Source organism: Serratia sp. 14-2641, from assembly GCF_001692375.1.
GTDB lineage: Bacteria > Pseudomonadota > Gammaproteobacteria > Enterobacterales > Enterobacteriaceae > Chania > Chania fonticola_C.
This window is the reverse complement of the sequence record NZ_LXKR01000044.1, coordinates 396,648-453,505: the sequence shown is the minus strand read 5'-3', so window position 1 is coordinate 453,505 and position 56,858 is coordinate 396,648. Positions and strand designations below refer to the sequence as shown.

Below are 56,858 nucleotides of genomic sequence, written 5' to 3'. Positions count from 1 at the left end.
GTCAGGAGTTCGTTGCCGCTCAACTGGGGGATGCCGCGATGCAGCGCTATAACAGCCGCTTGCCGATCGTGGTTTACGTGCCGAAGGACGTCGAGGTGCGCTATCGCATCTGGTCAGCCAGCGAAAATACTGGCCGTGCGGTAACTAAATAAACGACTGTAAACTACGCCATGTAGGGGCGCCGCATGCGGCGCCCATCTGAATATTCAATGGCAAAGACTAGCGGATAATGCCGCGTGCCGAGCGTGAGAAGAAAGAATTAAACCATTGCAGTAGCGGATAGGTTTCGCTCAAGCGCTGCGCCTCCTGTTTGACCTCATCGATCGCCAGCGCATTGTGATACAGCATGTTATACAGGGCTAGGATCACTTGCTGTTGCCGATCGTCCAACGATTGGAAGGCTGCCGCTGACTCGTTAACACCGATGGGGGCCGCATGGTTGCCACTGGCACTGACAAAAGGTGGAACATCCTGCACCACGCCAGACTGATGAGCGATATGCGCATGGGCACCCAGCAGACAAAACTGATGTATCGCGCATATATTGCCGATCTGCACAAAATCATCCAACTCAACATGCCCGGCTAGCCCCGAGTTATCACCGATAACCGTGGTATTGCCGACAATGCAATCATGGCCAATGTGAACATTGTTCAAGAACAGGTTGTCATTGCCGATAGCCGTTCGTCGATAGCCTTGAGCGGTGCCGCGATGAATGGTCGCGTTCTTGCCGATCCTGTTTCTGTCGCCGATGACCACGTCCGTCGCTTCACCAGCATATTTCAAATCCTGATTCACTTCGCCGATGGTTGAAAATTGCCCGATAACGTTATCGCAGCCAATACGGGTGAGGCCATTAATGCTGACATGAGAGGCTATCACCGTGTCATCACCAATCTCGACGCCAGCTGCGATGATGCAGAAGGGGCCAATGCTGACGCGCGCACCGATAATCGCCCCCGGTTCAATCAAGCTGTTGCTTGCGATCCGGGCAGAGGGAGAAATTGACATTGCGTTATCCTGATGATGGCACGTGGCGTTTCCGGCACTCGGGGCCAATCACGGGTAAATGATTAAGCCGAAGTTTGGATTAATCTGAGAGTAAGTGTCGAATGGGAGGGGAAAGGGTTGGGTGTTGGAGGCCAGGTGATTTTTCTTATCGACAGGGCCGAGTATAAGGAGTTAATGGGCATATCACACCATCATATATTTTCTTTATTTTCTGAACCTTTCTGTAATGGAAGATGGGGCAGGGGGTTAGATGCGCATCGGCTAACCTAGACTGCAGACATTCCCTCACTGGGGTGACAACATAGGGGGCGGTATCATGCTGCGCCCGTTTGAGTAAACAATGGGTTAGATCATGCTTGCTATGGCGCTTAAGACACTTGGGAATCCAATTTTACCTGGTTTTGCACCACTTCCTGCGCCTTGGTATAGCGTTAAATCAACATATGAAAGAGTTTATCTGCCTGCAGATTTTGCAGTAGTGCCTGATGCCGAGATGGATTATTTCAGCAGTAGAATGATAAGAGGATAAGCAGCTACTCTCAGGCTAGACTAGAATTAATAGGTAGGTTATCAGGCTGGGTATTAGGTAATGCGGAGGGCCGACAATATGACTTATCAACATATCGTTATTGCAACCGATCTGAGTGATGATGCCGAACTACTGGTGCGTAAAGGTTCTGAATTGGCTGGCGCACTGCAGGCCAAGCTGTCGTTGATTTATATCGATGAGCAAGCTAACCACTACAGCGAGTTTGGTAGTGGCGAATTCAACTATGCCGATAAGACCTTCTCTGAACGAGTGAAAAATATGCTTAACGCTATCCAGCAGCAGGCGGAGTATCCCATCAGTGAAGTGATCATTGGCCGTGGTGATCTAAGCGAAGCGCTGAACAATGCCATTCGTGAAAAAGGCATTGATTTGGTGATTTTTGGTCACCACCACGATATGTGGAGTCGTTTGGTATCCAGTACGCGCCGTACGATCAACCATATTGCGGTTGATATGTTGGTGGTGCCGATAGAAAAACATTGATGGGATGCTGGTTTTTACTCCGCCCGCTATTATGTTATTCTGCATAATAGCAGGAGGCATTGATCGGATTACTCTATTGAAGGGAAACTCCTTTCCACGAGGTAATTCAGTACGTTAATATCATCATTGAGCATCTCCGAGGGGAGGTTTTTTAGAATTTTATCTCTAATATCGGTCTTTATAAAGAAGAGTGACGTATTTGAATAGAAAAAAGGATCCATCAAGTAAATAGAAACGCCGTCATTGTATAGCTCCATATAGTCACTGCCGATAAGTGGGGTTTTCTTTACGACGGTGGTGTACTTACTGGCTAGAATTGCACTGATAAGACTAAACTGATCGTTTTTAAATTGTAACTGCAGTGCGGATAAATTTTTATTCTGATCAAACAAGACAAAGACATCTTTGGTACTTTCAAAAATAATATTGCTTCGCTTGTCCTTGTTGTTATCGGGTGTTTCTTTATAAATGTTCCCTCTGAGTTCGTTATTATAACCTACATTTACCGCTTCCGGATGAGTTGCCTTAAAAGTATCCTCCGTTGTCTGACCAAACTTCACCGTAAGCGTGCCTGTGCTGACTGCGCTTAAGTTCCCACAAAAAAAGGAACTGGTTAAAACCAGAAAAAGGTAACCTAAAAAACTCACTTTCATAATGCAATCCTATAAATCCTTTCTGGATTGTGAAATGACACATAAAAAATCATTAAACTGCCAAAATTCGGTGTTTTATTTCTGGTGCTGTTATTGTGTTGGTTTTACATGCTTACCTCCCTGGTATAAATGATATTTGGAATCAATGTCAGACTTCCTTCGTTGAGCGGCAATACCTCGGCGTTTCACTACGTTGTCATTAAAAGAATAGTGTTGTCAATAACCTCGATAGGTTAAATTCTGGCAGTTTAAAATATGATATTGCGGTTGGCGTTATTTGTGATAGATGTTTCCTCCAGCTTTTATACACTGCTGCATTCGGCATTTATGTGTCGTATCGACGGCCATCGTCGGCATGACCTGTACTGGGGGAAGATTGATATCGGGCCGTCACTTTGTCACCCGCGGGTTGAGCTGTAGCACGTGGTTATAAAGAAAACTTTTCTATCTATCAATGAAGTATGAGCAAGCTATGGATTGGGCAGGCTTCAGATGATCGGTTGCGCGATGAGAATTAATAGTTGCATACTGTGTATGCATACAGATTGTCGTAAGCGTCAGAGGAAGGTAGATGGAATTTATGAGGACTAACATGAAATTTATCGCAATAGGGCAACATCGAAGTGAATATCCAGATCCTATAACGTTCAAAAGTGGAACTCAGCTTATTATAGGGGATAGGTATGAGGGCGATGAAGGTTGGGATAATTGGTATTTCTGTACAATACCTAATCATGCCGGTGGATGGGTTCCAGAACAACTCATAGAACGAAGCAACAAACCCGGTCATGGTATAGCTAAAGATGACTATACGGCCAAAGAACTTGATGTTAATGAGGGCGATGAATTGCTGGCGATAAAATTCTTGAATGGCTGGGTATGGTGCCAGCGACTCTCAGATCAAGATATTGGTTGGGTACCGAAAAGCATTCTTCAGGACATCAAATCAGGCCGCTAGCTTGCATCAGAGTTTTAGTGGCGCCGTCGCAGCCCCAAAGCCGTAATCAATACGGATGAGTCTACGCCCAAACCCGGCAACACCGAGTAAGGGCTTTGGCGCGCGCTGGGCCTTTTGAACGATCTCCCCGCTAATGTGGTCCCAGCTAGCGTCCAAATGGCCTCCAGCGGCTCCCACGTTGATAATGAAGGCATTACTAACATCACGGTGTGTTAATCAATGGGGTGTAAGTCAAACTGACAAGAAGCCTGCGAAGCAGGTTTTTTTATGGCCGCAAAACGTGAGCCGCCACTTTGTCGCCACTCAGTAAAATGACGTTCCCTAAGTGACGGTTTTTAAGGGGCGTAAATTTCAGGCAACAAAAAACCCGCTAATCTTGAACCTAAAAAGGCGGGACTAACGGGCTCCACAAAATGGGGACATCAAAGAAAAGCAGTGGCACTAATTCAGACTATGTCCCGATCGAAAAGTTCTACCTGTTGCCAGAAAAATTAAAAAATATTTCGCCGAGGCACCCCTTCTCAGACCGCCTTGCTACCCCATTATACCTGGCCAGATCACCACGATGAGCGAGCCTGCCAAGGTTAACAACACGTTAGCGATGGCGTAGGTGCCTGCATATCCCAACGCAGGAATATTACTACGTGCAGTGTCACTAATGATTTCCATCGCCGGGGCGCAGGTACGTGCTCCCATAATGGCACCAAACAGCAGGGCACGGTTCATGCGCAGAATGTAGGCACCGAACAGGAAGCAGATCACTACCGGTACCAGGCTGACGATCAAGCCTGCGATCAGCATCTGGCCACCTACTGCGCCAAGGGTATTGCCGATACCGGCTCCTGCGCTCAGGCCCACACCGGCCATAAACACCATCAGGCCGAACTCTTTCACCATGTTCAACGCGCCCTGAGGGATATAACCAAAGGTCGGGTGGTTGGCACGCAGGAAGCCCAGCATGATGCCGGACATCAATAGCCCTGCGGCGTTGCCGATGCCAAAGGAGAAGCTGCTGGTGAACTGAATGGTGATTTGGCCAATCAGCAGGCCGATGATAAAGAAGGCGCAGAACGCCAGCAGATCGGTGACCTGGCTATGAATGGAAATAAAGCCGATCTTCTCTGCCACGCTTTTTACCCGGCGGGCATCGCCGCTAACCTGCAGCACATCGCCTTTGTTCAACACGATACTGTCATCGATCGGCATTTCAATCTGGCTGCGGATCACGCGGTTGAGGAAGCAGCCATGATCGGTCAGCTTCAACTGGCTCAGGCGTTTGCCTACCGCATTGCTGTTTTTGACCACGATCTCTTCTGTCACTATGCGCATATCCAGCAGATCCCGATCGAACACTTCCTTACCGTTACGGAAGCTTGGGTCCAGGCGTGCGTGGGCATCAGGGTAGCCGACCAGTGAGATTTCATCCCCGACCTGTAACACCGCATCTCCGTCTGGGTTGGCCAGAATGCCGTTGCGGCGAATTCGTTCGATGTAACAACCGGTTTGGCGGTAAATACCGAGCTCGCGCAGGTTCTTGCCGTCTGCCCAGGCAACCAGTTCCTGGCCAACGCGATAGGCGCGGATCACCGGCAAATAGACCTTGCGCTGGCTATCGGTATCCAGGCCGCGCTCCCGGGCGATTTGTTGGGCAGAGGTAGAGAGGTCCTGATGCTGCAGTTTCGGCAGATAACGAGCGCCGAAAATCAGGCTGACCAGGCCAATCAGGTAGGTCAGGGCGTAGCCCAGGCTCAGATGGTCTTGGGCAGCAAGCAGTGCCGGGCCGCTGGTGATGGTATTACGCAGCGTGTCGCCTGCACCCACTAACACCGGTGTGGAGGTCATCGAACCGGCGAGCATGCCAGCGGTAAGGCCGATATCCCAGCGGAACAGCTTACCCAGACCGATGGCGATCACCATGGCTGAACCGACCATCACCAGCGCCAGCATGAAGTAGTTTTTGCCGTCGCGGAAAAAAATCGAGAAGAAATTGGGGCCAGCTTCAACGCCGACGCAAAAAATAAACAGCATGAAGCCGAGGCTTAACGCTTCGGTGTTAATGGCAAAGTGTTGCTGGCCAAGCAACAGCGAGACCACTAAAACGCCAATGGAATTACCGAGTTGAACGGAGCCAAGACGAACCTTTCCGAGGCAGAGCCCCAGGGCGAGTACCACAAACAGTAACAGGATGTAGTTACCGTTTAACAAACTTGCGACGTTTATGTTCACGGGGGATAACTTATTGTTTACCAGTAAGTTCTTGATAAAGAACACTATAAGAGTTAGATTCAGCCATAGAGTATATGGATAAAGCTTAGATAACAACCAACCATCGGAAGGCGATCCGAACCATCGAATGGCGGCGCTTATTCTAGTCGCTATCACGTATGACAGCCAGCATAAAGCTGTGTCGGTATACGTATTTAACCCTTTTTGACCAAGGAAAAAGTTCAGCCAGCGCTGTCGATTTCGGCTGTGTGTCGCAAGGTCTGTGCGATAGGCTGTGTTTTACGATGTAGTCAGCGGTCACATCGCGATATCCGTCGTTTTTCGGGTATGGAGGGAAGAGGTGGATGGTAAGTTATCGATACTGGGTGGGCATTTTTAGCTGTTTTCTGCTGTTTAGCCTGGTTTTTCTGGGCCAGAAGAGCGGTGCCGTCGGCGTGACAGAATCCGAGCATCATGGTGAAACCGGCCTGCTGTTGTTTATTATTCCCGGTTTTATCGCCAGCTATTTGTCGAGCAAGCAGCGTATCCTGTGTCCCTTGCTTGGCGCACTGTGTGCAGTACCGCTGTGTTTGCTCATTCGCCATTTTTGGTTAACGCCCGGCCATTCGTTTTGGCAGGAATTGGCTTATGCGGTCAGCGCCGTATTCTGGTGTGTGTTGGGGGGGATGTTGTATTTATTAATGCGCATGGTGTTGCATGCGTTGCAACAGTTCTATCGGCGGCAAAAACACTAATCGTAAGAAAGGCCACCTGAGTTCGGTGGCCTTTTTTGTTCGAGCTTGAAGCTTACTGGAACAGGTTCAGGTTTTCTTTGGCGTAGGCTTCAAAATCAGTGCAGCCGCCAATGTGGGTCTGATCGATAAAGATCTGTGGCACGGTTTCTACCGGTTTGCCCACGGTTTTTTCCAAATCGGCCTTGCTGATGCCTTCTGCGTGGATATCAACATAACGGAAGTTGAAATCGTCACGCTCTTCAGTCAATTTCTCTGCCAGCTCTTTAGCACGGACACAGTAAGGACAGCCCGGACGCCCGAAGATTACAGCAAACATGTAACACTCCTAGTCTGTTATTAATAATTAACCGTTATTGTAACGACATTCCTTCCGTCATAAAAAGACTTCAGTTGCGCAATCACTCACGTCATGGCGCTTACTATGCCCGTTGGCTGGGCTAAAAAAAAGCAGGATCTGCCTCTTGGTCTGATTTATAGAACCGATTAATCAACTAGAGCTGTTGCAGCGATGGCGAATTTACTACACTGGACACAGCGAGTCTGGAGAAAAAAATATGCGTTCATTCGGTGACTTACCGCGTTCTGTGCTGGTGCTTGAAGGATTGGGCATGGTGCTGTTGATACTCTCTTATCTGAGTATTCATGACTACGTCCGTTTGCCGGGAATGCTGGCTTCGCAACCGGCGGCGGTTGGCATGATCTTTCTCGGCGTTTTCATGATGGTTCCTGCCGCCGCATTTTTGGTCTGGCGCGTAGTGCAAGGGCTCAGCCCGCTACTGCGCGGTGGCCAGCCGCCGCAGAACGATCGGCGTACCCCGCCGAAAGATAAACAAGACCAGGGACCGCAAGACTAAACGCGGCTATGGGGAATGCCTGCCAATGCAGGTGATCAACGCCTTTAGGGGTGACGAGTGAAAATTGCCATTCTTTCACGCGATGGTTCGCTGTACTCATGTAAAAGACTGCGTGAGGCTGCAGAGCAGCGTGGGCACCGTATCGATGTTATCGATCCGCAGTCTTGCTATATGAATATCAACCCAGCGGCACCGAGCATTCATTATCGTGGCCGCCGGTTGGAACATTACGATGCCGTGATCCCGCGTATTGGTTCCGCTATTACCTTTTATGGCACCGCCGTGCTGCGTCAGTTTGAACTGCTGGGCAGCTATCCACTCAATGAGTCAGTAGCCATTACCCGGGCGCGTGACAAGCTGCGTTCACTGCAACTGCTGGCGCGCCAGGGGATTGATCTGCCCATTACCGGCTTTGCGCATTCGCCGGATGATACCGGTGATTTGATTGAACTGGTGGGCGGCGCACCGCTGGTGGTGAAGCTGGTTGAAGGGACACAGGGGATCGGCGTGGTATTGGCCGAAACTCGCCAGGCGGCGGAGAGCGTGATCGACGCCTTCCGTGGTCTGAACGCCCATATCCTGGTGCAGGAGTATATCCGTGAAGCCAAGGGCTGTGACATTCGCTGCCTGGTCGTTGGCGGCAGGGTAGTTGCCGCGATTGAACGCCAGGCAAAGCCCGGGGAGTTTCGTTCGAACCTGCACCGGGGTGGCACGGCCCGTAAAGTGCATATCACCGGCAAGGAGCGCGCTACGGCGATCAAGGCCGTGGAGACGCTGGGGCTGGATGTTGCCGGGGTTGATATCCTACGTGCCGATCGTGGCCCACTGGTGATGGAAGTGAATGCATCGCCGGGGTTGGAAGGCGTTGAAACCACCACCGGGTTGGATATTGCAGGCATGATGATCGAGTACATTGAGCAACGAGCCCGGCCTGGCTTTCGTCTGAAATCTGGCGGGTGATAAATGGCGCTTTCCGCTGTTGCGCCAAGCGTATACGGGGGATCGCAGGTGCGGGTATGCCGTGCGATGTTGCCGTATTAGTGAATTAAGCGGCTTTGATCGTGGCATCTCGATTGAATATTCCGTAAGCTATGCGCCTTTTCATGTCATTGAACCCTGTGAGGCTGGTAATTTATGGATTCACTCATCGTCCCCGATTTAGCGTTATTACGACGTTGGTTGGATCAGTTGGGGATCTCGTTTTTTGAATGTGACTCTTGCCAGGCGTTACACCTGCCGCACATGCAAAACTTTGACGGCGTATTCGATGCCAAGCTCGATCTGGTGGACAATGTGATCCTGTTTTCCGCGCTGGCCGAAGTGAAGCCAACCGCACTGATCCCGCTGGTGGCCGATCTCAGTCAAATCAATGCCAGCTCGCTGACCATCAAGGCCTTTGTTGATATTCAAGACGATAACTTGCCAAAGCTGATCGTTTGCCAGTCTTTGGGCATCGCTGTTGGCGTGGCCTATGAGCAGTTTGCCCACTTTATGCAACAGGGCGAAGAACAGATCTCGATGGTGATCCTGGAAGCCAGGGCGAACGATCTGCTGTTTATGGGTGATGAAGAAGAGAACCCGGCTACCGTAGCCAGCCAACCTATGCTGCATTAATCTTCGCTGTACATTATGTGTGCCGCAGATCTGGCGGCACGCAGCCCGGACTTTCCCCCACAAACAAATATTCTGCGTTTCTCCCCTTATTGCCAGATATTTATCGTCTTTTAGGGCGTTATTGCCGCATCACATACAGACCCCGTGCATAATTAATCGATAAACGGCGTTTTTTACCCTGGAGGCTGGCACCGTCTGGCAACTCCGGTTATGCTGCTGATCTTGCTAAAAGCTCACGCTCCTGTTTGTGACCTCATGGGCTGGCAGGTGAGAAAATTGCATGCAATCAACTGCATAGCTATTCACTCGCGATCGCAACGATTGCGCTCGGCTAATCAAAGGCGTTGTATCCTTTCAGGATACAAATTTACCCCTTGTTTTGGAGGAAGTTACGGATGGTCACCCAACGTAAAAAGTGGTTATCGGGTGTGGTTGGCGGCTTGCTGATGACGGCTTGCCTTACCGCGTCGGCCGCAGACAATACGCTGCACATCTACAATTGGTCCGACTACATTGCGCCGGATACCCTGGCCAAATTCCAGAAAGAAACCGGCATCAAAGTGGTGTATGACGTCTTTGATTCCAACGAGGTTCTGGAAGGCAAACTGATGGCGGGCAGCACCGGTTATGACTTGGTGGTTCCTTCCTCCAACTTCCTTGAGCGCCAGTCCAAAGCCGGTATTTTTGAAGCTCTGGACAAGAGCAAGATACCTAATTACAAAAACCTTGATCCCGAGATGCTGCAACTGGTTGCGCATAACGACAAGGAGAATAAGTACGGTATCCCTTACATGATGGTGACCACCGGCATTGGCTATAACGTCGATAAGGTCAAAGCGGTGCTGGGTAAAGATGCCCCGGTCGATAGCTGGGATCTGATCCTCAAGCCGGAAAACCTGGAGAAGCTGAAAAGCTGTGGTGTCTCCTTCCTGGATGCACCAAGCGAAGTGTATGCCACCGTTTTGCACTATCTGGGCAAAGATCCTAACAGCACCAGTGCGGAAGATTACACCGGTGCGGCCAACGATCTGCTGATGAAGCTGCGGCCGAATATCCGCTACTTCCACTCTTCCCAGTACATTAACGATCTGGCTAACGGGGATATTTGCGTGGCCATTGGCTGGTCTGGCGACATCATGCAGGCCGCCAACCGTGCCAAAGAAGCCAAAAATGGCGTCAACGTGGCTTACTCCATTCCAAAAGAAGGGGCGCTGACCTACTTTGACATGTTTGCGATGCCAGCCGATGCCAAAAACAAAGATGCGGCCTACCAGTTCCTGAACTTCTTGCTCAAGCCAGAAGTGATCGCGGATATCAGCAACCACGTGTTTTATGCCAACGCGGTAAAAGATGCCACGCCGCTGGTGAATGCCGAGGTGCGTGATAACCCGAACGTTTATCCACCGGTAGATATTCGCGCCAAACTGTACACGCTGAACGTACAGTCGCCGAAACTTGACCGTGTCATTACCCGGGCTTGGACTAAAGTTAAAAGCGGGAAGTAAAGACCCGTCGTGTTTCAAGCTTGTCGCCTAGCTACAGCTCGAAATTCATAGGGTATTGATAAGTGTAGTGGCTCAGTATGCTGAGCCCGGTATTGATAAGCAGGTGGGTTTAACCCGCCTGCATTGCCATTTTGGGCCATGGCAATTGCTGTGGTTGGTCGTACTGCTTTAGCCGGAGAGCACCCCGATTGAACGATGTTATCCCTCGTCCGCTAGCCAAATCGCAGAAGGTTTTCACCCCTCTGCTGGAAATCCGTAACCTCACCAAAACCTTTGACGGCCAGAACGCGGTAGAAGACGTTAGCCTGACGATCTACAAGGGCGAAATCTTTGCGTTGTTGGGGCCTTCTGGCTGTGGAAAATCGACGTTGCTGCGCATGTTGGCCGGTTTTGAACAGCCGACGGAAGGGCAAATTGTCCTCGACGGTCAGGACATGTCCCACGTGCCACCATACCAGCGCCCGGTCAATATGATGTTCCAGTCCTATGCGCTTTTCCCCCATATGACGGTGGAGCAGAACATCGCGTTTGGCCTCAAGCAGGACAAAATGCCGCGCGCGGAAATTAACGAGCGCGTCACCGAAATGCTTACGTTGGTGCATATGCAGGAATACGCCAAGCGTAAGCCGCACCAGCTTTCCGGCGGGCAACGCCAGCGTGTGGCACTGGCGCGTAGCTTGGCCAAACGGCCGAAGCTGTTGCTGCTGGATGAACCGATGGGCGCGCTGGATAAAAAACTGCGCGATCGCATGCAACTGGAAGTGGTCGATATCCTGGAGCGCGTGGGTGCGACCTGCGTCATGGTCACCCACGATCAGGAAGAAGCGATGACCATGGCTGGCCGTATCGCCATCATGAACCGCGGCAAGTTTGTGCAAATCGGTGAGCCGGAAGAGATCTATGAGCACCCGAACAGCCGTTTCAGCGCCGAGTTTATCGGTTCGGTCAACGTGTTTGATTGCGTGTTGCAGGAGCGGCGGGACGATGCATTGATCCTGCAAAGCCCGGGTTTACGCCATGCGCTTAAGGTCGATCCTGATTCATCGGTGGTGGACGGTGTGCCTATTCAGGTCGCGCTCCGCCCGGAAAAGATCATGCTGTGTGAGGAAGTGCCGGAAGACGGCTGCAACTTTGCGGTGGGAGAGGTGGTGAACATCGCCTATCTTGGCGATCTGTCGATCTACCACGTGAAGTTGCTCAGCGGGCAGATGATCAGTGCGCAGCTGCAGAATGGTCATCGCTTCCGCAAAGGCATGCCAACCTGGGGTGATGAAGTGCGCCTGTGTTGGGAAACCGACAGCTGTGTGGTTCTGACGGTGTAGTTGAGAAAGTGAGGAGTAACCACCATGACATTGCTTTCTGAACGTTCGCCGGAGCCTCCGGCAAGAGTACCCGGCCCGATTAAGGCGTTTATCCAACGTTTGCAGATGGCCCATGGTCGCAAGCTGGTGATTGCGCTGCCGCTGCTGTGGCTGCTGCTACTGTTTATGCTGCCGTTCCTGATCGTGTTCAAGATCAGTCTGTCTGAACTGGCCTTGGCGGTACCGCCTTATACCGATCTGATGAGTTGGGCAGATGGCAAACTCGATATTGCGTTGAACTTTGCCAACTACCTGCAACTGACCGATGACCCGCTATACATCGATGCCTATCTGCAATCCTTGCAGATCGCGGCGGTTTCAACGCTGTGCTGCCTGGTGATCGGCTATCCGCTGGCATGGGCGGTGGCGCACAGTAAACCGTCGACCCGCAACATACTGCTGCTGTTGGTGATCCTGCCTTCCTGGACGTCATTCCTGATCCGTGTGTATGCCTGGATGGGGATACTGAAGAACAACGGGGTGTTGAACAACTTCCTGATGTGGTTGGGGGTAATCGATCAGCCGCTGGTGATCCTGCATACCAATCTGGCGGTATATATCGGCATCGTTTATTCCTATCTGCCGTTTATGGTGTTGCCAATTTATACCGCGCTGACGCGCCTTGATTACTCGCTGGTTGAAGCCTCGCTGGATCTGGGGGCCAAGCCGTTGAAAACCTTCTTCAGCGTGATCATGCCGTTAACGCGTGGCGGTATCATTGCCGGCTCGATGCTGGTGTTTATCCCGGCGGTGGGGGAGTTTGTGATCCCTGAACTGCTCGGCGGGCCAGACAGCATCATGATTGGCCGCGTGCTATGGCAGGAGTTCTTCAATAACCGTGACTGGCCGGTCGCCTCGGCGGTTGCTACCGTGATGCTGCTGTTGCTGATTGTACCTATTCTCTGGTTCCACAAGCACCAGAACAAGGAAATGGGAGGGCAGGGATGAATAACTTGCCGGTAGTGCGCTCACCGTGGCGCATAGCGATTCTGGTGGTCGGTTTCACCTTCCTGTACGCACCGATGCTGATGCTGGTGATCTACTCGTTCAACAGTTCCAAGCTGGTTACCGTTTGGGCGGGTTGGTCTTTCCGCTGGTATATCGAACTGTTCCACGATTCGGCGATGATCAGCGCGGTTGGCCTTAGTTTGACCATTGCGGCGGCTTCCGCCACGGCGGCGGTGATCCTCGGCACCATTGCCGCGATGGTGATGGTGCGCTTTGGGCGTTTCCGGGGTTCGACCGGGTTTGCCTTTATGCTCACCGCACCGCTGGTTATGCCAGATGTGATCACCGGTTTGTCGCTGCTGCTGTTGTTTGTGGCTATGGGGCACACCTTTGGGTGGCCTTCTGAGCGCGGGATGTTCACCATCTGGCTGGCGCACGTCACTTTCTGTACTGCCTATGTGTCGGTCGTTATCAGTTCGCGTCTGCGAGAGTTGGATCGTTCGATCGAAGAGGCCGCGATGGATCTGGGCGCGACGCCGCTGAAAGTGTTTTCTGTGATCACCTTACCGATGATTGCCCCAGCGCTGATCTCGGGCTGGATGCTGGCGTTTACTCTCTCGTTGGACGATCTGGTCATTGCCAGCTTCGTGGCCGGGCCAGGGGCCACCACCTTGCCAATGCTGGTATTCTCCAGCGTGCGTATGGGGGTTAACCCGGAGATCAACGCCTTGGCGACGCTGATCCTGCTGGTGGTGGGGATCATCGGGTTTATCGCCTGGTGGTTTATGGCGCGGGCGGAAAAACAGCGCGCGCGTGAACTGCAAAGGGCCGCTCGTGGCTGATGCTGTTGACGATTAATCGAGCCTCAAACGCCGCCTGACCGGGCGGCGTTTTATCTTGTTCTGACCTCGTAAATAAGTTTTTGTCCGCGTTGGGTGATACAATCTGCGCCCTCATTGGTCATCCTGAGTTAACGGTTACTATTCATGCATTGCGCTTTGTACTCGGCGGGTACCTGCCGTTCCTGTCAGTGGCTGGAACAGCCTTATCCCCAGCAACTGGAAGAAAAACAACATCATCTGCAATCCTTGCTGGTGGATCGCGATGTCGCGCAATGGTTGGAACCGGTGACGGGTGAACAGAGTGCATTTCGCAACAAGGCGAAAATGGTGGTCAGCGGTAGCGTTGAGCGACCGTTGCTTGGCATGTTGCACCGTGATGGCACGCCGGTAGACCTGTGTGATTGCCCGTTGTATCCGGCCAGCTTTGCCCCGATTTTCGCGGTATTAAAAGACTTTATCCCTCGCGCCGGTTTAACGCCTTATAACGTGGCACGCAAACGTGGCGAACTGAAATATTTACTACTGACGGAAAGCACCTTCAGCGGCGGCCTGATGCTGCGCTTTGTACTGCGTTCTGACAGCAAACTGGCGCAACTGCGTGCGGCCTTGCCTTGGTTACAAGAACAGTTGCCGCAGTTGAAGGTGATCTCCGCCAATATTCAGCCAGTACACATGGCGATTATGGAAGGCGAGCATGAAATCCCGCTGACCGAACAGCAGGCGCTGGAAGAACGGTTCAACCAGGTGCCGTTATACATTCGCCCACAGAGCTTTTTTCAAACTAATCCGCAGGTGGCTAGCCAACTGTATGCCACCGCACGGGATTGGGTACGGGCGCTGGGTATCGCCAGCATGTGGGATCTGTTCTGTGGCGTTGGCGGTTTCGGGTTGCATTGTGCACAGCCGCAAACCAGGCTGACTGGCATTGAAATCAGCGCAGAGGCGATTGCCTGTGCCAAACAGTCGGCGCAAACTCTCGGCTTACAGCAGGTGGATTTTCAGGCGCTGGATTCGACCCGATTTGCCACCGCCGAGGGAGAGGTTCCTGAGTTGGTCTTGGTGAACCCGCCGCGCCGGGGGATTGGCAATGAGCTGTGTGATTATCTCAACCGCATGGCGCCGAGATATATTCTTTATTCCAGCTGTAATGCGTTAAGTATGGCGAAGGATTTGGCGATGCTGCCGGATTACCGCGTTGAACGTGTGCAGCTATTTGATATGTTCCCGCATACTGTGCATTACGAAGTGTTGACGCTGCTGGTCCGGAAATAACGGCCCCTCACCCTAACCCTCTCCCGTAGGGAGAGGGGATCGATCGAGTGTGTTTCAAATAGTAGTGACTTGCCTTGAATGAGGGGCGATCGAGTTTGCGGAGATGAGCTCTTTACTTGAAAAAGAGCAGGGGCTATAAGCTTCCTCTCCCACAGGGAGAGGGGATCGATCGAGTGTGTTTCAATAGTAGAGACTTGCCTTGAATGAGGGGCGATCGAGTTTGCGGAGATGAGCTCTTTACTTGCAAAAGAGCAGGGGCTATCAGCTCCCTCTCCCTGTGGGAGAGGGTTGGGGTGAGGGGATTACTGTGGGAACCACTTATCGTTGATCGCCTTGTAGGTCCCATCCGCCTTGATCGCATCCAGCGCAGCATTCAGCTTGGCCAGTAGTGCCTGATTGTCCGGGCGTACGGCAATGCCCAGGCCGGTACCAAAGTACTGCGCATCGGTTACGTGTTCACCTACGGCAGCCAGTTCCGGGTTATTCTTCAGCCACTCATTAACCACCGCCGTGTCACCGAACACGCCATCAATACGGCCATTCTTCAGCTCTAGCACGGCATTTTGGTAGCTGTCATAAGATACGGTATTAATTTCCGGGTGCTTGTCCTGCATGTATTTTTGATGCGTGGTGCCGTTTTCCATCCCCAGCTTTTTGCCTTTCAAATCCGCCAGCGTAGCGAACTTGCCTTTCTGAGCAATGACGATGGCCGAGTTGGCATAATAGGGCTGGGTAAAGGTAACCTGCTTGCTACGCTCTGGCGTGATGTCCATACCGGAAATCACCGCATCATATTTTTTGAATTTCAGCGCGGCGATCAGGCTGTCAAAGGCCTGGTTGGTAAAGGTGCAGTCAGCCTGCATCTGTTTGCACAAGGCCTTGGCCAAATCGATATCGAAACCGACGATCTGGTTATTGGCATCCAGAGATTCAAACGGCGGGTAGGTCGCTGAGGAGGCGAAACGGATAGTGTCTGCGGCGGCAGCGTTAAAGGTGATCCCGGCGAGAATGGTGGCGGCAAGTAACAGCTTTTTCATCGGTACGGCTCCTGTCGTAAATTTGATTGTGGTCTCGCCACCTTTTTTTCTGACAACGCCCCAAGGGTATTGTGAGTGGCTATGCCGATAACAATGCCATTTAGTGAATTACTATTCAATATAAATGACTAGAAAATTATTTTTGGCCATAAAAAAGCCCTGCGCATGGCAGGGCTAGTTCAGCGAGGCTTGGCTCAGTTACGCCGTTCAAACGCCAATGCGCGGCGTTCAACCATACGCATCAGTAACGTCAGCAGGCCATTGACGCACAGGTACACAATGCCAGCGGCACCGAAGACCATCACGTCATAAGTCCGGCCATACATCAGTTGGCTGTAGCCCATCACTTCCATCAGGGTAATGGTATAGGCAAGCGAGGTACTCTTGAACACCAAAACCACTTCGTTGGAGTAGGATGACAAGGCACGTTTGAAGGCATATGGCAGCAGAATACGTAGCGTTTGCTGGCGTGACATGCCCAGTGCTTCACAGGATTGCCACTGGCCTGCCGGGATAGCGCGTACCGCCCCATGGAACAGCAGGGTGGTGTAGGCCGCACTGTTCAGTGCCAACGCAATCATCGCGCAGAGCCAGGGTTGCGAAAGCAGGTTCCACAACCAGGGATACTCACGGATCGCCGGGAACTGGCCAGGGCCGTAGTAAATCAGGAAGATCTGCACTAGCAATGGCGTACCGGTGAACAACGTAATGTAGACCTTCACCAACTGCGTCAGCACCGGGGTTTTTAACGTCAGGATCACCGTCAGCACCAGCGACATCAGCAAGGCAACAATCAGTGCGACGATCGTCAACGACAGGCTGGTATGCAAGCCTTTGATGATTTCGGGGATGAATTCAAGCATCAGGCAGGCCCCCGCTCAAAACGCGTGGTACGCAGCTCGATCCGCTTAAGGATGTACTGGCTCAGCAGGGTGATCACCAGATAGATTGCCGCCGCAATCACATACCAGGTAAACGGCTCCTGGGTGCGTGTAGCAATACTCTTGGTTTGCAACATCAAATCGTTAACGCTAATCAACGACACCAGCGCGGTATCTTTCAGCAGCACCAGCCACTGGTTGCCCAGCCCCGGCAGCGCGTGACGCCACATTTGCGGCATGATCAAGCGGAAGAAGATAGCTGTCTTGCTTAGCCCGAGAGCCTGGCCGGACTCCCACTGACCCAGTGGCACCGCTTTCAGCGCCCCACGCAGCGTTTGCGACGCGTAGGCAGAATAGAGCAGGGCCAGGGCGATAACGCCGCACAGGAACGGGCTGACTTCGAAATTGTCGATGGACAGCTGCACCGGTAACTGGAACAGGCCGAAGTTCAGGACGAAGCCGTCGGATAGCATCATCAGCAGCTGTGAAGAGCCGAAGTAGATAAACAACACCACCAGAATTTCTGGCAAGCCGCGCAGCAGGGTCACCCAGGCGGTGCCGAGCCAACTGACCGCTTTCCAACGGGATGACTCCCAGACGGCAAACAGCATCGCCAGGATCAGGCCGAGGACCAGGGCACAAACGGCAAGGCCGACGGTCATCCCGGCGGCGCTAGCTAAAGGTTGGATTTCATTCATGGATAATGATTACTGCTGGAACCATTTTTTGTAGATGGTTTCGTAAGTCCCATCCTGCTTGATTTTATCCAGGGCGGCGTTGAATTTGCCCTGCAGTTCGGTATTTTGCAGGCGCATGGCAATGCCCAGACCGCTACCGAAGTAGTCTTTATCCGTCACTTTATCGCCCACTGCGGTCAGCGCAGCATTTTCTTTCAGCCACTCGTTAACCACGGCGGTATCGCCGAACACCGCATCAACACGGCCATTTTTCAGATCCAGAATGGCGTTCTGATAGCTGTCGTAACCCACGGTGGTGATTTCCGGGTGTTTATCGGTCAGGAATTTCTGGTGCGTGGTGCCGTTTTGCACGCCAACGCGTTTGCCTTTCAGCGCGGCCACGTCGGCCACTTTACCTTTCTCGGCAATAAACAGGGCCGAGTTATCGTAGTAAGGCTTGCTGAACAGCACCTGCTTTTCGCGCTCAGGGGTGATATCCATACCGGCCATCACGGCATCGAAACGCTTGAACTTCAGGCTTGGGATCAGGCTGTCGAAGCCCTGGTTGGTAAAGGTACACTCAGCCTGCATCTCTTTACACAGAGCGTTGGCCAGATCGACGTCGAAGCCCTGGATCTTGTTATCCGCCGCGACAAATTCGAACGGAGGGTAGGAAGCTTCGGTAGCGAAACGAATAGTTTCGGCTGCTGAGGCAGAAACGCTGATGCCAGCCAGAACGGCGGCGATTAGTAGTTTTTTCATCGCAAACTCCCTGAGAACAGCAAATATCGCTATTAGTGTGATAAGTAATTGGCAAACTCTACGGTTTGCGGTTGTGCAAAGTGGCTGGCATCGCCCTGTTCGACGATATGGCCATTTTCCATATACACCACGCGGCTGGCGGTTTTACGCGCGACTTCAACCTCATGGGTGACGATCACCTGAGTAATACCGGTGCCCGCCAACTCGCGAATAATGCTGACGATCTGCGCGGTAATTTCCGGATCCAGTGCGGCCGTAGGCTCATCGAACAGCAGAACCTGAGGCTCCATCATCAGCGCACGGGCAATGGCTACGCGCTGTTGTTGGCCACCGGAGAGATGCAGCGGGAAACGATCGGCAAAATCAGTCAGGCGTAACCGGGTCAGCAACTTGTCGGCACGCGCCATCGCTTGTGCCTTGCTCAGGCCAAGTACGCGGCAGGGCGCTTCGATCAGGTTTTGCACCACGGTCAGATGTGGCCAGAGATTGTACTGCTGGAACACCATGCCCACGTTTTGGCGCAGTTCGCGGATGGATTTCTCCCCCGGTGACTGTTTAAAGTCGAACTGATTGCCCGCGATTTGCAGGTGGCCAGAGCGTGGCATTTCCAGCAGGTTAAGCACCCGCAGCAGCGAACTCTTACCCGCGCCGCTTGGACCAAGCAGCACCAGAGTCTCGCCGGCAGGGCAATCCAGTGTAATGTTAAACAGCGCCTGATGTGCGCCGTAAAAGCAGTTGATATCTTTTAGTTGAATACTCATGCGCTGAAATTGAATAGACATTGATGCCGGGAATGGTAACTTCCACAGAATACTTATGCAATCTTTGTGAGTTAAAATTTATTAGTACGTCGCAGAATGACTAAATAATAGCAGAAGATACCGTGAGCGCTGGCTGAATGGCGGATTTGTCGCGCACACTGTGAGATAGCTAGCTATTTTTTTCAAGGTGATGGAGTTTTGAGCATTTCTGGTGGGGGATAATTGGCAACCGGGAAGGTGATACACCCGGTTGCCATTTTGGTGTTACTGGTTCTCAAGGACCTGACGCAGCGTACCGCTGGCGGCATGCGGCGGGATGTTGAGGAAGCGGATGTCGTCAACCACCCAGCAGGTACCTTCACGGACCATCAGCACTTCGTCCTGCCAGCTGATTGCACTGGCACCTTCTTTTTGGTGAGTCAGCTGTACACGCAGCGGGATGTTTTTGGCATCGGTGTTAGGAATGGTGGAAGCGCTGGCAACCGTTGCGCTGGTTGGCCCCTGGGAATTGCCAGAGAACAGATCGCCGGTGATGGTGTGTTTGCCAGGGTGCTGGCTGGCACTGACCAGATCCTGATACAGCACCTGGCTCAGGTAAGGTTGCAACTGTGCCAGGCGGCTGCTGTCCGGCAGTGCGGTGCTTGGGCCTTGCTGAATGCGCAGGTCATAGAATTTCTGGGCCACCGTATCCGGGCCACCCTCTACGCAGGCGCCAGTACGGACGCCAACATCCTTAAAGGCCGGCTCGACGGTGGTACAGGCGCTTAAGAACAGGGCCAAGGGTAAAACAACAGCAAGCGTTTTTGTTTTCATCTCATAACCTTATGTAAAAGTCTCTCAACCATGAAGACCGAAAACCACGGGACTAGCCTACAGTATAAAGGCGTTTTTGGTCCTTGCATTGGTGCTGTGTGCCATTGTGCCACAGAACATCCGCTTAAATGGTTTTTCATAGCATCGCAATGGATTGATTTTATGGGGAGTTCTTGATGCAGTTGTCAACTGCGGGTGAGTAGAGACAGCAATGTTAAGTTGGTTGAAAAATGTGCAAAATGCGGAGATCGGCGTCGCACAATAGATATTTTTTAATGATCATAAATTAACGTGCTGTTATTTAAAGAAAGTGGAATTTTGCTACGTCGTAAAACCAGAATAAAATTCGTTTTTCCTCCTTCCTATTAGTGTAAAAATACAGTTTAGCGAAAATTATAATATATACAGCTTTTCTCGTACGTAATAGGGAGGAGGTGAGTCATTGACCTGTTGTTTTCTCCTCGTTATCCTTATGTTTTGGTTAGAGTATTATCTTCTGCCTGTGGGAAATGCCAGGCCATTTCGCGTTTGATGCTGTCGCGTTTTCTATAAAGGGAAATCATATGTTGAGTACAAGCAAGGATGCAACAGGTCTGCGGTTTACCCTGAATATCGGTGATCTGCCAGCTGAAACATTCGTCGTATCGGGATTTACTCTACATGAGCAATTCTCCAGCCTTTTTACTCTCGAACTTGACGCCGCCAGTGCCAAACCCAGTGTGGAGTTTCGCTCAGTTCTGGATAATGTCGCTACCCTGACTATTTGGCGTGACACCGAAGTACAGCGCATAGTCAATGGGATTGTCACCTCTATTGAACAAGGGGATGCGGGGCTGCATCAAACACGTTACCGGCTCAGCATTCGTCCCGCACTCTGGCGAGCTGGTTTAGGGCGATATTCACGTATCTTCCAGCAACAAGATTTTCTGCAAATTCTGGAAACCTTGTTAAAGAAAAATAGAATTAACGACTATGCCCATGCTTTGCGCTTCCCTCATGCCGTGCGGGAGTTTTGCGTCCAATATAATGAAAGCGATCTGGAATTTATCAATCGCCTGGCTGCTGAAGAAGGCATTTACTATTTCTTTGAGCATAACGATGGTGCGCACACGCTAGTCTTTTCCGATGATTGTGCCGCGCTGAATGATGGGCCGATATTACCCTATTACCCGAATCAACAACAAAGCTCATTCGATGAGCTCTGTGTTACCACGTTTAAGCGCCGGGAGAGTCTGCGACCTTCTGATGTATTGTTAAAAGACTACACCTTTAAAAATCCCCTTTGGTCGGCAGAATATCGTGATCGGGCTCGAGATGATGAGCATCAGCCAGGCCGATATTTTCATTATGACTATCCTGGTCGCTATAAGGCAGACCCAGGGGAGTCCTTTGCACGTTGGCGATTACATGCGCTGCGAAACGATGCGCATCAGGGGGAGGGGGCGAGTAATTGCACTGCACTTCAGCCCGGAGTGCGTTTTACCTTGGAAAACCATCCGTTAGACACCCTGAATACACGTTGGCAAATCACCCAGGCTACCCATATTGGGCAACAACCTCAAGCATTGGAAACACCATCTGGGGGACAGGGCACAACCGTGACGAGCCAGTTTGCGTTTATCCCCAATAATCAGACCTGGCGTCCACTTTCACTGCCGAAACCGCGCATTGATGGCGCGCAGATCGCGGTTGTCACTGGGCCCGAGAGTGAGGAGATTTTTTGCGATCCTTATGGTCGGGTCAAGGTTCGTTTTCTCTGGGATCTTTCAGGAAGAACCGATGACACAAGCTCTTGTTGGGTTCGGGTATCACATCCTTGGGCGGGGCCTAGGTGGGGAATGTCAGCCATTCCTCGTATCGGCCATGAGGTGATAGTCGAGTTTCTGAACGGCGATCCGGACCAACCTGTGATTATCGGGCGCACCTATCACGCTAACAATCTGCCTCCGGGTAATTTACCGGCAACCAAGACCCAGATGTCGATCCGTTCACAAACTCATAAGGGTGAGGGTTTTAACGAACTGCGTTTTGAGGATGAGAAAGATAAAGAAGAAGTTTTCATCCATGCACAGAAGAATATGGCTGTACGGGTGCTCAATTCTAAAGATGAGCGGGTGGAATACAACCGAAGCAGTAGCATCGGGCATGATGAAGAACTGGCCGTTGCCAACGATCGTAAAGTTACGGTAGAAGGTAATCAGCATCAGAAAATCACCGGCAACAGCCTGGCGATGACGGAAGGCGATCTAGGTGTACAAGTAAAGGGCGATCTGGCGCAGAAAATCAGTGGTGTATTCAGCGTAGACAGCAATGGCGATCTGACGTTGCAGAGCAGTAGCAAACTGACACTGCGGGTTGGCGGCAGTTTGGTAGTAGTGCATGCTGGGGGAGTTGATATTAAAGGGCCATCCATTAATCTCAACTCCGGTGCTAGCCCCGGGGAGTTGGCGATACCGGCGGACCCGGCAATTTTAAAAGCAGCAGCCGCTCAGGGGACGTTATTTGTTGCGCATTGCCCGCAGGAGGATAAACAAGGATGAACGAGGCAATGAACTGGGCGATTGTTGATGCCGCAGCAGAACCAGAATTATTTACCATGCTGGAGCTCTATGACCCGCCTAATGCCAGTTTGTATGCGGAGCCCATTGCAGAAGATATTGGGCGTTTAGCCCCTTACCTGGTGCAAATAAATGAAGGTAGCCGTCAGTGGTTGATGCATCGGTCCACCCCCTGGGGGATCTGGCTGGAAAGCAAAGCCGAGATGAAAGCGTTGCGTCAACATTTGCGTAAATATCTCCATGTACAAATTCCGGATGAGGAAAAACCGGTATTTTTCCGTTTTTACGATCCGCGCAATATCTGGGCGTTACTGAAGGTACTTTCTCCTTGGGAGCAACATACATTTCTGGGGCCGGTAGATGCGATAGCAACTCACTGGAAAGGAGAGCTGCGTGATGAGCGTTTTACCGCCCTGAGGGAACAGTTTCCATCAGGGAGTAGCTCCCGTCGTAAAATGATGCGGATATCCCGTGAACAGCTAGATGAGTTGAGTTTGGTGTTTGAGAAAAGGTATATCGACGGGTTGGTTGAGAAGATCGAAGCCTGGAGTGGGCACGATAGGAAAATAGAAGCCGCAACGATAGCGGAAACCTTCCGCTGGCTGAAACAGCAAGGGATTGTGGACGATCGGAGTATCCGTGGGTTGTTTTCTTTGTTCTACCAGCGGGGCTGTCTGGCGTTGGAAACTATTCCCAGCAATTTCAGATATGTTCTCTGCGCCGCAGGCGAAGAAGGCGGATATAAAGCCGAAACGCTGCTGATCCAGGAATTGGGTGACGTTCCCCTATAATAATAAGGATATTGTATGACCAGTTTGCCAGCAGGCTCACCAAAATGTAATTGTAAAAATCCGGATACGTGTATTCACTCATTGACATTGACAATCGATAAGCGGGTGTATGAATACAAGCAGGGTGATTTCCTCTCAATGGTATCGGTAATCAATAAAACCAAGGAACCTTTGCCATTACAGTTATCTCTAACAGGGAAAAGCTGTGTTTCTCATAACCCCGAATGCCCTAAAGGATTAATATACTCTCCTGAGAAAGAGAGAACGTTGAAAACCTTCACTCGGGGAGGTACGAATTATGAAGTTAACTATGACACCGATAAAGTGCATAATCTTTCGGGGATTGATGCTGTTGAATTTATTAGTCGTTATGTACTAGATCAAAGTGCGGTAGATTGGTTACCTAAAGGTCAGTATATTCTACGAGTTGGGCAATGTCAGGGGGCGCCTTTTGTTGATAAAAAACTTAATTTTACCGATGGATTTAAACAGTTGTACAATATTGCTCCGAGCGATCGGCTTTGGACGATTATTAGTGTCTATCCTAATTATAAATGGGAGGTCGATCTCACTATAGCGGCAAGCGAAAAAGTGATAGAGCACAGTGAGCGAGAGCTAAAGGCGGAGCGGCGCAGGCAAAATAGTGACGCCGGACTATCACAAAGAGATGCCCGAGGGTGGACTACACTATCTAAGTACTCGATTACCGATACTTTAGAAGCTGTTGGAACACTTTCATATCAGTTAGGCCAAGAACCAGAACACAGTTTTAGTCAAAACTTAAAGGCGAATTTTACTAAAAGAGCAAAAGAACTATCAATATTACAAGATACAATGAAAGCCATGGATGTAGTGGGAAAGGCTTTATCGACGGGGGAAGGCTCTGGAACTAAGTATAAGATACTTGATGCAGAAATTAAATTCCCAAAGCTAAAAATTAATGGTGGAGGGACATTGGTTGAGGATGAAAAAAGCCATCAGGTCTATATGAAAGGTAAAATTTCTTTAGCCCTCGCTCCTTTAGTCGGGCTTGAGATTAAGCTGGATTTGTTGCAGGCTTTTGCTGCTTGGTATGGTGTGGCGGCTGTTACTGATGTTATCAGACAACAACTTATAGCTCGTGAAAATGCTGTTAATTCAGGCAGTAATGGGGCTTACGCAGGGCTGGAGTTTAATCTGATTGCCTGCGTAGAGGCTGCGTTAACAGTAGCATTTGAAAGCAATGTGAATAAAAAGTGGGATTGGAGTGTAGAAGGGACGAATGAGGTCCAAATGACCCTTTCACTAAAGGCTAATGCCAGGGCTGGCGTTAAATTTTATTGTTTTGAAGGTGCTTTTGTAGTTGAAGGTACCGGAACTGCTGTGGGAATAGTTGCATTTGACCGAACACCGCAGGGTAGAATTGAAATGATATTTTATCATAAGGGCATTAGAATTGAGGTTGAAGCAAGTGTTACTGCTGGGGTTTCAAATTCAGGCAATAAATCGGAAGAGGACTCAAGTCGTGTAATGGTTCAATCAAGTAAAAGTGATATAAATTACCAACGGAAAACGGGTGTTAAAAATGGATGGGTATTACATGAAGCTTTGGAAAAAAAAGACTCAAAACATCGTATTAATATATTTTAATTTTTGTTTTTTATTTTTCTTTTGTGGTGTTTTTTCTTTAAGGGCTGAACAGATGAGTGAGATTAAATATTTGGCAGAATTTAGAACGCGTGAAAGCGCATGTATGATGAGAGTTAATGGTTTCTCTCTTGTTGACAACTTTGGTACGTCTAGTGGAACTATGACAACAGGGCTTAATGTAACGGCTTTCTTGGAGAATGGTAAGAATAGCATTGAATTATTAATGGGGGCGATGGATCCTAACGATGAAAAAACACTTCATGCCGATTCTTCGTGTATACTTGTCATTACACAGGATACTAAAGATACTAGTATACAGGTAACATCAATACAGTTGACCGTTGATAAGGATAGAAAGATAGATGCATCAACATCACCAAACTATCGTGGGGGAACATCTGAAACAGCTATTGATGAACAACAACTTCCGAGTGATGACGAGCTAAAAATGCATCGCGCTGCCAGAAATGTTATTCTTGACCATATTCCTGCATGGCAATGGGTAAGTGCAAAGCCTGTAACTGATGGGTATATTCCTGAGATCAAGGCTGCTTACACAAATATTTGGAATGCCATGAGTAGCAGAAATGTTGACGCCTTAAAAAAACTGTCGGAAATTTCTAATAAGGAAATGGGTTTGGCTGAAGGGATCTCCTCTGATACTATATTCGAATCTTATGACTTGCCTCAAAATATACTTGATAAAACATTATCACCGATTCCTTTAATATGGGATAATTATGTTTTAAAAAGTTACTGTGGAGGGCGGGTGTTTAGGTTCATAAAAGGAATTAACCAAAACTCACCTTTACGCCTAAGGAATGAAGAGAAAAGAATAGTTTATTCATATAACCCATACTTTTCTATCATTGATGGGAAAGTTGTTATCGTCAGATAGTCATGAATAAGTGATTGTGGCAATTCATTGGATTGCTACAATGTAGCCATAAAACTAGTTTAGAGGGAACCCAAACTATGGGCAATACCGTTAAAATTGGTGATAAAGATACCGGCCACGGTAGTCATCCGCCGACACCCGTCATCACTGGCTCCACAACGGTGAAGGTTGATGGTCTGCCGTTAGCTCGGAAAGGCGACGTTTTGGCTGCTCATGGGCATGACCGAAATATCAGCGGGGGATCATCCAGCGTTTTTATCGATGGGCAACCCGCAGCGAGAACGGGTGATGCAGTCAGCTGTGGCGGTGTACTAATTGGCGGTGGTTCGGTAAATATTGGCTAGTTTTCATATGACCAAGGGGTTGCCTTCGTTACACGGGCCGAAAGTTCAGCATCGTTCGGCCTGCCTGATTACACCAGTTTCAATTGTTTACGGCAATGGTACCCCACTATCGTAATCTGTCCGTTTTTACTTAGAGATAAGTGCCACAGAACATCCGCTTAAATTAGCTGTCATAATGCAGCAATGATTTGATTTTATAAGGAGTTCTTGATGCAGTTGTCCACTACCCACACCCTGGAAGGGTTTACCATCACCGAATATTGCGGTGTAGTTACCGGTGAGGCGATTCTGGGTGCCAATATTTTCCGTGATTTCTTTGCTGGCGTGCGTGATATCGTTGGTGGCCGTTCCGGTGCCTATGAGAAAGAGCTGCGCAAGGCGCGTCAGTTGGCCTTTCAGGAGGTGCAGGAGCAGGCCAAAGAACTGGGGGCTAACGCGGTAGTCGGCATCGATATCGATTATCAAACCGTGGGTAAAGACAGCACCATGCTGATGGTCAGCGTCAGTGGTACCGCGGTAAAAGTCAGCCGCTGACATTCACCGACAGGCGCATAACGTTGTTAAGCGGGCGCAGCATGCGGCGCTCTACGGTCAAATATGTGCAACCCCCGACCAATTCAGCAAAATCGCCACTTTGTCAGTAATCTGAGCGGCATTGCCGTGAGACAACAAGGAAGTTAAATGGAAAATACCACACAGGTCAGCAATGAACTGCAACAGAAAATTAGCCAACTGACCAAGTTGATGACTTGGTTGTTGATCGGGGGCGTTGCCACGCTTGGAATGGCTCTGCTTAAGTTCTTTACCGGTGAGTTTGACCCCATATATCATTCGATTGAGGCCGCGCTTGGGCTTTATTGTCTGGCAACGTGGGTCAAGAGCTATTACGGCAGACAAAAGCTGTTGCAGCAATTGCGTGCGGCTGAGACTGCGTCAGATTCCGCCAGATCCTGATGACGGAATTTCACAGCAGGAAGGAGCGTATTTTGGTTAAGTGGTTGTGGATCGCTGCCATTGCAGTTTTGACGGGGTGCCAACAGCAATCCACCAGCACGCTGGTGGATCACGGTAGCTATCAGTTGGAAACGCTGCATCAGGCACCAGGGGCCGATCAGCGTATCCGCTTCCTGGTGATGCACTACACTGCAGAAGACTTTCACTCTTCGCTGAAAACGCTGACCGACGAACACGTCAGCGCCCATTACTTGCTGCCCGCCCATCCGCCACAGCAGGGCGGTAAACCGGTGGCGTATCAACTGGTGCCCGAAGCGTTGCGAGCCTGGCATGCAGGGGCCAGCAACTGGCGTGGACGTACCAATTTGAACGATACCTCGATCGGCATTGAGATCGTCAACCGGGGCTTTACCCGTAACTTGCTGGAGACAGACTGGCAGCCTTATACGCCCGAGCAAATTGCGTTACTGATCCAACTTAGCCGCGATATTGTGCAACGTTACGCGCTGCAACCGACGGACGTGGTAGGGCACAGTGACATCGCCCCGCAGCGCAAGCAGGATCCTGGCCCACTCTTCCCATGGCAACAGCTGGCGCAGGCAGGCATTGGTGCCTGGCCGGATGAGCGGGAGGTGGAACGTTATCTGGCCGGTCGTGATAAGCATGCGCCGGTGGCGATGGCGTCACTGTTGGAAAAGCTGGCACGATACGGCTATGGTGTTGATCCCTCATGGGATGCTAAGCAGCAGCGCAATCTGGTCGCGGCGTTTCAGATGCATTTCCGGCCCAGCGATTATCGCGGTGAGCCAGATGCAGAAAGTGAGGCGATGATTGAGGCGTTGCTAAGCAAATACGGAGCTATGCGCTAACGCCAAAAAATGCCCTCACCCTCCCACAGGGGACCGATCGAAGTGGGTTTGAAAATTCGGTGGTGCACTTTGGATGAGTAGGCGATCAAGTTTGCTGAGATTATCTCTTTACCGCCAAATGTGCAGGGACTATCAGCGCCCTCTCCGTATGGTAGAGGGGACCGATCGAAGTGGGTTTGAAAATTCGGTGCTGCACTTTGGATGAGTGGGCGATCAAATTTGCTGAGATTATCACTTTACCGCCAAATGTGCAGGGACTTTCAGCTCCCTCTCCCTGTGGGAGAGGGTTGGGGTGAGGGGGAGTTATAGCCCGTGCAGATTACCGTGCTCTTTTAACCAGCGAGCAGTACGGCTAATACCTTCTTCTAGCGAAACCACGGGTTGATAACCCAGTTCCTGCTGTGCGCGAGTGGTGTTCAGCGTCAGATCGAAATTGAGCTTGGCGACGCTGTAATGGGTCAACACGGGTTCTTTATCGCTTTTACTGCCTAGCTTTTCCATGCCACGTGCCATCATATCCAGCATCGGGTAGGGCACCGAGCGGATGCGGCACTTCATGCCCAACTCATCGATCAACTGTTGCAGTACGGTGCGTAGCGTGCAGGCTTGCTGATTGGAGATGTTGTAGGCCCGGCCAGAAGGAGTCTCTTCCTTCACGGTGGCCAGCCACATGGCGTGTACCGCATTATCCAGATAGGTCATATCGACCAGTGCATCCCCGCCACGCGGTAACAGAAGGCTACCGTAGTGTTTGATCATATGCAGCAGGCGCGGCAGCATGATTTTATCGTGTGGGCCAAATAGCCCCTGTGGGCGCAGGATAGTGAAATGGGTTTGCGGATTGGACAGCGCCAACTGTTGCACCACCTGTTCCCCGGCGGCCTTGCTGCGGGCAAACTCGTTGGCATATCTAACCGGGCGGAAGTCTTCATCCACATTGCGGTGATGGTGATAATCAAAGTAAATCGCTGGCGACGAAATATGAATGAATCGTTCCACACCGTAGGCCGCAGCCCATTCCCCCAAGCGGCGGGTAGCGCGGACGTTGGCCAGTTCGAAGGCTTCTTCCGTGCCCCATGGGGAAGTGAAACCGGAGCAGTGCCACAGCACGTCCACATCCGCCAGCATGGCTTTGGCCTGTGAAGAAATCAGGTTGGTGAGATCGGCATGGATGAATTCGGCACCCATTTTTTCCAGCAGGCAACCCATGGCCTGATTGCGCCCGGTGGCACGTACTTTTATGCCTTTACGGCGGAGATATTCAACGGCGTTACGGCCTAACCCACTGGTTGCACCGGTGACCAATACCTTCATAACTCACTCTGTTCTCACCAAAAATCAGGATGCTGAGGGCGTTTTAGCGCGCCCCAGCAAATAAGGTGCCATTCTTTCGTGATTTTGTGCGCTATGCAATGAGAAAGGACCTAACCGAGACAGCAAACTGTGCGGTTGATCGACAATTAGACTAATGAGGGCGCTGGTTATCGTACTCCTCGGCCAATTGGGCAATCCGTTTGGCCATGCCACGGAAAATAAACAGGTGGGCAGGCATCATGACAAACCAGTATAACAGCCCGCTGAAACCGGCAGGATGCCACCAGGCGCGGACATCGAGCTGGCGACGATCGCCCAGGTCTTTGATGCTGAAGGTCAGACGACCAAGCCCCGGGGCTTTCATCCCGAACATCAATGCCAGCTGCCGTAATGGCTTCTTGGTGATCACTTTCCAGCCATCGACGAGATCGCCGACTTCCAGTGTGTCACGCTGCGGCCTGCCATAGACGACGCCGTTGCCGATCATATCGTCCATGCGGGCGCGGATTTGCCACAGGATGTTGGCGTAGAAGTATCCCTCTTTGCCGCCCAACTGCTGCACGACATGCCATAGCGCTTCACTCGAGGCCTGCGTATCCAGCTCACAGCCCGCATGTTTGGGATAGAAGCCATAACCAGGGCGCCAGCGAGCGCGGGCTTCAGGATCGTAACCCCAGTCAGCAGAGTCGACCACCTCGTCTTCGCGGCGTAGCGTTTCCTTAACCGCCTCATCAAAGGTTTGTAGTGGCTGTGGGATCAAGGCTTGCAGCGGTTTGCCATCGGCAGGTAAGTCATGGTTCAGCCCCTGGATAAGCGCGCTGGCAATCGAGGTTGGCACAGAGGTGATCATGCTGATAAACCATACCGAGATAAAGCGTGTCGGCAGCGGCACCGGGATCAGCCAGCGCTTTTTACCGCTGATCTTGATAAAGCGCTCGAACATGGTTTGGTAACTGATGTACTCCGGCCCGGCCACGTCAAAAATCCGGTTTTCCTGCGCCGGGTGTTGCAGAAGCCCGGTCAGGTAAGTGAGCAGGTTATCCAGTGCGACCGGGGACGATTTTGAGCGCACCCAACGCGGCGGCGTCAGGATTGGCAGGTTATAGACCATATCACGCATGATCTCGAACGCGGCTGACCCTGGGCCAACCACGATACTGGCGCGCAATTCGGTGACGGGAATGCCGCTTTGGCGCAGGATTTCGCCGGTCAGTTTACGGGCGATGAGGTGAGGGGAGCTATTGCCCTCTGGTTGCAGTGCGCCAAGGAAGATAACCTGTTTAACGTTGGATCCTCGCAAGGCATCGCGCAGGTTCTCCGCCGCCTGGCGTTCCTTTTCGATAAAATCATCGCCATCGCCCATGCCGTGGATCAGGTAGTAAACGGCATCGATCTGCCATAGCGCCGCCGTTAGCGTTTCTGGACGGTAGACATCCACGTAGCGGCAGCTTACATGTGGCCAGTTTTGCTCTTCCAACCATTCTATACGGCGTGCTGCGGCGGTGATTTCGTGGCCCTGTTCGGTCAACCGGGGGATCAGGTGTTGGCCAATATAACCGCTGGCTCCAAGAACCAGAATACGTTGGGAGGTCATTGCGCTGCCTTAGTTTATTGATGTTAATGTGAGCGTAGCTTTACCCGTCGTCTTTCAAGCTGCGGCTTGAAATCCATAGGGCATAGAATGACAAATTAGCGGGCTAAATGCACTTTTTGTATGGGTATCAGTAGTTGCATCTGCACGGAGGGCGGTTCACACTACGCGGCGATCAAGCAACGAGCCCATGCCCGATGAAAATCAATTCCCTGTGTTATTTGCTGCTGCTAATTGCCCTGGCTGGCAGCCTGTGTTTTCCCGCTCCGCTGTGGACGTGGTTGCTGCTGGTAAACCTGCTGACCCTGCTGATCTACGGTGCCGATAAGCTGGCCGCCTGTAAAAGTTGGCAACGGGTTCCGGAAATCACCCTGCTGCTGTTCGGCGTGCTGGGCGGTTGGATAGGGGCCATTATCGGGCAACGACTGTTCCGCCATAAAACGCAGAAACAACCGTTCAAAACCTATTTTATTCTCAGCGTAGTGCTGAATCTGCTGCTGATACTGGCTGTGGGTTACTGGCTCTATGGCCGGATGGTGGTTTGAGTTATCGTAATGTGCACAATTAAACGGGCGCCGCATGCGCCGCCCGTTGTCCTCAATCTGCGTTAAGGTTTCTTCTCGCCGACTTCCACTGGAGCATATTCAACCGGCACCCACGCATAGCCTTTACCTTCGACGCGCACGTGGCCCAGGCCAGGGAAAGGTAAGTGCGCTCCGCCAACCCACAGTTTGTTTTCAGCCGCATCGGCAAACACTTTCTGCCGGGTAGCGATCGCCTGTTTGGAGTCCGTGTCAAAGTCCACGGCGACTTCAGGTTTGGCAAACTGCAAAGAGTGGCTGTGGACGATATCCCCCCACAACAGCAGTTTCTGGCCGCCGGAGCTGAACAGGTAAGAGGCATGCCCAGGCGTATGGCCCGGTGTCGCTATCACTTCCAGCCCAGGAAGTAACTGCTCCCCAGGTCTGTACAATTTCAGCTTGCCCTGTTCGGCATAAGGGGCCACGGCGTCTTGGGCCATCTTGAACATCGGCTGCGCGTCCTTCGGGGCTTTGGACGCCATCTCTTTACTCAGCCAATAATCCCCATCGGCCTTGGAGGCATAGACGGTAGCGTTAGGGAAGGCGGCCTTGCCCTGATCGGTGATGCCACAAGCGTGATCGGGGTGCAGATGCGTCAGCAATATCATATCAACCTGCTCTGGCTGATAACCTGCCGCGCGCAGGTTGTTCTTGATCGCACCCAACGTCGGCCCAAAACACTGCGAGGTACCGGCATCGACCAAGACCAGATGCGTACCAGTATTCACCAGAAACGCGTTAACTGCCGTCTGTATGCCTGACTTGCTGTCGGTAAACATGCGGGCGAACAACTTTTGCATATCCGGCTCGCTGACTCCATGGAACAACTTTGTCGCAAGATGGGTATAACCGTCGTATAGCGCCGTCACCTCCAGGTTACCCAACATCATGCGGTAATAGCCGGGAGCCTGCGTTTGCTGTTGGGCTGGCGCCGGGGCGGCGTTGGCTGGTAAGGTAAACATCATTCCACTGCTAACGAGGGTGAGAGCTAATAGCGTCTGGCGAAATTTATGACTCATAGATGATATCCCTTCAGGTATTGGAACTAGGCTGAGATCGCGAGTTTGGCGAGAACCGGGAAGCGGTGCCTCCCGGTGTTATTGCAAAAAAGTTAGGCGTGCTGCTGCAAGAATTCCCGCCACAGATCGACCACTTTTTGCAGATCCTGACGGCTAACGTTGAGATGCGTCAGGATACGGGTCAACGGCCCGGCGCTGATCAACACGCCCCGTTCACGCATCCAGGGGCCGAGCTTGGCCGCCAGCTCCGCGGATTGGCGCAGGTACAGCACGTTGGTTTGTGCGCCCGGTTCGGCAATATCCACGCCAATGTCACGCAACTGCTGTTCGAGCCATTTGGCGTTGTCATGATCTTCTTTCAACCGCTCGACGTTGTGCTCCAGGGCATAGAGCCCGGCAGCCGCCAGAATACCAGCCTGGCGCATACCGCCACCGGTCATTTTGCGCCAGCGGTTGGCACGTTGAATAAACGCTTTGCTACCGCATAACAGCGAGCCAACCGGTGCACCCAGGCCTTTCGACAGGCAAATGGTGAAGGTGTCGCAATACTGGGCAAGGGTTTTCAGCGGCACGTTAAGTGCCACCGCTGCGTTGAAAATGCGCGCGCCGTCAATGTGCAGAGCCAGTTGGTGCTCACGAGTGAACTGCCAGGCCTGTTGCAGATATTCCAGCGGCAGCACGCGGCCGCTGATGGTGTTTTCCAGGCTCAGCAGACGAGTCTTGGCGAAGTGAATATCATCAGGCTTGATGGCGGCGGCGACTTTATCTAACGGCAGCGTGCCATCGGGATTGGCTTCGATCGGCTGGGGCTGGATGCTGCCCAGCACGGCGGCACCACCGGCTTCATATTTGTAGTTATGCGCCTGCTGGCCAACGATATATTCCTCACCACGCTGGCAATGGCTCAGCAGGGCTACCAGGTTGGCCTGGGTGCCGGTAGGCAGGAATAATGCCGCCTCTTTGCCAGAGAGCCTGACCGCTTCGGCCTGGAGGGCGTTGACGGTGGGATCGTCGCCATACACGTCGTCGCCGACGTCAGCCTGCGCCATGGCGGTGCGCATCTCTGCGCTAGGTTGGGTAACGGTGTCACTGCGTAAATCGATAAGCATACGGGTCCTTGGTAGCCGATGAGGAAGTAGCTTTCATCATAACCGGATTAGCGCGGGGCAAAAGCGGAAAATGCAGGGGACAACCAACTTCATTGTCCCCAGAAGCGATTAACGTAGCCAGTTGGTTTTGGCCAGTTCGACGACCTCATCACCGCGGCCATTGATGATGGCGCGCAGCATATACAGGCTGAACCCTTTAGCCTGTTCGAATTTGATCTGCGGCGGCATCGCCAGCTCTTGTTTGGCCGTGACCACGTCGAGCAGGGCCGGGCCGGGATGAGCAAGCATTTCCTGTAATGCTGCGTCCAGCTCGGAGGCCTTTTCTACCCGAATGCCTTTGATACCTGCCGCATTGGCGATGGCGGCAAAGTCTGGGTTGTGCAGATCGGTGCCATCGGTAAGGTAGCCACCGGCCTTCATCTCCATTGCCACAAAGCCCAGCACGCTGTTATTGAATACCACCACCTTGACCGGCAGCTTCAACTGGGCCAGCGACAGAAAATCCCCCATCAGCATGGTGAAGCCACCGTCACCGCACATGGCGATCACCTGTTTATCCGGTTCGGTGGCCTGGGCACCAATCGCCTGTGGCATGGCGTTGGCCATTGAGCCATGGTTGAACGAACCGAGCAGGCGGCGTTTGCCGTTCATTTTCAAATACCGAGCTGCCCACACCGTCGGCGTGCCGACATCGCAGGTGAAGATGGCGTCATCCGTGGCTGAGTTGCTGATTTGCTGTGCCAGATATTGTGGGTGGATCGGCTGGTCATCGTTCGCAGTAGCCAACCCGTCGAGATCTTTACGCGCTTCCCGGTAATGCTCCAGCGCCTTATCCAGGAACTTGCGGTCGCTTTTGGCTTGCAGCTGTGGCAGCAAGGCGCTGAGCGTCGTTTTGATATCGCCCATTAGCGCCATATTGACCGGGCAATGGGCTCCGATGCTGCCGGGGTTGATATCGATCTGAATGATATTGGCATGGGTAGGATAAAACGCCCGATAAGGGAACTGAGTGCCTAGCAGCACCAGGGTATCCGCGTTCATCATGGCGTGGTAGCCGGAGGAGAAACCGATCAGCCCGGTCATGCCGACGCTGTAAGGGTTATCCCATTCGATATGCTCTTTACCGCGTAGGGCGTGCACAATCGGGGCTTGCAGCAGTTCGGCCAGTTTGACGACTTCGTCATGCGATCCGGCGCAGCCGCTGCCGCACATCAGGGTGATGTTTTTGGCGCTGTTCAGCGTTTCTGCCAGTTTCTGCAGCTCGCTCATCGGTGGCTGCATCAATGGGTGCGCAGGCGTATGCCACACCATGCTGGCATCTTCTGGGGCCATTTGCAGTGCGACATCCCCTGGCAGCACAATCACCGAGACGCCTCGGTTGAGGATCGCTTTACGCATGGCAATCTCGAGTACTCGCGGCAACTGCTCAGGATTGGACACCAGCTCGCAGTAATGGCTGCATTCGCGGAACAGCTCTTGCGGGTGCGTCTCCTGGAAGTAGCCGCTGCCGATCTCGCTGGAAGGAATATGGGCGGCGATAGCCAGCACCGGGACGTGATTACGGTGGCAATCGAACAGGCCGTTGATCAGGTGCAGGTTGCCGGGGCCGCAGGAGCCTGCGCAGACCGCCAATTGGCCGGTGAGCTGCGCTTCGGCACCGGCAGCAAAGGCGGCGACTTCCTCGTGGCGGGTGCCCATCCAGGCGATGGTTCCCATCCGATGCAGGCTGTCACTCAGGCCGTTGAGCGAATCGCCGGTAACGCCCCAGATCCGTTTTACACCTGCCTGTTCCAGCGTTTTGGCGATCAGCGTGGCTACTGTTTGCTTCATCGTTCCTCCAGTCATTATCCAAAATGAGGGGTACTCGCCCGGTTAGAGGCAAACAGAAAGTGTAGAAGGGCATTAGGGGATACGCTTATCGATATGTGCCCCATCGGGAAGATGGGGCAAAGCTTCAGGCGAGGGTGACGTCACTTTGTAGCTGGCAACTACAGGCCAGCACGTAACCCTGTTCGATTTCCGAAGCGGTTAACGTCATGGTGCTGGTGGTGGTGTATTGGCCATCGATAATACGGGTTTTACACGAGCCGCAAACGCCAGCACGGCAGGCGGCATTGACCGGTAACTTATGGGCTTCTAAAGCGGCGAGCAAGGTGCTGCCGACCGGCACGCGGAATTCACGCAGTGGCTGACCGATGCGCAATGTTAACTGTTCGCTTTTCCCATCATCCAACTCTGCCGAGGTGTGGAACTGTTCCTGATGGAATTTGGCAGCGGGTACGCCGAGCCCCAGGCAAAGCTGCTCAACCTGTTGCATGTAAGGGGCCGGGCCGCAGGTCATCACGGTACGTGAGGCGATATCCGGCGCGGCCTGTTGCAACACTTGCTCATTGATGCGGCCAGACAGGAAACCGCGCTGCGCATCCTGCTCTGCCATCAAGGTCAGTTGCAATTGTGGATGGGCGGAACATAACCGTTGCCACTGTTCGGCAAAAATGACATCGGCAGGGGTGCGGACGTTAAAGATCACTCGGATATCGCATTGCGGTTTGTTCACCACCAACCAGCGGCACATAGACATGATCGGTGTGACGCCACAGCCGGCAGCCAGCATCAGGTAGCTATCGCTGGGGTGTTGCACGCAGCTGAATTCTCCCTGGGCGTCTGATAACCAAAGTGTTTGGCCAGGTTTGACCTCTTGCGTCAGCCAGCGTGAGCCGAGGCCATCCGCCAGGCAACGCACGCTGATGCTGATAAAAGGACTCAGGCCGGGTGAAGAGGAGAGGGTATAGGCGCGCAGCGTATCTTCACTGTCGCGAATGCTGACCAATGCAAACTGACCGGGCTGATAAGGATAAAAGTCGTTATTAATCAGGTTCAGCGTCCAGACGTCGGCGGTTTCCTGTTGCAGGGAGTGCACCTGCATCGGGTTGGGGCAAAGTGGGCTGGGTTGGCTCATAGGGCACCTCAAAACAAACGGGGCCGCCGCGATGGGCAGCCCCGGAACAACGGCCTTAGCCGAGAAGGGTTTGCATATCCTGCTCTACGGTGGTGACCGAACGCAGGCCGAATTTTTCATTCAGCACCGCCAACAGATTGTCGGTCAGGAACGCCGGGGCGCTTGGGCCGGTGACGATATTTTTCACCCCTAGCGACAGCAGCGTCAGCAGAATGACGATCGCTTTCTGCTCGAACCAAGACAGCACCAGGCTGAGCGGCAGGTCGTTGACCGTGCCACCGACTTTCTCGGCGAGTTTGACTGCCAGCATTACGGCGGAATAGGCATCGTTACATTGGCCAACGTCCAGCAGGCGCGGTAGCCCTTCCAGCGTGCCGAAGTCCAGCTTGTTGAAGCGGTATTTACCGCACCCCAGCGTCATGATCAGGCAATCTTGCGGCACGCTGCGGGCAAAATCGGTGAAGTAGCTGCGTTCGTCACGGCTGCCGTCACAACCACCTACCAGAAATACGTGGCGCAGTTTTTTCTGTACTACCAGATCAACCACGGTATCGGCAGCGCTGAGCAGTACCTGGCGGCCAAAACCGACGGTGATCAGTTGTTCGATTTCGCTGTAAGGGAAGCCAGCCAACTGCTGGGCTTGAGCGATCACGGTGCTGAAATCATCCCCTTCCAGATGGTTGACACCAGGCCAGCCAACGATGCTGCGCGTCCAGATGCGATCGCCATAGTTGCCGACGTTCGGATCGATAATGCAGTTGGAGGTCATGACGATCGAACCCGGGAATTTGGCAAATTCGGTCTGCTGATTTTGCCAGCCGCTACCGTAGTTACCCACCAGGTGTGGGAATTTTTTCAGCTCTGGATAGCCATGGGCCGGTAACATTTCGCCGTGGGTATACACGTTGATGCCGGTGCCTGCGGTCTGTTCCAGCAGCAAGCGCAGATCTTTCAGGTCGTGTCCGGAGATCAGGATCGCCTTGCCCGCCACCGGGCGCACGTTGACCTTGGTCGGCTGTGGGTCGCCAAAGGCGCTGGTTTCGCCGCGATCCAGAATAGCCATCACGCTGAAGTTCATTTTACCGATGGCCATCGAGTTGTTCAGCAGGGTCTCCAAATCGCTCGGTTGGGTGCCCAGCCAGGCCATAAAGGCGTGGTAATCAGCATAGATCTGGTTGTCGAACTGGCCCAGCACATGGGCATGTTCCATATAGGCGGCGGCCCCTTTCAGGCCATACAGGCACAGCATCCGCAGGCCGTGGATATCGTCGCCTACCTCGGCTTTATCTTTATTGAGGGCAAACTGCGCAGCCTGTTGCAACAGCGCAGGCATATCGTTGCCAGCCAGTTGCAGCTGGGCCAGTGGGTGATCGACCCGCACACTGGCGTCGAGCAGGCGGCAGCGAACCGCCAGCGAGTCACGCAGGGCAATGGTGTCACGTGCATAGCCGATAATGCGTTCGGAATCGAAGTTAACGTTGGTCAGCGTAGAGAAGAAGGCGCGTGGGGAGAAACTGTCGACATCATGATCGATAATGCCCAACGCGCGCGCCTGCAAGGCCCAGGCAGAGAGCCCTTGCAGCGCCGCTATCAACAGATCCTGCAGGTCGGAGGTTTCTGCCGTTTTGCCGCACATCCCTTGGGCGTAAGAGCAGCCGTTACCTGCCGGTGTCCGGATGGTTTGTTCACATTGCACACAGAACATAATCGCTTCCTTTTTTAAAGTTGCATTTATAATGCTTGTTTTGAAGCATAGATCGATGACGCAACCTTAAAAAGGCTTTTGTGATACAACTTTAACAAAGTTTGATTTAGAACAAGTTGGCGTGCGGATGGGAATTATTACGCTTTGATCAGCAGGCGCGGCGAGCCGCGCCCGTGGGCGTCAGGAGAACAGGGCGATTAATACCGGAGCCAACAGGCTCAGCAAGAATCCGTGCACGATGGCGGGAGGCACCATTTCTATCCCGCCGCTGCGTTGCAGAACCGGCAGTGTGAAATCCATCGAAGTGGCACCACATAAACCCAATGCAGAGGAGCGGCTACGACGCACCAGCGTAGGGAGCAGCATTATTGCCACCAGCTCGCGAGCCAGATCGTTGAAGAAGGCGGCGCTGCCCATCACTGGGCCATAGGCGTCGGTGATCAGGATGCCGGAAAGGGAGTACCAGCCAAACCCCGAAGCCATCGCCAAACCGGCTTTCAGCGGCAACCCCAGCAGCAGCGCTGCCACTGCACCACCCGCCAGCGAACTGAGTGCCACCACCACGGCGACCATCATGCCACGGCGATTGAGGGCAATCTGGCGCAGCGTCATCCCACTGTTGCGTAGCTGTGCGCCTACCAGAAGCAGCAGAAACAGCAGGGCGTATTCACTGCCTTGGCCAGCAAATTGCAGCCAGTGCCACTGGGTGAGGCCCAAGGCAAAACCACCCACCACCACTCCACAGAGCTTCAGGGACTCCAATGCCATATGCAGGCGCGAGGGCAACGTTTCTTGCTTGTGAGTACTGTGCCAGGGGCGGCGGCGTTCAAACAAAGATAACCACAGGAGATTGGCGCAGAAAATGCACAGAAAAAATACCAGGGTGTACTGAAAGATCAGCATCAGGTTGCTGCTGAGGTTTTCCAGGAATGCCAGGCTGATCCCCATAATGAACAGGATCACATACACCATCCAGCTCAGCAGGCGGTTAATGGCCCGGATCAGGGTGACGCTACGCAAGGGGACAAGATAACCGACGATCAGCGGTATCAGTATAATCAGCAGTCCTGAATACATGTGAAACTAGCGTCCTTTAAGTTGGGATAATGCGGCAAACCTAACACGCTAACCAAAATGGCCTAAGGAGTAAAGTGGCGTATTTACGTGGTTTGCAGCACGCTGTGGCAATGTCTGCTTGACCTGTAATGGCTTTATTGCTCATCCTCAAGGTATCAGGCGAATAAAGGAGTCAGCAGATGTACCTGGAGCGTGTTGAGATTGTAGGATTTCGCGGTATCAACCGGCTTTCATTGACGCTGGATGATAATACCGTGCTACTGGGGGAAAATGCCTGGGGCAAGTCCAGCCTGCTGGACGCCATGACCTTTTTGCTGGCCCCCGAACAGACGCTGTACCGCTTTGAAGCCAAAGATTTCTACTTCCCACCTGGCGACGAAGCGGCGAAAGATCGTCATTTGCAGATTATCTTTACCTTTTGTGAAAAGGATACCGGCCATGCGCATCTGCCGCGCTATCGCCATCTTTCACCTCTGTGGTCGAAGGGGGAAGATAGCCTGAGCCGCATTCACTACTGCTGCGAAGGGGAATTAGACGATGATGACACGGTATGCACCTGGCGGCGTTTTCTTGATGCCGATGGCAACGCCTTGCACCTGCACCATATCGATCAACTGGTACATGCCCTGATCCGTATTCATCCGGTGCTGCGGCTGCGTGATGCGCGCTTTATCCGCCGCCTGCGGCCCAGTTCACTCAGCGATCGCCTCCCTGCCGATAACGAAGCCCTGGCACATCAGTTGGATCAACTGACGCGTGAACTGGTGCGCAACCCGCAAAAGCTGACCAATGCCGAACTACGGCAGGGGCTGGCGGCGATGCAGCAGTTGCTGGAACACTATTTTGCCGAGCAAGGTTCGCAGATTGCCGGGCCACGCCGCCATCGTCAGCCGCCGGAACAACAGGCGTGGCGTTCGTTGGACAGCATCAACCGCATGATTGCCGAGCCTAACAGCCGCAGCATGCGACTGATCCTGCTGGGGATGTTTTCTACGCTGCTGCAGGCCAAGGGCAATGTAAAACTCGATCCCCATGCCCGGCCATTATTGCTGGTAGAAGACCCGGAAACGCGCCTGCATCCCATCATGCTGTCGGTAGCCTGGGGGTTGCTCAACCAGATGCCGTTGCAGCGTATTACCACCACCAACTCCAGCGAACTGGTGTCGCTGGTGCCAGTGGAGCATATTTGCCGCCTGGTGCGCGAATCGGCCCGGGTTGCCACCTATTGCCTTGGGCCAAAGGGGCTAAGTGCGGAGGACGGGCGGCGCATTGCGTTCCATATCCGCTTTAACCGGCCCGCCTCGCTGTTTGCCCGTTGCTGGCTGCTGGTGGAGGGGGAAACCGAGGTCTGGCTGCTTAACGAACTGGCGCGCCAGTGTGGCTATCGTTTCGAGTCCGAAGGCGTGAGGGTGATCGAGTTTGCCCAATGTGGGCTGAAACCCTTGCTGAAGTTTGCCCGGCGCATGGGCATTCAATGGCACGCCCTGGTAGATGGTGACGAAGCGGGGAAGAAATATGCCAATGCCGTACGCAGCATGCTGGATAATCACGAAGATAACGAGCGCGATCGTTTGACCGTGCTACCTGCGCCGGATATGGAGCATTTCATGTATCGGGAGGGATTCAGCTCGGTCTATCACCGGGTGGCTTCGGTACCGCTAAAGGTACAGATGCCGGTGCGTAAGGTGATCATCAAAGCGGTGCATCACACTTCAAAACCCGATCTGGCGATTGAGGTGGCCATGCAGGCCGGGGCGTGGGGCACCGACTCGGTGCCACCGTTGTTGAAGAAAATGTTCTCCCGCGTGATATGGCTGGCGCGGGGCCGGGCGGATTAAGAAAAGTGTTTGCTAATCCCCTGTTGGAGCTCATCCAGTAACTGGTAACGGCGGCGATATTCCGCGCGTTTTTTGCTGGCGATGGTTTCCATCGGCTTGCGGCCAATGTGCTCGGGTAACAGGAAATAGCCGTTATCGAGTTGCTTGCCGCCCATGGAAAGCCAGAACTGATCGTAATCAGCATGCAGCTGACTTTTCTTTTTGTGGTGGTAGCGCCAGTTTTGGTAAATATGGGTGGTGTTGCCTACCGCGATCAACTGCCGGATACCCAACTGTTGGGCCAGGTGGCAAATGCCTTCCAACACCAGGCGTTTTGGAAACAGGCCGTGGCAGGCTTTGGTCGTATTCTGGATCTCAGCGTGCGGCACCGTGGAATTGGCGCCTTGCATACCTCCGATAAATAACGTGGGTTGTTGCTGGTAAATCATCAAGGTGAAGGTCATTTCAGCCAGCATGATCCCTTGGCTATTACGCAACAGTAGGGTCGTTTCACCCTCTTTATTCAAATGGTCCAGAGAGGCCAGTTGCAGGCAGATGTGCTCACCATTTTTGTCCTGTGCGCGGCTCAAGGTAAAGGGATGGCTCCCCAGTTGGCCGAGGTGCATCTTCAGCGGCATGCGTTGGGCGAGCAGATCGTAGTGATCGCGCAGGGCAAACAGACGGTCGATGCGGCTCATGTTATTCGCCAGATAGGGGCGATGCAGCTTGCAGGGCAGATTGGGCTGCGCGCTTAAAATCTCATCCAGCAGCGGGTTGGCGGCCAGCGTATTGAGCAGGCTACGAGTCGTGGGCCAGCAGAGTAGCGAACGGCCAAGAAACTTAAGGCGGAATGACGTTTTTTTCCAGGCATTGCTGGGCACTTTCTCGCCGTTGATCAGTGCCGTCATCAGTTGGCTGGCCGGTTCGGCCGATATGAGTGGATAGCTGAGCTGAGACATGATGAAATCCTGGTTTGTGTCTAAATGACTATTTCATCAAGGCTTCACTAAACAGGAGTTCAATACGGCATGGCAAAATTGCATTGCTCGAAATACGTTGAGCCTGGGTTTAGTTATCGGAAACGCAACATGCTAATTTACTTGGGTTGCCATGGTTGGCAGCCTGAGAATGACAGGAAATAGGTAGGAACAAACATTGACGTGGTTATTCAAAAGTAAGAAACGCGGGTTGCTGGTGTGCGCCGTTCTGGTGGTGCTTGCCGCTGTGGCTTATTGGCACTTTAGCCATCCGGCCCCGGTGGAGTTTAAAACCGTCAAGGTCGTTAAACGCGATCTTGAGCAAAGCGTATTGGCAACCGGCCAACTGGACGCGGTGCGTAAGGTTGATGTGGGGGCTCAGGTCAGCGGACAGTTGGAGAGCCTGAAGGTCGAGATTGGCGATAAAGTGCAAAAAGGCCAACTGCTCGGCATTATCGATCCTCAGCAGGCACAAAACAGCATTCGGGAAGGCGAAGCCACGCTGCAGCAACTGCAAGCCCAGCTGCAACAGGCTTTGGCGGAGCAGCAACTGGCAGAGGTCACCTTGCAGCGTAACCGCGAACTGGCCAAGGTGCAGGCAGTATCGCGCCAGGATCTGGACCAATTCGCCACCAATCTGGCGGTGAAAAAGGCGCAGGTTGCGACCACTCGGGCGGAGATCGCCAAAAATCAGGCCAGCCTGGATACCGCCAAGATCAACCTTGCCTACACCCGTATCGAAGCGCCGATGGACGGCGATGTGGTACAGATCACCACCTTGCAGGGCCAGACGGTGATCGCCGCGCAGCAAGCGCCCAACATTCTGACGTTGGCAGACATGAGTACCATGCTGGTGAAGGCCCAGGTTTCCGAGGCGGACGTGATCCACCTCAAGCCGGGGCTGAAAGCCTGGTTTACCGTGCTGGGGGATCCGAGCAAACGTTTTGACGGCGCGCTGAAAGACATTCAGCCCACGCCAGAGAAGGTCAACAACGCCATTTTCTATTACGCGCGTTTCGAAGTGCCAAACCCACAGGGCTTGCTGCGTCTGCAAATGACCGCGCAGGTGCATATTCAGCTGGCTGGCGTCAGCGATGCGCTGGTGGTCCCGCTGGCGGCATTGGGGGATCAGATCGCCGATAACCGTTACCACATTTCGGTGCTGAAACAGGGCAAGGAAGAGAAGCGTGAAGTCACGATCGGCATTCGCAACAATGTGGATGTGCAGATTGTCAGCGGGTTGCAGGCCGGTGAAGAAGTGATTGTCAGCCGCGGCGGCGCGGAGGCCAGCTGATGACGGCACTGTTAGAACTGAGTGATATCCGGCGCAGCTACCTCTCCGGCGATCAGACCATAGACGTGCTGAAAAATGTCAGTCTGCGCATTGATGCCGGTGAGATGGTGGCGATTATGGGGGCTTCCGGCTCCGGTAAATCGACGCTGATGAACATTCTCGGCTGCCTGGACAAGCCCAGCGCCGGGACTTACCGCGTAGCCGGGCAGGATGTGGCAACGCTTGATGGTGATGCGCTGGCCCAACTGCGGCGCGAGCATTTTGGCTTTATCTTCCAGCGCTATCATCTGCTACCCCATCTGAGTGCGGCGCATAACGTGGAGGTGCCTGCGGTTTATGCCGGTCTGGGCAAGGCAGCACGGCGCGAAAGGGCGGCGGCTTTGTTGCAACGTCTGGGGTTGGGGGAACGTATCACCTACCGGCCAAGCCAGCTTTCGGGGGGGCAGCAGCAGCGTGTCAGTATTGCGCGGGCTTTGATGAACGGTGGCCAGGTGATCCTGGCGGATGAACCGACCGGTGCGCTCGACAGCCATTCCGGTGAAGAGGTGATGACGATCCTCAAGCAACTGCGCGAGCAGGGGCACACCGTGATTATCGTCACGCACGATCCGGCGGTAGCACAACAGGCAGAGCGGATTATCGAGATCCGGGACGGTGAAATCATCGCCGACTCTCGGCCACAGGCGCAGGGTAACCCGCAGGCCAAAATGCTGGATATGGCCACGCCAGCGCCTTCCTGGCAGCAGGTAGCGGGTCGTTTCCGTGAGGCGTTGGTGATGGCTTGGCGTGCTATGGCAGCCAACAAGATGCGCACGGCGTTAACCATGTTGGGGATCATCATCGGCATTGCCTCGGTGGTCTCGATCCTGGTGATCGGCGACGCGGCCAAGCAGATGATCCTGGCAGACATCAAATCCATCGGCACCAACACCGTGGACATCTATCCCGGCAAAGACTTTGGTGATGACGATCCCAACTTCCGCCAGGCGTTGAAGTATGGCGATCTAAGCGCGTTGCGTGAGCAACCTTATGTCAGTGCGCTTTCGCCGAATATCAGCAGCAGCATGCGGCTGCGGTTTGGTAATATTGATGTGGCCGCCAACGTCGCGGGCGTCGGTGAACAATATTTTCGAGTTTACGGCATGGCGCTTTCTCAGGGGGTTGGTATCGATGCCCTACAGGTACAATCCCAGGCGCAGGTGGTGGTGATCGACGCCAATACCCAGCGGCGGCTGTTCCCGCATAAAAAAAACGTGGTGGGAGAGGTGATCCTGATCGGCAATATGCCAGCCACGGTGGTCGGTGTGGCCAAGGAAAAACAGTCGATGTTCGGCAGCAGCAAGGCGCTGAGCGTGTGGGTGCCCTATAGCACGATGGCCAATCGCCTGATGGGCAACGACTATTTTGACTCGATCACCGTGCGTATCCGTGAAGGCTATAACAGCCAGGAAGCGGAACAGCAGTTGACGCGGTTGCTGACGTTGCGCCACGGCAAGAAAGACTTCTTCACCTACAACATGGACAGCCTGGTGCAAACCGCGGAGAAAACCACCCGTACGCTGCAACTGTTCCTGACCCTGGTGGCGGTGATTTCTCTGGTGGTTGGCGGGATTGGGGTGATGAATATCATGCTGGTCTCGGTAACGGAAAGAACGCGTGAAATCGGCATTCGCATGGCGGTGGGGGCGCGCTCTGGCGATGTCCTGCAACAGTTCCTGATCGAGGCGGTGCTGGTCTGCCTGGTGGGGGGGGCTTTGGGGATAGCGTTGTCGTTCGCGATTGGCCTGTTGGTGCAATTGGCGATGCCGGGCTGGCAGATCAGCTTCCCGCCTGTGGCCTTGCTGAGCGCGTTCTTGTGTTCCACCGGTATTGGCGTGGTGTTCGGCTATCTGCCAGCACGTAGCGCTGCGCGGTTGAATCCGATTGACGCCTTGGCGCGTGAGTAACAGCAAAAATAAAATGCCAGTCGTACGGCGGCTGGCATTTTGAGTTGGTAGTGCAGAAGTGGCTGAAGGGGCGCGTTTAGGCCATTGCCTCGCTTTCCAGCGGCATAATCAGGCTCGCGTGGTTCCCTTTCGGCCCTTGATGTACGTCGAACCTGACCTGCTGGCCCGCTTTCAACGTTCGGTAGCCATCCATTTTAATTGTTGAATAATGCGCGAAGATATCTTCACCGCCGCCTTCCGGGCAGATAAAGCCGAACCCTTTGGCGTTATTGAACCATTTAACAGTACCCGTCTCCATGCTGCTACATCCCTCGCAATGCTATTTTTAAAATGAGATGAATAACTGATCCAGGTGAGTTCCAACTGGTCAAAAGACCAACAACTCACAAAATTACACTCTAGAGCAAATGATCAACACGTCAAGGGATTGGCCAATGCCCGTGTCGGGCAGTTCACTAAAGTTTGAAGTAGTTAACGCTATTGATATGGTTTGGTAACAAATTGTGGCTGCGATAGGGGCGATTAATCGCGTTGTGCTGCGGCACGTTAACCGCGAAGATGGTAAAATAGTCTTGATACTCCCGTTTGAATAACCCGAACATGGCCCCATATACTGAGGCATGGCAGAGAAGATGAGCAGCAATGGGCAATAGCAACGATTGGCTAAATATTGAACACTTGGCCGAAGAAAAACAAATCGATGCGGTAAAACCGCCGTCAATGTATAAAGTTATACTTAACAACGACGATTACACACCGATGGAATTTGTGATTGACGTTCTGCAAAAGTTCTTTTCTTATGATATTGAACGTGCAACGCAACTGATGCTCACGGTCCACTATCAAGGCAAGGCGATCTGCGGTGTTTTCACCGCTGAGGTTGCGGAAACCAAGGTGGTCCATGTGAACCGTTACGCAAGGGAGAATGAGCATCCGTTGCTCTGTACGCTGGAAAAAGCCTGAAAAGGCAATCTATTGGGGAGGTGCCTATGCTCAATCAAGAATTGGAACTCAGTCTCAACATGGCTTTCGCCAGAGCGCGCGAGCACAGACATGAGTTTATGACCGTGGAGCACCTGTTGCTGGCGTTACTCAGCAACCCTGCCGCGCGCGAAGCGCTCGAGGCTTGTACGGTGGATCTGGCCGCGTTACGCCAGGAGCTGGAAGCCTTTATCGAACAAACCACACCAACGCTGCCCACCAGCGAAGAGGAGCGCGACACCCAGCCGACGCTCAGCTTCCAGCGTGTACTGCAGCGTGCGGTATTCCACGTGCAGTCCTCCGGCCGGAGCGAAGTGAGCGGTGCCAACGTGTTGGTGGCGATCTTCAGCGAACAGGAGTCCCAGGCGGCATACCTGCTGCGTAAACACGACGTCAGCCGTCTGGACGTGGTGAACTTCATTTCACATGGTACACGTAAAGATGAGCCGGGCCAGGCACCTAATGCGGAAAACCCGGTAAACGAAGAGCAGCCTGGAGGGGAAGACCGTATGGAAAACTTCACCACCAACCTCAACCAACTGGCCCGCGTCGGCGGTATCGATCCGCTGATTGGCCGTGACCGTGAACTGGAGCGCGCCATTCAGGTGCTGTGCCGCCGCCGTAAAAACAACCCGCTGCTGGTGGGGGAATCCGGCGTAGGTAAAACCGCCATTGCCGAAGGGCTGGCGTGGAGGATCGTGCAGGGCGACGTGCCAGAGGTGATGGCAGACTGCACGCTCTACTCGCTGGACATCGGCTCATTGCTGGCAGGCACCAAATACCGTGGCGACTTTGAGAAGCGCTTCAAGGCGCTGCTCAAACAGCTGGAGCAGGATAAGAACAGCATCCTGTTTATCGACGAAATTCACACCATCATCGGTGCCGGTGCGGCTTCCGGTGGGCAAGTGGATGCCGCCAACCTGATCAAACCGCTGCTGTCGAGCGGCAAGATCCGGGTGATTGGCTCCACCACCTATCAGGAGTTCAGCAATATTTTCGAAAAGGACCGTGCGCTGGCGCGTCGCTTCCAGAAAATAGACATTACCGAGCCGACGCCGGAAGAGACCATTCAGATCATCAACGGTCTGAAAACCAAGTACGAAGCGCACCATGACGTGCGTTACACCGCTAAAGCGGTACGTGCTGCGGTAGAACTGTCGGTGAAATACATCAACGACCGTCATCTGCCGGACAAGGCAATCGATGTGATCGATGAGGCTGGTGCGCGTAGCCGGTTGCTGCCGGTGAACAAGCGTAAGAAAACGGTCAACGTGGCGGATATCGAATCCGTAGTTGCACGCATTGCGCGTATCCCGGAAAAAACCGTCTCCGCCAGCGATCGTGACGTGCTGAGAAGCCTGAGCGACCGCCTGAAAATGCTGGTGTTTGGCCAGGATCCGGCCATTGAGGCGCTGACCGAAGCGATCAAGATGAGCCGTGCCGGTCTGGGCCAGGATCGCAAGCCGGTGGGCTCCTTCCTGTTCGCCGGGCCGACCGGGGTAGGGAAAACCGAGGTTACCGTGCAGCTGGCGAAGGCGCTGGATATCGAATTGCTGCGGTTTGATATGTCCGAATATATGGAACGTCATACCGTCAGCCGTCTGATTGGTGCGCCTCCGGGCTACGTCGGTTACGATCAGGGCGGCCTGCTGACCGATGCGGTGATCAAACATCCGCACGCGGTGGTACTGCTGGATGAAATCGAGAAAGCGCACCCGGACGTGTTCAACCTGCTGTTGCAGGTGATGGACAACGGGACGCTGACCGATAACAACGGCCGTAAAGCAGACTTCCGTAACGTGATCCTGGTGATGACCACCAACGCCGGGGTACGTGAAACCGAACGCAAATCGATTGGCCTGATCGAACAGGACAACAGCATCGACGCGATGGACGAGATCAAGAAGGTGTTTACGCCAGAATTCCGTAACCGTCTGGACAACGTCATCTGGTTCAACCATCTGTCTCCTGCGGTGATCCAGCAGGTGGTCGACAAGTTTATCGTCGAACTGCAGGCACAGCTGGATGCGAAGGGCGTGTCGATGGAAGTGAGCGACGAAGCGCGTGACTGGCTGTCGGTGAAAGGCTATGACCGTGCGATGGGCGCTCGTCCAATGGCGCGTGTGATGCAGGAAAGCCTGAAAAAACCGCTGGCCAACGAACTGCTGTTTGGTTCTCTGGTTGACGGCGGCTCGGTGAAAGTCGAGCTGGACGCAGACAAGAAACAGCTGACTTACCACTTCCTCAGTGCCCAGAAGCGTAAAGCGGATGAAGGTGCGGTGCACTAAGCGGTAGGCAGGTAACGAAAAAGCGATGCTTTGGCATCGCTTTTTTTATACGTGAATTTCACGGACTACAAATTGGACCAGGTCGGGGCGAACATGTTCGCCTCCAACAAAATGAGTGAGCCCTCTCAGTTTACCTGCGCCAACACAACTCGGTGTAGAACGTTGCTGCGGGGGTAAACGGAAAGGGCTCTTTTGAGGGATCACATCCTCGGTGTCGCCAGTGGCTGGCGACGGGTGAGCCGATTAACGGCTACGGAAGACAATGCGGCCTTTGCTCAGGTCGTACGGGGTCAGCTCTACAGTGACTTTGTCACCCGTCAGGATGCGGATATAGTTTTTGCGCATTTTACCGGAGATATGAGCGGTAACCACGTGCCCGTTTTCCAATTCAACACGGAACATGGTGTTCGGCAGCGTATCAAGAACGGTGCCCTGCATTTCAATATTGTCTTCTTTGGCCATCGAATCCTCTAGGTGTAACTACCTTAGTTTTTAACCGGCAAGATAATGCCGAAAAACCCACATTATGTAAAGGAGTGTCGGTGAACAATGCACCGATTCCACAAAATTAGTCAGTTTGGGAGGGCAGTTCAACCAGCTGTGGGGGTATGACTTGCGCTGTCCAGCATTCCGGCGCTAACACCCTGCGCTGAAGGTTGCTCAACTGCTGCAAAAATTGGCGGCGGGGAATTTCTCTCGCTCCAAGCCGGGCAGTGTGAGCGTTAAGCACCTGACAGTCAACCAATTCTCCTCCATAACCGGCAAAATGGCGGCAAAACGCCCATAAAGCACACTTTGATGCGTTGGTGGTGCGGCTAAACATTGATTCACCGCAGAACAGCGCTCCCTGAGCGACACCGTACAGGCCGCCGATCAGCTCTTCCCCCTGCCACACCTCAATGGAATGGGCGTGCCCGAGGTGATGCAATTGTAAATAGGCTTGCTGTACCTCCTCGCCGATCCAGGTGCCTTCATCGGGCCGGTATGAGCATGCGGCGATCACGGCGGCAAAATCATGATTGAGAGTAATGCGGAACGGCGGGTTGCGCAGGAATCGCTTGAAGCTGCGGCTGACATGGAATTGCGCTGGGAACAGCACCGCCCGAGGGTCCGGTGACCACCAGAGGATGGCTTCCCCAGGCGAATACCAGGGGAAGATCCCGCGCTCATAGGCTGCCAGCAGCCGCGCAGGTGCCAAATCGCCACCGATGGCCAGCAGTCCGTTAGGATCGTGCAGGGCGGCCTCTGGTGAGGGAAACGCTACAGACTGCGATGACAGCTTAACAATGCGCATAAAACCTCTTAGCGTCGCCCTCAGGCGGTTTTACAGCGATACATTACTGATACGTTGGCGGAATTGGGCGTAACGGCCAGGCTGGCGCATCAGCGCTGCATGGCTGCCTTGTTCCACAATACTGCCACCGTCCATCACGCAGATGCGATCGAAATGCTCGAGCCCATAGAGTCTGTGAGTCACCAGAATTAACGTCTTGCCACGGCAATGCTGGCGCAACAGGGCCAGGATCTGTTGTTCGGTTTCGGCATCCAGCCCTTCAGTTGGCTCATCCAGTAGTAATAGCGGGGCTTGATGCAGCAGGGCGCGAGCAATGCCCAGACGGCGTTGCTCACCACCGGAAAGCTGGCGGCCACCTTCACCCAGCCAGGCATTCAGCCCCTCATTTTCCAGCAGCTTATCCAGACCGACTTGTTGCAGTGCGAGGTTTAAGTCCTCATCGCTGGCCGCAGGTGCGGCGATACGCAAGTTTTCACGCAGGGTACTGCTGAAGATATGTACCCGTTGGCTCACTACCGTAGTCATGGCGCGCAGCGTAGCTTCATCATAGCTAGCCAATGGTTGGTCGTTGAGCAGGATTTGGCCGCTGTCAGCATTCCAGGCGCGGGTCAGTAATTGCAATAGGGTCGATTTACCACAGCCGGTACGGCCCAACAGCGCGATGTGCTCACCAGCGGCGATGTTCAGCGTCACGTTGTTCAACACCGGCAGCGGCTGGTCGGGATAGGTGAAGGACACCTTGCTCAGTTGCAACTCTGCGCCTGGCTGTGAGGCTGGACCGCTGGCAGGGAAGGTGACTTCCGGTTGCTGATCGATGATCTGCTTGACCCGGGTCGCCGAAGCGATCACCTGGCCCAGATGTTGGAACGCGGCGGCGACGGGCATCATGGCTTCAAAAGAGGCCAGGGCGGCAAAGGCAAACAAGGCAATCAGGGCCCCGGGTTGGGTATCGCCACCGATCCCCGCAGCGGCAAGCCACATCAATAGCGTGACGGTGAGGCCACTTGCCAGGATCATCAGCGCCTGAGCAATCCCCCCTAGCGAAGCCTGTTGCCACTGACGGCTTTGCCAACGCTGTTCGGTTGCACTGAGCTTATTTCGGAAACCGTCCAGCGCGCCAAACACCACCAGTTCGGCCTGCCCCTGGAGCCAGGCGGTCAGGTCGGTGCGGTACTGGCTGCGTAACAGGGTCAACTCTTCCCCAATAGGCTTACCTGCGCGATAGAAGATCGGCGGAACGGCCAGCAACAGCAATAACAAAATTCCGCCCAGCGTCAGGGCTAGTGGAACATCCAGCCAACTGAGGCCGAAGGTGACCACCACAATCACCACCGCAGCGCTGACCATCGGCGAAATAACGCGTAGGTAGAGGTGATCGAGCGTATCGACGTCGGCAACCAGGCGGTTGAGAAGCTCAGCCTGACGGAAGCGGGCAATACCACCCGGTGACAGCGGCAGGATCTTGCGGAAGGTAAAGACCCGCAGATGGGACAACACACGGAAAGTGGCGTCATGGCTGACGACCCGTTCTGCATAACGTCCGGCGGTACGGAAGATTGCCGCACCCCGTACGCCAGCGGCCGGTAGCATGTAGTTGAAGGTATACAATCCCGCCAGCCCGGCCAGAGAAGAGGCGGCCAGGAACCAGCCGGACAGCGCCAGCAGGCCGATACTGGCCAGCAGGGTGACGATAGCCAGCACGATACCCAGTAAAATCAGAAACGTGTGACGACGATACAACGCCAGGAATGGCAGCAAAACGCGCATGATTATAGCTCCCCGCTGCGGTGTGCAATCAGTTTGGCAAACAGACCGGGCTGGGTGCTGAGCGTGGCGTAGTTGCCCTGCTGCACGATTTTGCCGCTGTCCATCACCCAAATCTGGTCATAATCTTCGGTATCTTCCAACTGGTGCGTGACCAACAGCGTGGTCTGCTGATGAGAGGCTGCATTCAGCGCCTGCATCACCAAACGTTCGCTGTGGGCGTCCAGGCTGGCCGCAGGCTCATCCAATAACAGCAAGCGGCGCGGGCTGAGCAGCGCTCGCGCTACGGCCACACGCTGAGCTTGCCCAACGGAAAGGCGGGCAGCACCGTCGCCCAGATCGGTTGCCAACCCTTTTGGCAGGTGGGGCAGGAATTCGCTGACGTAAGCCTGTTCGACGGCCTGCTGCAATTGGGCCTCGCTGGCCTGCGGGTAGCCGAGCAGAATATTGTCCCGTAACGTTTGGGCTGGCAGATGGGGGTTTTGCCCCACCCAACCCAGTTGCTGACGCCAGTTAACCGCAGCCAGCTCGCGCAGTTCGATGCCGTTGATCAGCAACGAGCCACGATAGGGCAGGAAGCCCAGTAGCAGATTCAACAACGAACTCTTCCCGGCACCGCTAAGCCCGACCAAAGCAATGCGCTGGTTGGCTGGCAAGGTAAAATCAAGCGGCCCTGCAAGCACTACCCCATTTGGCGAGAGGATTTCCAACTGCTGTGCCCGTATGGTCAGTGCTTCTTCGCTATTTAGCGTTTGAGAGCCATTGCCAACCTGCTCACCCTCGGCGGCCAGGAAGGTTTCCAGCGCTTCAGCAGCGCCCACAGCCTGAGCTTTGGCATGGTAAAAGGCGCCCAGATCGCGCAGCGGTTGGAAAAACTCCGGTGCCAGGATCAGCACCAGAAAACCGGCAAACAGTGTTACGCCCATGCCATAGCTGCCAAAGTTCAGTTCACCGAGGTAGGAGAAACCAAAATAGACCGCCACCACGGCGATGGAAATCGAGGCGAAGAACTCAAGCACGGCGGAGGAGAGGAAGGCCAGACGCAGCACTTCCATAGTGCGCTGGCGGAAATCTTCTGAGGATTTGGCAATGTGATCGGTTTCAGCCTGGCCGCGATTAAACAGACGCAGAGTATCCAGGCCGCGCAGGCGATCGAGGAAATTGCCGCTGAGCCTTGCCAGTGCGACAAAGTTACGGCGGTTGGCATCGGCTGCCCCCATACCGACCAGCGCCATAAACAGCGGGATCAGCGGAGCGGTAGCCAGCAGGATAAACCCGGCCGCCCAGTTGATCGGGAAGACGGTGATCAGGATCAGCACCGGGATAAACACGGCCAGATACATTTGCGGCAGATAGCGGGAATAGTAATCCTGCATATCCTCAATTTGCTCAACGATGATGCTGGCCCAGCTCCCGGCGGGCTTGCCCTGGATCCAGGCGGGGCCAAGCTGTTGCAGCTTATCCAGCACCTGCGCACGCATACGCTGGCGAATGACCTGCCCGCAGATGAAGCCGACCCGTTCGCGTAGCCAGCTCAAGAAGGCGCGCAAGGCAAAGGTGGCGGCCAACCAGATAAATGACGAAACCAGTTCGCCACGGGGCTGATGCTCAATAATCAGCGCATGGAGCAGTGAGGCCAACAGCCAGGCCTGGGCGACGATCAAAATGCCGCTTGCCAGGCCTAACAGCATGGATAAACGCAGCCAACGCTGCGCCAACGTACTCTGTGTTTTGAGCCAACGGGTTAACTGGTGCTGTCTGGTTTTTTTCATCAGGTAGTCTGCGTCGCCGATGCCTGTTGTAGCAGGCTTGGTTAACGTACTGTTAAAAAAGTGTTTGTCTCAGCGGGAAATAAGACAAGTGAACGCTAATGTTACCTCGTCACTCGGTAGACGTGAAATAAATATCCCTTTCATAACTTGGGCAACAGTCACGTTTTTAGCGCGGATGGGGTTGTTTTGAACTTTCAGGGGTGGGGGATAAAAATAAGGCGGCCCACAGGCCGCCTCGGTATCATTGCTGATGAGGGCTTACTTAACTTCGGCCTGCGCGATACCGTCGAGATAGCGTTCGGCATCCAGTGCGGCCATACAGCCCGTTCCGGCGGAAGTGATTGCCTGGCGGTAAATGTGATCCATGACGTCACCTGCGGCAAATACGCCTGGGATGGAAGTCTGGGTCGCGTTACCGTGAATGCCGGACTGCACGTTGATATAGCCGTTTTCCAGCTCAAGCTGCCCGCCAAAAATCGCGGTGTTCGGGCTGTGACCGATCGCGATAAATACGCCGGCAAGCTCTACGTCTTTGGTCTGCTCAGCGTCTTTGGTGCTGCGTAAGCGCATTCCGGTGACGCCCATCTGATCGCCCAACACTTCGTCTAACGTGCTGTCCGTATGCAGGATGATGTTGCCGTTCTTCACTTTTTCCATCAGGCGATTGATCAGGATCTTTTCGCTGCGGAAAGTGTCACGGCGGTGCACCAGGTGAACTTCAGAGGCGATGTTCGACAGATACAGCGCTTCTTCCACGGCGGTGTTGCCACCACCGACTACGGCGACCTTCTGGTTGCGATAGAAGAAACCATCGCAGGTAGCACAGGCGGAGACCCCTTTGCCCTTGAAAGCTTCTTCCGATGGCAGGCCTAAATAACGGGCCGATGCGCCAGTAGCGATAATCAAGGCATCGCAGGTATATTCACCGCTATCACCCAACAGGCGGAAAGGACGGTTCTGCAGATCGACACTGTTGATATGATCAAACACGATCTGGGTGTCGAACTTTTCTGCGTGCTCACGCATCCGCTCCATCAGCGCCGGGCCGGTCAAACCTTCGGCATCGCCTGGCCAGTTCTCCACTTCGGTAGTGGTGGTCAACTGACCGCCTTGCTCCATACCGGTGATCAATACCGGGTTCAGGTTCGCGCGCGCAGCATAAACCGCTGCGGTGTAGCCAGCTGGGCCAGAGCCCAGGATCAATAATTTGCTATGTTTAGCCGTGCCCATGAATAACCTCGTTTCCCACAATGGCGGACAATGGAACCGATTGTAGGGAAAATGCGGCAGTAAAAAAAGCGCCAGGGGATGTTGTTACCGATTTGTTTGATAACCAGCGTCTATTAGCCGAGTTTTTATCCCTCGGCAGGGCGGGGAACTGAACGCGATAATTTTGTACAGCAATAGGCTAAAAACGCGGTTATTGCCGGGTTTATGGGGGTAACTGCCCGGTTTTGAATGAGGGAAATTCTTAACAAAAAATCAGGTGCTCAGTTTTGCTGGCGGTACGTTCTACTGATTTTACTTCTTTTACTTTGACAATCCGCTGCGCATTTGCGAAAACATCATAGGAAGAAGAAATTAACCCCGTGCCAGCAGCAAATCGTAGGCATTTTCGCCACCCAGGCAGAACATTGCCGGGTTGCGATGGGTGAGGGAGGGTTTGCCCTGGCGGGAGTTGATGGATTTCTGAACGTAAATCATTTGAATTCGTTGCCCAGAGGTGACAGACAGGCTGGGCAACGGCGGAAGATGGTAGTGACGAATAGTGACGAAGCACAAGGGCGGTTGGTATTACGTATCCTGTTCCCTCAGGGGGATGAACCGCTTAACACTGGCATCGGGTCTTCGCTTGGAACAAATCCTTGCACATTGACGTTGGCTAGGGTGTGGCAAGTGCAGGGAAGAACATAAGAGAGACAATAATAATGGTAGATACTAAAAAACGCCCGGGGAAAGATCTCGACCGTATCGATCGCAACATCCTCAATGAGTTGCAGAAGGATGGGCGCATTTCGAACGTCGAACTTTCAAAGCGCGTGGGGTTATCCCCAACCCCTTGTTTGGAGCGTGTGCGCCGTCTTGAGCGTCAAGGCTTTATTCATGGGTATACCGCATTGCTTAACCCGCATTATCTGGATGCTTCCCTGCTGGTCTTCGTGGAAATCACGTTGAACCGCGGCGCGCCGGATGTGTTTGAGCAATTCAACTCTGCGGTGCAAAAACTTGAAGAAATTCAGGAGTGTCATCTGGTTTCCGGTGATTTCGACTATCTGTTGAAAACCCGTGTGCCAGATATGTCAGCTTACCGTAAGCTGTTGGGCGAAACTCTGTTGCGTTTACCGGGGGTTAATGACACCCGTACTTACGTCGTGATGGAAGAAGTCAAACAGAGTAACCGTCTGGTTATCAAAACACGGTAAGGTGCAGGTGCAAAACCTGATTAAATTCGTTACACTCCTGTTTATTCATACAGTTTTGGCGCCGGGGAAACTTCCCGGCGCCGTTACTCTATCCGTCAACAGGAACCTGGAGTGCCTTTCTTGAGCCAGGAATACACAGAAGATAAAGAAGTTACCCTGAAAAAACTCAGCAGTGGGCGGCGTTTGCTCGAGGCTGTGTTGATCGTGGTGGCAATATTTGCCGTTTACCTTATGGCTGCGTTGGTCAGTTTCAATCCTTCCGATCCTAGTTGGTCGCAAACTGCCTGGCATGAGCCTATCCACAATCTGGGCGGCGGAGTAGGCGCATGGTTGGCCGACACGTTGTTCTTCACCTTTGGGGTCCTTGCCTATGCGATCCCACCGATTATGCTGGTGTTGTGCCTGTCCGGTTACCGTCGGCGCGATGACGGCGATTATGTCGATTTCTTTGGGCTCTCGTTACGTTTGATCGGCACATTGGCGCTGGTGCTTACTTCGTGTGGCCTGGCGGCGTTGAACGTCGACGATCTCTATTACTTCGCTTCCGGCGGGGTGATTGGCAGCCTGCTAAGCAATGCCATGTTGCCGTGGTTTAACGGCATTGGCGCCACCTTGGCGCTGCTCGGCATTTGGGCTGTGGGGCTGACTCTGTTCACCGGCTGGTCATGGCTGGTGATTGCGGAAAAAATTGGTGGTGTAGTGCTGGGCGCCGCTACCTTTATGACTAACCGTTCACGCCGTGAAGACCGCTATCACGACGATGACGATGTCGTGTTCGATGAGCACGAGGAAAGCGGCCAACCTGTGGCACCTGCTGCTATGGAAGTTGATGAGGACGACGCGTTGTTCTCTGCCTCTTCCGTGACCGAGACCGCCGAAGAAGAAGCGCAAGATGCCGCTGATCCTTTATTGAGTGGGTTGCGTGCCAGCGATGATGACTTCCCGCTTGCCGAGCCAGCGCC

55 protein-coding genes (2 of these 55 cut by a window edge) are annotated in these 56,858 nt (G+C 53.4%); 29 read left to right on the top strand and 26 right to left on the bottom strand.

Annotated features, from left to right (window positions below; genetic code table 11):
- Positions 1 to 152: the 3' end of a serine protease inhibitor ecotin gene (gene eco / locus A6U95_RS17425; RefSeq protein ID WP_065685368.1), read on the top strand. It extends 361 nt beyond the left edge of the window; the window shows 152 of its 513 coding nt (coding positions 362–513); the start codon falls outside the window, past its left edge; the stop codon is at positions 150 to 152.
- A 67-nt stretch (positions 153 to 219) separates the two neighbouring features.
- On the opposite strand, the gene lpxA is transcribed toward eco, so the two are convergent.
- Positions 220 to 1,011: an acyl-ACP--UDP-N-acetylglucosamine O-acyltransferase gene (lpxA, locus tag A6U95_RS17420; RefSeq protein WP_065685367.1), complete on the bottom strand. Its 792-nt coding sequence runs from the start codon at positions 1,009 to 1,011 to the stop codon at positions 220 to 222.
- 352 nt (positions 1,012 to 1,363) lie between these two features.
- Here lpxA and A6U95_RS31085 point away from each other — a divergent pair, with 352 nt between their 5' ends.
- Together A6U95_RS31085 and A6U95_RS17415 are read left to right on the top strand one after the other, a co-directional pair.
- The gene (locus tag A6U95_RS31085) at positions 1,364 to 1,540 is read left to right on the top strand and encodes a hypothetical protein (RefSeq protein ID WP_158006223.1); all 177 of its coding nucleotides are present in this window, start codon (positions 1,364 to 1,366) and stop codon (positions 1,538 to 1,540) included.
- Positions 1,541 to 1,618: 78 nt separating this feature from the next.
- Positions 1,619 to 2,044: a universal stress protein gene (locus tag A6U95_RS17415; RefSeq protein ID WP_024528628.1), complete on the top strand. Its 426-nt coding sequence runs from the start codon at positions 1,619 to 1,621 to the stop codon at positions 2,042 to 2,044.
- A 68-nt stretch (positions 2,045 to 2,112) separates the two neighbouring features.
- Here A6U95_RS17415 and A6U95_RS17410 read toward each other — a convergent pair whose 3' ends face one another.
- Positions 2,113 to 2,697, bottom strand: a complete 585-nt coding sequence (locus A6U95_RS17410; protein WP_065685366.1) for a hypothetical protein — start codon at positions 2,695 to 2,697, stop codon at positions 2,113 to 2,115.
- Between the two features lie 592 nt (positions 2,698 to 3,289).
- Here A6U95_RS17410 and A6U95_RS17405 point away from each other — a divergent pair.
- Entirely contained in the window at positions 3,290 to 3,655 is a 366-nt protein-coding gene (locus tag A6U95_RS17405) for an SH3 domain-containing protein (RefSeq protein WP_065685429.1), read from the top strand.
- Between the two features lie 534 nt (positions 3,656 to 4,189).
- Here A6U95_RS17405 and A6U95_RS17400 read toward each other — a convergent pair.
- A complete protein-coding gene (locus tag A6U95_RS17400; protein WP_065685428.1) occupies positions 4,190 to 5,881 on the bottom strand; it encodes an aspartate:alanine antiporter in 1,692 nt (563 codons plus the stop codon).
- Positions 5,882 to 6,225: 344 nt separating this feature from the next.
- Here A6U95_RS17400 and A6U95_RS17395 point away from each other — a divergent pair, with 344 nt between their 5' ends.
- Positions 6,226 to 6,615: an inner membrane protein YbjM gene (locus A6U95_RS17395; protein ID WP_065685365.1), complete on the top strand. Its 390-nt coding sequence runs from the start codon at positions 6,226 to 6,228 to the stop codon at positions 6,613 to 6,615.
- Between the two features lie 52 nt (positions 6,616 to 6,667).
- Here the strand turns inward: A6U95_RS17395 and A6U95_RS17390 are convergent, their stop codons facing one another.
- Positions 6,668 to 6,931: a GrxA family glutaredoxin gene (locus A6U95_RS17390; protein ID WP_065685364.1), complete on the bottom strand. Its 264-nt coding sequence runs from the start codon at positions 6,929 to 6,931 to the stop codon at positions 6,668 to 6,670.
- A gap of 238 nt (positions 6,932 to 7,169) precedes the next feature.
- Here A6U95_RS17390 and A6U95_RS17385 point away from each other — a divergent pair, with 238 nt between their 5' ends.
- The 8 genes from A6U95_RS17385 (at position 7,170) to rlmC (ending at position 15,011) form a co-directional block, all read left to right on the top strand.
- Positions 7,170 to 7,469, top strand: coding sequence for a YbjC family protein (locus A6U95_RS17385; protein WP_065685363.1), 300 nt, complete (start codon positions 7,170 to 7,172; stop codon positions 7,467 to 7,469).
- Between the two features lie 57 nt (positions 7,470 to 7,526).
- Entirely contained in the window at positions 7,527 to 8,429 is a 903-nt protein-coding gene (gene rimK / locus A6U95_RS17380) for a 30S ribosomal protein S6--L-glutamate ligase (RefSeq protein ID WP_065685362.1), read from the top strand.
- Positions 8,430 to 8,603: 174 nt separating this feature from the next.
- On the top strand, positions 8,604 to 9,083 hold the full coding sequence (locus A6U95_RS17375; protein ID WP_065685361.1) for a YbjN domain-containing protein: 480 nt from the start codon (positions 8,604 to 8,606) through the stop codon (positions 9,081 to 9,083).
- A gap of 395 nt (positions 9,084 to 9,478) precedes the next feature.
- Positions 9,479 to 10,588 carry a spermidine/putrescine ABC transporter substrate-binding protein PotF gene (potF, locus tag A6U95_RS17370; RefSeq protein ID WP_065685360.1) on the top strand — a complete coding sequence of 370 codons (1,110 nt, stop codon included), beginning with the start codon at positions 9,479 to 9,481 and terminating at the stop codon, positions 10,586 to 10,588.
- A 188-nt stretch (positions 10,589 to 10,776) separates the two neighbouring features.
- Positions 10,777 to 11,910 (top strand): putrescine ABC transporter ATP-binding subunit PotG, encoded by a 1,134-nt coding sequence (potG, locus tag A6U95_RS17365; protein ID WP_065685359.1) that lies wholly within the window; start codon positions 10,777 to 10,779, stop codon positions 11,908 to 11,910.
- 24 nt (positions 11,911 to 11,934) lie between these two features.
- Positions 11,935 to 12,897, top strand: a complete 963-nt coding sequence (potH, locus tag A6U95_RS17360; RefSeq protein ID WP_021804975.1) for a putrescine ABC transporter permease PotH — start codon at positions 11,935 to 11,937, stop codon at positions 12,895 to 12,897.
- Positions 12,894 to 13,739: a putrescine ABC transporter permease PotI gene (gene potI, locus A6U95_RS17355; RefSeq protein WP_021804974.1), complete on the top strand. Its 846-nt coding sequence runs from the start codon at positions 12,894 to 12,896 to the stop codon at positions 13,737 to 13,739. The genes potH and potI overlap by 4 nt, the downstream gene beginning before the upstream one ends.
- 144 nt (positions 13,740 to 13,883) lie before the next feature.
- The gene (gene rlmC, locus A6U95_RS17350; protein ID WP_065685358.1) at positions 13,884 to 15,011 is read left to right on the top strand and encodes a 23S rRNA (uracil(747)-C(5))-methyltransferase RlmC; all 1,128 of its coding nucleotides are present in this window, start codon (positions 13,884 to 13,886) and stop codon (positions 15,009 to 15,011) included.
- A 302-nt stretch (positions 15,012 to 15,313) separates the two neighbouring features.
- Here the strand turns inward: rlmC and artJ (A6U95_RS17345) are convergent, their stop codons facing one another.
- The 6 genes from artJ (A6U95_RS17345) to A6U95_RS17320 form a co-directional block, all read right to left on the bottom strand.
- Complete coding sequence (gene artJ / locus A6U95_RS17345; protein WP_046808135.1) at positions 15,314 to 16,048, bottom strand: arginine ABC transporter substrate-binding protein; 735 nt, start codon at positions 16,046 to 16,048, stop codon at positions 15,314 to 15,316.
- 194 nt (positions 16,049 to 16,242) lie between these two features.
- Positions 16,243 to 16,911, bottom strand: coding sequence for an arginine ABC transporter permease ArtM (gene artM, locus A6U95_RS17340; RefSeq protein ID WP_065685357.1), 669 nt, complete (start codon positions 16,909 to 16,911; stop codon positions 16,243 to 16,245).
- On the bottom strand, positions 16,911 to 17,627 hold the full coding sequence (artQ, locus tag A6U95_RS17335) for an arginine ABC transporter permease ArtQ (RefSeq protein ID WP_021804970.1): 717 nt from the start codon (positions 17,625 to 17,627) through the stop codon (positions 16,911 to 16,913). Before artQ ends, artM begins: the two co-directional genes overlap by 1 nt.
- 9 nt (positions 17,628 to 17,636) lie before the next feature.
- Complete coding sequence (gene artJ / locus A6U95_RS17330; protein ID WP_021804969.1) at positions 17,637 to 18,368, bottom strand: arginine ABC transporter substrate-binding protein; 732 nt, start codon at positions 18,366 to 18,368, stop codon at positions 17,637 to 17,639.
- 32 nt (positions 18,369 to 18,400) lie between these two features.
- Positions 18,401 to 19,129 (bottom strand): arginine ABC transporter ATP-binding protein ArtP, encoded by a 729-nt coding sequence (artP, locus tag A6U95_RS17325; protein ID WP_098931676.1) that lies wholly within the window; start codon positions 19,127 to 19,129, stop codon positions 18,401 to 18,403.
- A gap of 264 nt (positions 19,130 to 19,393) precedes the next feature.
- On the bottom strand, positions 19,394 to 19,942 hold the full coding sequence (locus A6U95_RS17320; RefSeq protein WP_065685356.1) for a lipoprotein: 549 nt from the start codon (positions 19,940 to 19,942) through the stop codon (positions 19,394 to 19,396).
- Positions 19,943 to 20,505: 563 nt separating this feature from the next.
- On the opposite strand from A6U95_RS17320, the gene tssI reads away from it, so the two are divergent.
- From tssI to A6U95_RS17280, 8 genes are all read left to right on the top strand, one after another.
- On the top strand, positions 20,506 to 22,482 hold the full coding sequence (gene tssI / locus A6U95_RS17315) for a type VI secretion system tip protein VgrG (protein ID WP_065685355.1): 1,977 nt from the start codon (positions 20,506 to 20,508) through the stop codon (positions 22,480 to 22,482).
- Complete coding sequence (locus tag A6U95_RS17310) at positions 22,479 to 23,291, top strand: DUF4123 domain-containing protein (RefSeq protein ID WP_065685354.1); 813 nt, start codon at positions 22,479 to 22,481, stop codon at positions 23,289 to 23,291. The genes tssI and A6U95_RS17310 overlap by 4 nt, the downstream gene beginning before the upstream one ends.
- Positions 23,292 to 23,306: 15 nt before the next feature.
- A complete protein-coding gene (locus A6U95_RS17305; protein ID WP_065685353.1) occupies positions 23,307 to 24,920 on the top strand; it encodes a hypothetical protein in 1,614 nt (537 codons plus the stop codon).
- Positions 24,871 to 25,818 carry an IdsF gene (locus A6U95_RS17300; RefSeq protein ID WP_139102391.1) on the top strand — a complete coding sequence of 316 codons (948 nt, stop codon included), beginning with the start codon at positions 24,871 to 24,873 and terminating at the stop codon, positions 25,816 to 25,818. The genes A6U95_RS17305 and A6U95_RS17300 overlap by 50 nt, the downstream gene beginning before the upstream one ends.
- Before the next feature lie 77 nt (positions 25,819 to 25,895).
- Positions 25,896 to 26,162, top strand: coding sequence for a type VI secretion system PAAR protein (locus A6U95_RS17295; RefSeq protein WP_065685351.1), 267 nt, complete (start codon positions 25,896 to 25,898; stop codon positions 26,160 to 26,162).
- Between the two features lie 210 nt (positions 26,163 to 26,372).
- On the top strand, positions 26,373 to 26,696 hold the full coding sequence (locus A6U95_RS17290; RefSeq protein ID WP_024486192.1) for a heavy metal-binding domain-containing protein: 324 nt from the start codon (positions 26,373 to 26,375) through the stop codon (positions 26,694 to 26,696).
- 147 nt (positions 26,697 to 26,843) lie between these two features.
- Positions 26,844 to 27,116: a hypothetical protein gene (locus A6U95_RS17285; RefSeq protein ID WP_065685350.1), complete on the top strand. Its 273-nt coding sequence runs from the start codon at positions 26,844 to 26,846 to the stop codon at positions 27,114 to 27,116.
- 32 nt (positions 27,117 to 27,148) lie between these two features.
- Positions 27,149 to 27,985, top strand: coding sequence for an N-acetylmuramoyl-L-alanine amidase (locus tag A6U95_RS17280; RefSeq protein WP_065685349.1), 837 nt, complete (start codon positions 27,149 to 27,151; stop codon positions 27,983 to 27,985).
- 303 nt (positions 27,986 to 28,288) lie between these two features.
- Here the strand turns inward: A6U95_RS17280 and A6U95_RS17275 are convergent, their stop codons facing one another.
- Together A6U95_RS17275 and A6U95_RS17270 are read right to left on the bottom strand one after the other, a co-directional pair.
- On the bottom strand, positions 28,289 to 29,299 hold the full coding sequence (locus tag A6U95_RS17275; RefSeq protein WP_065685348.1) for an NAD(P)-dependent oxidoreductase: 1,011 nt from the start codon (positions 29,297 to 29,299) through the stop codon (positions 28,289 to 28,291).
- A 151-nt stretch (positions 29,300 to 29,450) separates the two neighbouring features.
- Complete coding sequence (locus A6U95_RS17270) at positions 29,451 to 30,893, bottom strand: DUF2867 domain-containing protein (RefSeq protein WP_065685347.1); 1,443 nt, start codon at positions 30,891 to 30,893, stop codon at positions 29,451 to 29,453.
- 194 nt (positions 30,894 to 31,087) lie between these two features.
- On the opposite strand from A6U95_RS17270, the gene A6U95_RS17265 reads away from it, so the two are divergent.
- Positions 31,088 to 31,435, top strand: a complete 348-nt coding sequence (locus A6U95_RS17265) for a DUF1294 domain-containing protein (RefSeq protein WP_065685346.1) — start codon at positions 31,088 to 31,090, stop codon at positions 31,433 to 31,435.
- 62 nt (positions 31,436 to 31,497) lie between these two features.
- Here the strand turns inward: A6U95_RS17265 and A6U95_RS17260 are convergent, their stop codons facing one another.
- From A6U95_RS17260 to A6U95_RS17235, 6 genes are all read right to left on the bottom strand, one after another.
- Positions 31,498 to 32,490, bottom strand: coding sequence for an MBL fold metallo-hydrolase (locus A6U95_RS17260; protein ID WP_139102390.1), 993 nt, complete (start codon positions 32,488 to 32,490; stop codon positions 31,498 to 31,500).
- 92 nt (positions 32,491 to 32,582) lie between these two features.
- Complete coding sequence (gene ltaE, locus A6U95_RS17255) at positions 32,583 to 33,599, bottom strand: low-specificity L-threonine aldolase (protein ID WP_065685344.1); 1,017 nt, start codon at positions 33,597 to 33,599, stop codon at positions 32,583 to 32,585.
- 108 nt (positions 33,600 to 33,707) lie between these two features.
- Positions 33,708 to 35,429, bottom strand: a complete 1,722-nt coding sequence (poxB, locus tag A6U95_RS17250; protein WP_065685343.1) for a ubiquinone-dependent pyruvate dehydrogenase — start codon at positions 35,427 to 35,429, stop codon at positions 33,708 to 33,710.
- 124 nt (positions 35,430 to 35,553) lie between these two features.
- Complete coding sequence (gene hcr / locus A6U95_RS17245; protein WP_065685342.1) at positions 35,554 to 36,558, bottom strand: NADH oxidoreductase; 1,005 nt, start codon at positions 36,556 to 36,558, stop codon at positions 35,554 to 35,556.
- 55 nt (positions 36,559 to 36,613) lie between these two features.
- Positions 36,614 to 38,263, bottom strand: a complete 1,650-nt coding sequence (gene hcp, locus A6U95_RS17240) for a hydroxylamine reductase (RefSeq protein ID WP_065685341.1) — start codon at positions 38,261 to 38,263, stop codon at positions 36,614 to 36,616.
- A 180-nt stretch (positions 38,264 to 38,443) separates the two neighbouring features.
- Positions 38,444 to 39,340, bottom strand: coding sequence for a lysine exporter LysO family protein (locus tag A6U95_RS17235; RefSeq protein WP_059200376.1), 897 nt, complete (start codon positions 39,338 to 39,340; stop codon positions 38,444 to 38,446).
- A 179-nt stretch (positions 39,341 to 39,519) separates the two neighbouring features.
- Between A6U95_RS17235 and A6U95_RS17230 the strand changes: the two genes are divergently transcribed.
- Entirely contained in the window at positions 39,520 to 41,178 is a 1,659-nt protein-coding gene (locus A6U95_RS17230; protein WP_065685340.1) for an ATP-dependent endonuclease, read from the top strand.
- Here the strand turns inward: A6U95_RS17230 and A6U95_RS17225 are convergent.
- Positions 41,175 to 42,116 (bottom strand): VirK/YbjX family protein, encoded by a 942-nt coding sequence (locus A6U95_RS17225; protein ID WP_065685339.1) that lies wholly within the window; start codon positions 42,114 to 42,116, stop codon positions 41,175 to 41,177. The two genes, A6U95_RS17230 and A6U95_RS17225, sit on opposite strands and share 4 nt — an antisense overlap.
- 196 nt (positions 42,117 to 42,312) lie before the next feature.
- Here A6U95_RS17225 and macA point away from each other — a divergent pair, with 196 nt between their 5' ends.
- Together macA and macB are read left to right on the top strand one after the other, a co-directional pair.
- Complete coding sequence (gene macA, locus A6U95_RS17220; protein ID WP_065685338.1) at positions 42,313 to 43,428, top strand: macrolide transporter subunit MacA; 1,116 nt, start codon at positions 42,313 to 42,315, stop codon at positions 43,426 to 43,428.
- Positions 43,428 to 45,374, top strand: a complete 1,947-nt coding sequence (gene macB, locus A6U95_RS17215) for a macrolide ABC transporter ATP-binding protein/permease MacB (RefSeq protein WP_065685337.1) — start codon at positions 43,428 to 43,430, stop codon at positions 45,372 to 45,374. The genes macA and macB overlap by 1 nt, the downstream gene beginning before the upstream one ends.
- Before the next feature lie 76 nt (positions 45,375 to 45,450).
- Here the strand turns inward: macB and cspD are convergent, their stop codons facing one another.
- On the bottom strand, positions 45,451 to 45,672 hold the full coding sequence (cspD, locus tag A6U95_RS17210; RefSeq protein WP_021804952.1) for a cold shock-like protein CspD: 222 nt from the start codon (positions 45,670 to 45,672) through the stop codon (positions 45,451 to 45,453).
- Positions 45,673 to 46,016: 344 nt separating this feature from the next.
- On the opposite strand from cspD, the gene clpS reads away from it, so the two are divergent.
- Together clpS and clpA are read left to right on the top strand one after the other, a co-directional pair.
- Positions 46,017 to 46,337, top strand: coding sequence for an ATP-dependent Clp protease adapter ClpS (gene clpS, locus A6U95_RS17205; RefSeq protein ID WP_021804950.1), 321 nt, complete (start codon positions 46,017 to 46,019; stop codon positions 46,335 to 46,337).
- Between the two features lie 26 nt (positions 46,338 to 46,363).
- Entirely contained in the window at positions 46,364 to 48,643 is a 2,280-nt protein-coding gene (gene clpA, locus A6U95_RS17200; RefSeq protein WP_024529873.1) for an ATP-dependent Clp protease ATP-binding subunit ClpA, read from the top strand.
- A gap of 243 nt (positions 48,644 to 48,886) precedes the next feature.
- Here clpA and infA read toward each other — a convergent pair whose 3' ends face one another.
- The 6 genes from infA to A6U95_RS31725 all read right to left on the bottom strand — a co-directional run bounded on the left by infA (position 48,887) and on the right by A6U95_RS31725 (position 55,177).
- On the bottom strand, positions 48,887 to 49,105 hold the full coding sequence (gene infA, locus A6U95_RS17195; protein ID WP_002211347.1) for a translation initiation factor IF-1: 219 nt from the start codon (positions 49,103 to 49,105) through the stop codon (positions 48,887 to 48,889).
- Between the two features lie 106 nt (positions 49,106 to 49,211).
- A complete protein-coding gene (aat, locus tag A6U95_RS17190) occupies positions 49,212 to 49,937 on the bottom strand; it encodes a leucyl/phenylalanyl-tRNA--protein transferase (RefSeq protein WP_065685336.1) in 726 nt (241 codons plus the stop codon).
- A gap of 30 nt (positions 49,938 to 49,967) precedes the next feature.
- The gene (gene cydC / locus A6U95_RS17185) at positions 49,968 to 51,704 is read right to left on the bottom strand and encodes a cysteine/glutathione ABC transporter ATP-binding protein/permease CydC (protein WP_065685335.1); all 1,737 of its coding nucleotides are present in this window, start codon (positions 51,702 to 51,704) and stop codon (positions 49,968 to 49,970) included.
- A gap of 2 nt (positions 51,705 to 51,706) precedes the next feature.
- Positions 51,707 to 53,473 (bottom strand): cysteine/glutathione ABC transporter permease/ATP-binding protein CydD, encoded by a 1,767-nt coding sequence (gene cydD / locus A6U95_RS17180; protein WP_065685334.1) that lies wholly within the window; start codon positions 53,471 to 53,473, stop codon positions 51,707 to 51,709.
- A 258-nt stretch (positions 53,474 to 53,731) separates the two neighbouring features.
- Positions 53,732 to 54,703: a thioredoxin-disulfide reductase gene (gene trxB / locus A6U95_RS17175; RefSeq protein ID WP_065685333.1), complete on the bottom strand. Its 972-nt coding sequence runs from the start codon at positions 54,701 to 54,703 to the stop codon at positions 53,732 to 53,734.
- Positions 54,704 to 55,054: 351 nt separating this feature from the next.
- Positions 55,055 to 55,177 (bottom strand): hypothetical protein, encoded by a 123-nt coding sequence (locus tag A6U95_RS31725; protein WP_255518594.1) that lies wholly within the window; start codon positions 55,175 to 55,177, stop codon positions 55,055 to 55,057.
- Between the two features lie 224 nt (positions 55,178 to 55,401).
- On the opposite strand from A6U95_RS31725, the gene lrp reads away from it, so the two are divergent.
- Entirely contained in the window at positions 55,402 to 55,896 is a 495-nt protein-coding gene (gene lrp, locus A6U95_RS17170) for a leucine-responsive transcriptional regulator Lrp (RefSeq protein ID WP_021804943.1), read from the top strand.
- Between the two features lie 120 nt (positions 55,897 to 56,016).
- A protein-coding gene (locus A6U95_RS17165; protein WP_065685427.1) for a DNA translocase FtsK 4TM domain-containing protein crosses the window boundary here: on the top strand, positions 56,017 to 56,858 show its start. The gene runs 2,632 nt beyond the window's last position; the window shows 842 of its 3,474 coding nt (coding positions 1–842); its start codon is at positions 56,017 to 56,019; its stop codon lies off the right edge, out of view.

Bases quoted from the DNA above. Each gene is read 5' to 3' on its own strand.
- potF (WP_065685360.1), top strand. From the start codon at position 9,479: ATGGTCACCCAACGTAAAAAGTGGTTATCGGGTGTGGTTGGCGGCTTG.
- artP (WP_098931676.1), bottom strand. From the start codon at position 19,129: ATGAGTATTCAACTAAAAGATATCAACTGCTTTTACGGCGCACATCAG.
- cydC (WP_065685335.1), bottom strand. From the start codon at position 51,704: ATGCGCGTTTTGCTGCCATTCCTGGCGTTGTATCGTCGTCACACGTTT.
- clpA (WP_024529873.1), top strand. From the start codon at position 46,364: ATGCTCAATCAAGAATTGGAACTCAGTCTCAACATGGCTTTCGCCAGA.
- A6U95_RS17300 (WP_139102391.1), top strand. From the start codon at position 24,871: ATGAAGCTTTGGAAAAAAAAGACTCAAAACATCGTATTAATATATTTT.
- potI (WP_021804974.1), top strand. From the start codon at position 12,894: ATGAATAACTTGCCGGTAGTGCGCTCACCGTGGCGCATAGCGATTCTG.
- A6U95_RS17410 (WP_065685366.1), bottom strand. From the start codon at position 2,697: ATGAAAGTGAGTTTTTTAGGTTACCTTTTTCTGGTTTTAACCAGTTCC.
- tssI (WP_065685355.1), top strand. From the start codon at position 20,506: ATGTTGAGTACAAGCAAGGATGCAACAGGTCTGCGGTTTACCCTGAAT.
- A6U95_RS17265 (WP_065685346.1), top strand. From the start codon at position 31,088: ATGAAAATCAATTCCCTGTGTTATTTGCTGCTGCTAATTGCCCTGGCT.
- poxB (WP_065685343.1), bottom strand. From the start codon at position 35,429: ATGAAGCAAACAGTAGCCACGCTGATCGCCAAAACGCTGGAACAGGCA.
- A6U95_RS17415 (WP_024528628.1), top strand. From the start codon at position 1,619: ATGACTTATCAACATATCGTTATTGCAACCGATCTGAGTGATGATGCC.
- artJ (WP_046808135.1), bottom strand. From the start codon at position 16,048: ATGAAAAAGCTGTTACTTGCCGCCACCATTCTCGCCGGGATCACCTTT.
- trxB (WP_065685333.1), bottom strand. From the start codon at position 54,703: ATGGGCACGGCTAAACATAGCAAATTATTGATCCTGGGCTCTGGCCCA.
- A6U95_RS17225 (WP_065685339.1), bottom strand. From the start codon at position 42,116: ATGTCTCAGCTCAGCTATCCACTCATATCGGCCGAACCGGCCAGCCAA.
- A6U95_RS17290 (WP_024486192.1), top strand. From the start codon at position 26,373: ATGCAGTTGTCCACTACCCACACCCTGGAAGGGTTTACCATCACCGAA.
- hcr (WP_065685342.1), bottom strand. From the start codon at position 36,558: ATGAGCCAACCCAGCCCACTTTGCCCCAACCCGATGCAGGTGCACTCC.
- A6U95_RS17375 (WP_065685361.1), top strand. From the start codon at position 8,604: ATGGATTCACTCATCGTCCCCGATTTAGCGTTATTACGACGTTGGTTG.
- lrp (WP_021804943.1), top strand. From the start codon at position 55,402: ATGGTAGATACTAAAAAACGCCCGGGGAAAGATCTCGACCGTATCGAT.
- A6U95_RS17395 (WP_065685365.1), top strand. From the start codon at position 6,226: ATGGTAAGTTATCGATACTGGGTGGGCATTTTTAGCTGTTTTCTGCTG.
- A6U95_RS17405 (WP_065685429.1), top strand. From the start codon at position 3,290: ATGAAATTTATCGCAATAGGGCAACATCGAAGTGAATATCCAGATCCT.
- lpxA (WP_065685367.1), bottom strand. From the start codon at position 1,011: ATGTCAATTTCTCCCTCTGCCCGGATCGCAAGCAACAGCTTGATTGAA.
- A6U95_RS17260 (WP_139102390.1), bottom strand. From the start codon at position 32,490: ATGAGTCATAAATTTCGCCAGACGCTATTAGCTCTCACCCTCGTTAGC.
- potH (WP_021804975.1), top strand. From the start codon at position 11,935: ATGACATTGCTTTCTGAACGTTCGCCGGAGCCTCCGGCAAGAGTACCC.
- artJ (WP_021804969.1), bottom strand. From the start codon at position 18,368: ATGAAAAAACTACTAATCGCCGCCGTTCTGGCTGGCATCAGCGTTTCT.
- ltaE (WP_065685344.1), bottom strand. From the start codon at position 33,599: ATGCTTATCGATTTACGCAGTGACACCGTTACCCAACCTAGCGCAGAG.
- A6U95_RS17385 (WP_065685363.1), top strand. From the start codon at position 7,170: ATGCGTTCATTCGGTGACTTACCGCGTTCTGTGCTGGTGCTTGAAGGA.
- A6U95_RS17320 (WP_065685356.1), bottom strand. From the start codon at position 19,942: ATGAAAACAAAAACGCTTGCTGTTGTTTTACCCTTGGCCCTGTTCTTA.
- cspD (WP_021804952.1), bottom strand. From the start codon at position 45,672: ATGGAGACGGGTACTGTTAAATGGTTCAATAACGCCAAAGGGTTCGGC.
- A6U95_RS17390 (WP_065685364.1), bottom strand. From the start codon at position 6,931: ATGTTTGCTGTAATCTTCGGGCGTCCGGGCTGTCCTTACTGTGTCCGT.
- clpS (WP_021804950.1), top strand. From the start codon at position 46,017: ATGGGCAATAGCAACGATTGGCTAAATATTGAACACTTGGCCGAAGAA.
- A6U95_RS17295 (WP_065685351.1), top strand. From the start codon at position 25,896: ATGGGCAATACCGTTAAAATTGGTGATAAAGATACCGGCCACGGTAGT.
- infA (WP_002211347.1), bottom strand. From the start codon at position 49,105: ATGGCCAAAGAAGACAATATTGAAATGCAGGGCACCGTTCTTGATACG.
- artM (WP_065685357.1), bottom strand. From the start codon at position 16,911: ATGCTTGAATTCATCCCCGAAATCATCAAAGGCTTGCATACCAGCCTG.
- rlmC (WP_065685358.1), top strand. From the start codon at position 13,884: ATGCATTGCGCTTTGTACTCGGCGGGTACCTGCCGTTCCTGTCAGTGG.
- artQ (WP_021804970.1), bottom strand. From the start codon at position 17,627: ATGAATGAAATCCAACCTTTAGCTAGCGCCGCCGGGATGACCGTCGGC.
- macB (WP_065685337.1), top strand. From the start codon at position 43,428: ATGACGGCACTGTTAGAACTGAGTGATATCCGGCGCAGCTACCTCTCC.
- A6U95_RS17285 (WP_065685350.1), top strand. From the start codon at position 26,844: ATGGAAAATACCACACAGGTCAGCAATGAACTGCAACAGAAAATTAGC.
- aat (WP_065685336.1), bottom strand. From the start codon at position 49,937: ATGCGCATTGTTAAGCTGTCATCGCAGTCTGTAGCGTTTCCCTCACCA.
- A6U95_RS17275 (WP_065685348.1), bottom strand. From the start codon at position 29,299: ATGAAGGTATTGGTCACCGGTGCAACCAGTGGGTTAGGCCGTAACGCC.
- A6U95_RS17310 (WP_065685354.1), top strand. From the start codon at position 22,479: ATGAACGAGGCAATGAACTGGGCGATTGTTGATGCCGCAGCAGAACCA.
- A6U95_RS17305 (WP_065685353.1), top strand. From the start codon at position 23,307: ATGACCAGTTTGCCAGCAGGCTCACCAAAATGTAATTGTAAAAATCCG.
- A6U95_RS17270 (WP_065685347.1), bottom strand. From the start codon at position 30,893: ATGACCTCCCAACGTATTCTGGTTCTTGGAGCCAGCGGTTATATTGGC.
- A6U95_RS31085 (WP_158006223.1), top strand. From the start codon at position 1,364: ATGCTTGCTATGGCGCTTAAGACACTTGGGAATCCAATTTTACCTGGT.
- hcp (WP_065685341.1), bottom strand. From the start codon at position 38,263: ATGTTCTGTGTGCAATGTGAACAAACCATCCGGACACCGGCAGGTAAC.
- A6U95_RS17230 (WP_065685340.1), top strand. From the start codon at position 39,520: ATGTACCTGGAGCGTGTTGAGATTGTAGGATTTCGCGGTATCAACCGG.
- A6U95_RS17235 (WP_059200376.1), bottom strand. From the start codon at position 39,340: ATGTATTCAGGACTGCTGATTATACTGATACCGCTGATCGTCGGTTAT.
- cydD (WP_065685334.1), bottom strand. From the start codon at position 53,473: ATGAAAAAAACCAGACAGCACCAGTTAACCCGTTGGCTCAAAACACAG.
- A6U95_RS31725 (WP_255518594.1), bottom strand. From the start codon at position 55,177: ATGATTTACGTTCAGAAATCCATCAACTCCCGCCAGGGCAAACCCTCC.